This is a genomic window from Actinotignum saccati (genome assembly GCF_051265055.1).
Taxonomy (GTDB): Bacteria; Actinomycetota; Actinomycetes; order Actinomycetales; family Actinomycetaceae; genus Actinotignum.
The window spans coordinates 57672-115342 of sequence record NZ_JBOZCC010000007.1 but is presented as its reverse complement, the minus strand read 5'-3'; the positions used below and the strand labels follow the sequence as shown (position 1 = coordinate 115342).

Below are 57671 nucleotides of genomic sequence, written 5' to 3'. Positions count from 1 at the left end.
TCCACAATCGACCAGGATTTGACCACGAATGCGCGCTCGGTGGAACGGATGTTCCTCCAGGAGATGCCCGGCGCCAGCCAGTCCTCCCTCAACCTTTCTGATTTCTTCGTGCGGGTCAATTGGGGTATCGCCGGGCAGCGGGACGTGACCACCTACGAGCTCCCCAATCCGGGGGCCGTGGAAGAATTCGGCTACCCGCGTGAACTTGAGCGTATTGCCAGCCTGGGTTCCGAAGAACCCGTGACGGTTCCTTCCACCCTGTACGGTTCGGATTGGCGAGTGCTCGTGCATCCCATTAGCCCGACCTCCACCGGCGGCCTCATTACCGGGAATATTATTATTGCCCAGCCGCTCGGTCCTATTGAATTTACGATTGCGCGGCTGCGCCTTATTTTCGTGCTTGCCGGGCTCGCCACCGTGCTGGCCGCCGGGCTTGCCGTTACCGGCCTGGTATCGCGTACCTTGCGTTCCCTGCGTGATATCGAGGCGGCCACGCATACCATCGCGGAAGGGCACCTGGCCGAACGCGTCCCGCACGGTGAGGACGACGACGAAGTTGGGATGCTCGCGAACTCTATTAACGTTATGCTCGCCCAAATCGAGCATGCCTTCGCGGAAAAAGAGCGCTCGGAAGCAAAAATGCGGCGCTTCGTTTCGGATGCCTCCCACGAATTACGCACCCCGCTGGCCACCGTGCGCGGGTATTCCGAGCTGTATCGCCTGGGCGGGGTTCCCTCCGAGCGGGTGCCTGAAGCGATGGAACGGGTGGAATCAGAAGCCAACCGGATGGCCGGGCTGGTGGAGGATCTGCTTCAACTGGCCCGCTTGGATGAAAACCGGCCCCTCAATCTTGATTGCGTCAATCTGGCCAAGCTGGCCGATAACGCCATCCTTGATTTCCGGGTGCGAGCCCCGCAGCGCACCGCCACGGTGGTTGCTTTGGATGGGAGCACCCCGCCGCCCGAGGTGGTGGAGGTGCACGGGGATGCGGATCGTATCACCCAGGTGATCGCGAATTTGCTGTCGAATGTGCTCGCGCACGCCCCGGAAGCCAGCCCGGTGGAAGTGGCGGTGGGCATCGCGGAGGGCCGGCCCACTATCGAAGTGCGCGATCACGGCCCGGGTATTTCCGAGGCGGATTCCCAGCGCATTTTTGAGCGGTTCTACCGCCCGGATTATTCACGTTCGCGCGAATCGGGGGGCTCCGGGCTGGGCCTTGCCATTGTTGCCGCCATTATGGCCGCGCATCACGGCACCGCCCGGGCGCTGACCACCCCCGGTGGCGGGCTCACGGTGCAACTCACCTTCCCCGCGCCGAGCGAACCGTGCCAGAGTGCCGATGCGCTCGCGCCCGCGAAACCGAGCGAGCAGGAATAGGCGGGCTACTCAGCCGCCGCTTCACCCGGCTCGCCAGCCGCCGGCGGTTCAGCCGCCGCGCCCGGTTCATGAGCCCCGCCCGGCTCGCCAGTCGCCGGCGGATCGAAGGGGCTGGCCCCTTCCGGGGTGAGCGGATGCGCGCTCTTCTGCTCGAGCATCATCTCAATAGCGGTGAACACCCGGCCCATAAAATCAGCCGGGTCTTCCTCCGGCAGCCCGTACATGGGCCGGCCAATAAATAAGAACACTTCGCCGCGGAATTTCGGAAGCACCGCACCCACCGGCATCACCTCGTGCCCGCCGGACATGGCGATGGGAACAATCGGAACATTGAAACGCTGAGCCAGGGCCGCGGCGCCCGCCTTGGGGGTGCCGAGCTTCCCGGTACGCGAGCGGGTACCTTCCGGGAAAATCAGAATCGGAACACCGGCGGCCAGCAGACGGCCCGTCATCCCCTTGGCACGCCCGGGCTGATACTCGGACCCGGCTTTCCCGGTGGGTTTTTTACCGCGCTCAATGGGATAGGTATTAAAGAACAGCGAGGTGAGATTAGAAATGCCACGGCGGCGATAAAAATAATCCGCGGCCGCGCCGGTCGCTAAGCGCTCGGTGAGTTTATCGGGAAGCAGCGAGAAGATCATCGGAGCATCCAGGTGCGAAGAATGATTAGGCACCAAGATAAACGCGCCGTCCAGATTCTCAATATTTTCTTCCCCCAGCACGGTAGGTCGAAGAATCGTGGACATGACCGGTTTCGTCAGGGCGCGGCGCACCCGATGCCGGCGGCGGGCCTTGGACTCATCCAGATACGGATCAATCGGTTCGAGCTCGCTCACCCGCGGTCCGCCTTTCGCCCACTGCCATTAATTTTCCTTGCCACCCAGTTTACCGCGCAGCGCGGGCCTTTCTCCGCCAGGAAACCAATGATCTTGTAGCGCACGGTGGGCGTGCAGCGGACTTTTCCGCGCGCGGCCGCCGCGAGCGCGGCTCGCGCCACCGTATCGGGCTCCAGCCACAGCACATCGGGAACCCCGGAGCGTTTCCCGCCCGAGTTGCGGTGGAAATCTGAACGTACCCAGCCGGGCAGCACCGCGGTGACCGTCACCCCGCTACCGTGCAGCTCCACGGCCAGCGATTCGGACCAGACCCGCACAAAAGATTTGAGGGCCGCATAGGCACCCATGGGAACGAAGCTCTGCACCGAGGCAATATTAATGAGAGCGCCCCTCCTCCGCGCCGCCATCGCCGCGGTGGCCGCCGCGCCAATCCGTACCGGCGCTCCCGCCATGAGGGCAGCCGCCGCGTCAATCCGGTCCATATCCCCGTCCACGAGGCTTTCATAGAGGCCAGCCCCGGCATTATTGATGACCACATCAACGGCATTGTCACGGAGGTAATCGCATAGGCGTGCGACGTCGTTCCCCACACCTAAATCGCAACACATCGTTTCGCATTCCACGCCCCGCGCCCGGAATTTTTCGGCCACGGCGTTCAGGCGTTGTGCCCCGCGTGCCACCAGGACCAGCGCGTATCCGCGGGCGGCGAGTTGGCGGGCGAAGGCGAGCCCTATGCCGGAACTTCCCCCGGTCACCAGTGCCCGGGGCCGGCCAGCTGCGTGCGAGGCGGAAAAGGCTGCGTCAGATATCACGTCTCTACGTTAGTGCACCGGCCGCGCCCGTGCACCCTGCCGGCCCGGTTATCGCGTTCAGCTGGGCGAAAAGTGGCAGCCCCGGGGCGCTGCCCGCGCGCACCCACGCGCCGCACCGCACTCCCCTGCGCCGGCCGCGCCCCGCAAAAAGGCCCACATGTTCCCCACCCAGGCCTGGGCATGATTAGAATCAGTTGCGTTTGAGTGCGGAGGGCGACGTGCGTCGTCGTCCCCTGGCGAAAAGTTCGCCGCGGGTGCGCACCACGGTGGGAGGAAATATGTCCGTTCCTTCGTGGCTGCCGGTTTCTTTCGAGAAGGCAGTGACGGGGCTGGGGGCGACCGCGTCCAGCGCGGAGATTCAGGAGACGTGTACGTCGGTGCTGGCGCGCTGGTCGGAACCGGATCGTATCTTCCACGATATTCACCACCTCACGGCCATGCTCGCCAATGTGGAAAAACTCATTAACGAAACGCATCACCCGGATACCGTGCGGCTTGCGGCCTGGTACCACGGCGTGGTTTTTTCGACGTCGCGCTACCGCGTCTACACGAAACGCGGCGGTGAAGATGAGTTGCTTTCGGCGCGCACCGCCGAAAATGAGCTGACGCAGCTCGGTATCGCGCCGGAAACCGCGCGCCGAGTAGCGGAGCTGATTTGGGGGATGAAGGCGCCGGCGCTCACCGCGATGCCGGTGATGGGGCGCGCCCCGGCCACCAGCCTGGGGACCGCCGAACAAGATATTGACATTATGGTGCTGCGTGATGCGCACCTGGCTATTTTGGCTTCCTCCCCGCAGAGCTACCGGCGCTATACGCAGGCGATTCGCGAGGAATACCCGCATATTCCGGACGAAAGTTTTTGGCGCGGGCGCGAGAAAATCGTGGCGAAGCTGCTCGAGCGCAAGCATTTGTTTTATACGCCCGAGGGCCAAAAATGGGAGGATGCGGCGCGTCAGAATTTGCAGGCGGAGGCCGCGAAATTGCGTAAGCGCCTAGCCGAGCCGGAGCCGGGTACGGGCGGTGCGAATGCTGCGGACGGGCCGCGGCCTGCGGATACGGCGCACGCTGCGGATGGCGTGAACGCGGCTAAGGCGCTGCGCCCCGTGGAGACGGACGGAACGGCTGAAGGCGTGCGAACAGTAGATGCCGCGCGAACCGTGGACGTGACACGCCCGGCAAACGTGACGCGCCCGGGGGATACGAATGTAGGTACGACGACGCTCACCGGGCTCAGCACTCCCTCCGCCCCCACCACGCCGGCCGGGGCGGATGCCTATCGCGATGCCCGCACCGAAACGTCCACCTTGGAAGCGGTGGAAGCTCGGATTCCGGAAGAGGATTCCGGCGAAGTCACGCGAGTGCTGCCCACCGGGCCGGTCGCCGAGACGAGCGAGCCGCAGCTGAGTGCGGAACAGCTTCGCAAGCGCCAGCGTGAGGAGGTCTCCCAGGCCACCCTCAATAAGATTAATGCGCGCCGGCGGGCGGCGGAGAAGGAACGCGATGAGGCCATCGCGCTGGCGGAGAATATTGATTCCCCGCTCGCGGATCGCGCCCAGGCAGAGGTGTGGAAGGAAAAGGAACGCGAGGGCGCACCCCGGCGTACCCCGCGCTATACGGAGAGCATCCCGCCGCTGATCGAAGACGATCCGGAAGGCGATATTGTGGGCCGGCCCGCCGATCCCTCCCCCACGCACGGCATCGAGCGCGAACCGGATATGTAGCCGCGGCCGTGCCCGTACGCGCGCCCGGATACCACAAGGGTGGCGCGCCCCCTCGCGGAAAGCGCGCCACCCTTACGGTTTATACCTTGGCGTCAGCTGCAGCTGAACCTAGCGGTTTAGTACATACCGCCCATGCCGCCGTCACCCTGCGCGGCCGGAGCCGGCGGTTCGGGCTTGTCCGCCACCACGGCTTCGGTGGTGAGGAACAGGCCGGCAATGGAGGCCGCGTTCTGCAGCGCCGAGCGGGTCACCTTGACCGGATCCATAACGCCCGCCTCCATGAGGTTGACGTATTCGCCGGTGGCCGCGTTGAGGCCCTCGCCCTTGGGGAGGTTGCGGACCTTCTCGGCCACCACGCCGCCCTCGAGGCCGGCATTGCTGGCGATCTGCTTGAGCGGAGCTTCGATAGCGTAACGCACGATGGCAGCGCCGGTCGCTTCGTCGCCCTCGAGCTTGAGGTCGGCGAAAGCTTCCTTACCGGCCTGGATAAGGGCCACGCCGCCACCGGCGACGGTGCCTTCTTCCACGGCCGCCTTGGCGTTGCGCACGGCGTCCTCGATGCGGTGCTTGCGTTCCTTGAGTTCAACCTCGGTAGCCGCACCGGCCTTGATGATCGCCACGCCACCGGCGAGCTTGGCCAGGCGCTCCTGGAGCTTCTCGGTGTCGTATTCGGAAGTGGAGTTTTCGATCTGGGTGCGGATCTGGGAAACGCGCCCGTCGATCTGCTCCTGGTCGCCAGCACCGTCCACGATGGTGGTGTTTTCCTTGGTGACAACCACCTTGCGGGCGCGGCCGAGGAGCGTGAGGTCGGTGTTCTCCAGCTTGAGACCAACGGATTCGGAGATCACCTGGCCGCCGGTGAGGATGGCCATATCCTGAAGCATTTCCTTGCGGCGATCACCGAAGCCCGGGGCCTTGACGGCCACGGAGCGGAAGGTGCCGCGGATCTTGTTGACCACGAGGGTGGCCAGGGCTTCGGATTCCACATCCTCAGCGATGATGAGGAGCGGGCGATCGGCCTGCATCACCTTCTCGAGAACCGGGAGGAGTTCCTTCTGGTTGGAGATCTTCGAATCCACGAAGAGGATGAAGGGATCTTCCAGAACCGCTTCCTGACGCTCGGCGTCGGTCACGAAGTAGGGGGAGAGGTAGCCCTTATCGAAGGACATACCTTCGGTGAGCTCGAGCTCCAGCTCCAGGCCGGAGGACTCTTCCACGGTGATGACGCCTTCCTTGCCGGCCTTATCCATGGCTTCGGCAATGACTTCACCAATTTCCTGGTCACCGGCCGAAATTGCGGCAGTGGAGGCGATTTCTTCGCGGGTATCAACTTCCTTCGCGTCCGCGAGGAGGCGTTCGGTCACGGCCTTGACCGCGGTATCGATGCCCTTCTTCAGCGCGATGGGGTTGGCGCCGGCGGCCACATTGCGCAGGCCTTCCTGCACGAGGGCCTGGGCGAGAACCGTCGCGGTGGTGGTGCCGTCACCGGCGATGTCGTCCGTCTTCTTGGCGACTTCCTTGACGAGCTCAGCACCGATGCGCTCGTAGGGATCTTCCAGCTCAATTTCCTTGGCGATGGACACACCGTCATTCGTGATGGTGGGGGCGCCCCACTTCTTATCAAGAACGACGTTACGGCCCTTGGGTCCCAGCGTCACCTTGACGGTGTCCGCGAGGAGATTGAGGCCGCGCTCCATGGAGCGGCGTGCTTCCTCATCAAAAGCAATGGTCTTTGCCATGCGATATTCCTCCAGAATCACTGTGGCCGGTGCCCGCGACGGACGACTTCCCGCGCGAAGCCTTTCTTCGCTCACGGTCAGCCTCACCAACCAGTTGGACTTATCACTCACATACTCGGAGTGCTAACAGAGATTCTGGCACTCTCACGGCGTGAGTGCAAGCTGTGGTTCAGGTACGACGACGCAGCAGCCACCCGCCAGAAAAGCGCGATATGCCCACAATTCCGCGCGCCTAGCCCCGGATAACCGCCCCGAAAACTTGAGCGGGAAGCACTCAAGTTTTAGCGGCTGGCGAAGCCGGGAATCTTCACGCGAGATGTTTTAGTCGCGGGTGTCCCCCGCCAGCACAACAACGATGCTATCCCCGCTCGCGCTGGCGTTTTCAACGAAATCGGTGATTCCCAGTTCGGCACCGATAGCTTCCACGGTGGGCAGATCAGCGGCCGCCGGATAGAAAATCTGGGAGTGAGCCGGTGCCGCGTGCTGGTAGTTACCGATGGAGGTGGTAGTGAAGCCAGCTTCGGTGAGTTGGCGCTGGTGGGCGGCGGCGTATCCGGAAATCCCGGAGGCGTTGAGGATGAGGGTGGAACGGCTGCGATCCGCCTCAGCGGCCGGGGTGGGGGAAGCCGAAGGTGAGGCTTCTTCCGCGGGCGCCGGTGCTTCCGAAGCGGGCGCCGGGCTTCCTTCCGCGCCCGCACCCGCGGTGCCGGCTGCGGGCGTCGTGGCGGAGGGCTGGGCCGGTGCGCTCACGCTCGGCTTGTGTGAGGGTGGCGCTACTGAAATCTGGTTCATTTTGACAATGCCGTACCCGAGAGCCGGGGCGAGAATGAGGATAGCGATGAGCGCGATCCACCACTTTGCCGAGGATTCGCGCTTGCGGTGAGCGCCGCGGGTTGTGCGCTGGCGCGCCGCGATATCAAATTCGTCTACTGGGTACTTTCCTGCCACACCGTTAGCCTAGCTGTTTTCTGCCGCGCAATCAGCGGTGACGCGGCACGCGGTCGCCACAAATTACGCGCAGCCCGCGCCGCCCGCACTGCTCGCGCACCGCGCGTCACTCGCCGCGCCCGCCGCGTTCCTTATCGCGCAGGTCCCGCAGCCGGGTGATGGCTCGCACCACATCCGGGTACTCCACTTCGGCGCGCGGGTTATTGAGAATGCCGGAAAGAATGAGGTAGTAGCGGGTGGGAGTCATGCCGAGCGCCCGGATCGCCTCGGTTTTCGTGCGGTACCCGGCCCGCCACCGCATCTCTGTGGTGAGGACGCGCAGCTCGTCGTCGTGCAAGGCAGGGCCGGCACTGCGCAAGAAATCCTCCCACGAAGCTTCACCGCTCCCCGGCTCCGAAGGCGCGCTCGTAAAAGGAGGTTCCTCACTCCGGTACTCTGACACTATGCAGCCTCTTTCCGAGATCATCAGCCCCGATTGGGCGCGGGCTCTTGCCCCTGTTGAACCTATCATTCATGAGATGGGCACGTTCTTACGCGAAGAGAACGCGGCCGGGCGCGGCTATCTTCCCGCGGGCACAAATGTGCTGCGCGCTTTTACCTATCCCCTGGATTCCGTCAAGGTGCTCATTGTGGGCCAGGATCCCTACCCCACCCCCGGAAATGCGGTGGGACTCTCCTTTAGCGTGGCGCCGAATGTGGCTCCGCCGCGCTCGCTCGTCAATATTTTTCGGGAATTACACAACGACGTTGGCGCCCCACTTCCCAGCAGCGGTGACCTCACGCCGTGGTGCGAACAGGGCGTGATGCTGCTCAACAGGGTACTGACCGTAACTCCGAATAACGCTAATTCGCACCGGGGGCGCGGCTGGGAAAAAGTCACCGATCATGCGATTCGTACCCTCGCGGCGCGCGGGAAGCCGCTGGTGGCGATTTTATGGGGCCGTAACGCTCAGGAACTGCGCCCGCTGCTGGGAAATACCCCGGTGATTGCCAGCCCGCACCCGTCGCCACTTTCCGCTTCGCGCGGTTTCTTTGGTTCCAAGCCTTTTTCGCGCGCTAATGCACTGCTGGCCGAGCAGGGTGCCAGCCCGGTGGATTGGCGGTTACCCTAAATATCCGTGCACATTCATTTACTACGGCGTAACATGGGGTGTAGTGCGGGATTTCCGCCCGCATATCACGCCGTTTCTCAATGTAGTTTCACAGCTGAAGCTAGATAGAGAATTATTTTCCACGGGGGTACCCATGGCCATTCACGCACACGCCTTCGGGCGGTTCGCCCTTGCCGCTGCCCTGACCGGCGCCGGCATTTTCCTTCCCGCCACCGCCACAGCCGGCGGTCCCGATCCTGACCGAACGCTCATGCGCAATGTCATGACCGTGACAGGAGGCGGAGCGAACTGCCGCGGCGGGGATACCTGCGTGGAGAAGGTGGGCGACGTCGCCCATGTGAGTTATACGGTTCAGGTAGCTCGCCTGGTGGAGTCCTCGGACCATATCCAAACTGCGCAGGGCGCGGCCGTTTTCGTTCCGACCGTGCTGGAGAACGTAAAAATGACGCTCACCAGCGTGCCGGACTACCCCGCTCTTGAGGCTCTCCAGGCGCAGCCTGATTTCGATTGGGAGAGCCGCTGGACGGTTCCCACCAAGCCCGTCAATCAGGAGCTCCGTATCTGGGATGTGGGCCGCGACAGCAACGGGAATGCGGTTTTTGATCCCGAGCTCTATCCCGATATAGCTCCCGAGGATTTCCCCCGGTACTCATACGTCACGCCGGATTTCGAGGATCCTAATCTGGGCGTGCGGCGGATAAAAGCCGACTTGGCCGTTGCCACAGATCCGCCGTCGTACCTCGCCTACGGCGGCGAGGTAGCGAATATGGACCTCTATGACGAATACTCTTTCGGAATAGGCGGCTCGGGCGTCTATACGCTCCGCGTGGAAGGCGATGTGGCGGTGCAATCGGAGGTGACCGTGCTGCCGATCCGCGCCATAAATAAGCTGTGGAAATGCTCGCAGGAAGGCGGCGGGCCCGGTTCGTATATGGAGGGCTGTCAGAGCCTGCAGGAATTTGAGTGGGGCCGCATGGGCGATCTGCCCGCGTATTCGCTCAGCGATCCGGCGGTGAATGCGGCTGCACGCGAGCGGGTCACGGATGCCGGTTTGACCGGATCGCCGCAGTGTGTGGTGACGCGGGAAACCGGGCGCAACGATCTTATCGGGAAAGATATTGAGGGCTCCCTGGGTGCGGGCGATTGGTATACCTACCTCTACGCGCTCCACGCCAATCCCGCGGTTACCTACACCATCAGCGGGGTTGGCGAGGACGGCTGCGATCAAGCCGCCGCGGTCATCACGCTGTGCGAACAGCCGGAGCCGTCGCCGGAGCCTACGCCGGAACCGGAGCCTTCTGAATCGCCGGAGCCCGAACCGTCTTCTTCAGCCGATCCGTCACCGGAGCCCTCGACTACCCCGGAACCCGAACCGTCCACGTCGCCGGAACCGGAGCCCGGCGACCGGAATGTTCCCAGCCCCACGCCGTCCACGCCAGCACCGCCGGTGCCTACGCCTACCGTGCCAGCTACCATCAGCACTCCCACAGTTCCGAGCACTCCGATTGCTCCCAGCACACCGCCTTCGGTGCCCACACCGCGCCCGACGCCGCTACAACGCACCGGCGCGAACTCTGCTGCCGGCCTGGCACTCGCGGCACTGCTGGGCGGGACGGGAATAGCGTTCGCAACCTGGCGCAGGTTCCGGAGCTAAAACCGGGCTTTCTCAGTATTCGTTTTGAGTAGGAGGCGGCGGGACCGGGTTGGGAGTAACAAATCGACCTACCGTTAATGCGTTGAGCTCCTGCAATTCGGCCGGGTGGGAATCATAATAATTTTGGTGGTTCCGATACGCTTCGGCCGCCAGCCGATTACGCATGTCCTGCCATGCTTCTGGCCACCTCGGATCATGGGGCTCGATTTTCCCAATCGTGAAGCGCCGGATCCGCATCTCCTCCAGGATCCGCAGGTAGGCCAGGGTGTAATCGAAAACGTTAATGGCGATCCCAATGGTGTTCTTTTTCTTGGCAAAGAACTTACTCTTCTCGCCGGCGTAAAGCCCAAAAGAAACTCCGGTATAAACGATCCGTGTTATATCAGCGAAGTACACCTCTCGATCGGGAAACGGAGGGAACCTGTACCAGGTCTTTTCATTATCCACACCCAACCGCCGTTTGTAGCCAACCCACAGGAACCAAGAACAAAAAACCATCATGATGGGGCCCAAAATGATTCCAAGGGTGGCATCATCAGGACGACTTGCTTCATCGCTGGTAACAAGCGCAATTAGGGTCACCGCTATTAAAACTTCACATGTCCACCCAAACGTAAGGCCCATCTTTTTGTGCGAGAACACCCGCGGCTCGCGCGGATACTTGCTCATTTTCCGCAAACGGCGCTGGATCGAGGGTGCAGCAGCAACCAAAGCGCCTACCGGAAAGGACATGAGAAACCTCCGTAACCAGGAGCCACTGCGGCTACCGTGTTTCAGTCGAATGATCGATTGGACGTGGCTACCAATGCCGCACACCATCCACCACTAACGGTACGATGCGAAGCTTCTCCCGCGCTACCCCGTTTTGCCACACCCTCCGCCGAGGCCCGCGCACATAGCAAGTGACCAAGCGCATTGTGATGTTCTCGGTAGAAAACAGCCATTTTCGCCAGTGAGCCACAGCATCGGGAACACCCTAAAAGCACCGCACTCTCGCCAATATCCAGGCCGCGAGCCGAGCCTCCCGCGCCCCATCCGAGCATACCCGTCACATTCTTGTTCAACACTGTATCACATCACGTCCAGCCACCGCAAAGCCATCACCAACCGCCACACGCCATTACCAACCACCCCAGAAAAACCAAATATTCCCAATTCCCGAAAATACTAAAATCAACTCTCGTAAAAATAATTCACACCACCCCATCGCAATAAACTTCATGCTATAAAAGACCACCACAAAAGCGCCGCCCCCAACCACCACCCACCCCAGCCCACTCCCCCAGAAACAGCACAATAACCTGGCAAAACGCCCACACTCACACCCTACAAACTCCCACGACCCCGGCCATTTTTCCCACCCGAACCCAAGCCCAATCTGGTTATAATACCTAATAAATTGAGCACTTACGGCACGTCTTTCCGCGGCTCGGCACCGCCCTTATTCCTACCTCCACGGAACAGACTCCGCCGCGCTCCTTGACCAACAGCATCACAACGAATGGATGACACATGAAGAAATCACTGACAAGCTTCGGGAGCGCCGCCCTGGTGGCCGCGCTCGCCGGGGTGGGATTACTTCTGCCCGCCACGGCCGGAGCTACGAACACCCAGCTCGCCTTTAACGTCCGCTCGCTCACGGGCGGCGCGGTCAATTGCCAGGGCGGGGATACCTGCGTGGAGAAGATCGGCGACGTCGCCCACGTGACCTACACGGTGCAAACCACTCCCCTGGTCGTTTCCTCGGACCGCATCCAGACCGCGCGCGGCACCTCCATTTTCGTGCCCGCGGTCCTGGAAAACGTGAAGCTCACTCTTACCAGCGTGCCGGACAAGGCTCGGGAGGTTGCGGAACAATCGGATCCTCGTATTACGACGACGACACCCGTCAAGCCCGTTGATCAGCCCCTTCCCGTTATTGAGATCAAGCGCAACTCCGAGGGCGAGCTCGAATCGCCACTCAACGGCGGGCTGGTTTCCTCCGATGTGACCGATCCGGAATTGGGCGTCTGGCGAATTCCGGCCGGTACCGCTAAGGCTGGGGATGCGCCGTCGTACTTCGGATACAACGGACCGGTGAAAAATATGGAGCTGTACGACGAATACACGTTCGGCGTGAACGAGCCCGGGGTGTACACGATCAAGGTGGAAGGCGATGTGACTGTGCAGTCCGAGCTGACCGTGCTGCCGATCCGCGCCACCAATAAGCTGTGGAAGTGCTCTCAGGAAGGCGGCGGGCCCGGGTCGTGGGAGGAGGGTTGCCAGCCGCTCACGGATTATGACTGGGGCCAGATGGATGAGCTTCCCAAGTATTCGCTCACGGATGCCGCCACGAATAATTTCCTCGCCGGGCATCACACCCCGGCGGGTCTGACCGGCTCGACCCAGTGCATTGTGACCGGCGAGTCGGGCCGCGCCGACCTCATCGGCACGGATACCGGGGAATCTCAGGCTGTGCATAATCTCTACAGCCAGGTTTTCGCGTTGCGATACAACCCGGCTGTCACGTACTACCTGAGCGGCGTGAACGAAGACGGCTGTGACCAGGCAGCTGCCGTCGTGAAGATATGCGCGAAGCCCGCGCCGGAGGACAAGAAGCCCGGCGCGCCCGATGCCTCCGGTGAGGACGCACCGATCATTCCGGGCGCGAAACCCACCGCTCCGGGCACGCCTGGCACGCAGCCGACCGCTCCAGAGACGCCGGGTACCGAACCCACCGCGCCGGGTACACCCGGCACGCGGCCCACTGCTCCGGGTACTCAGCCCACTACTCCCGAAGCGCCCGATAGCGGGACTCCGGGCGCTCCGGGTACGCAGCCGACCACTCCGGGCGCGCCGGATAATTCGGAGACTCCCGGCGATCCTGCCCCGAGCACTCCGGGTAGCGGTACTCCCACAACGCCGAGCACTCCCCGCGCAACTCCAACCGCGCCCGGCACAACGTCCACAACCCCGAGTACGCCGAGCACTACTCCAAGCACTCCGAGCAACCAAACCCCGGGAACACCCGGTACACCGGGAACGCCTGAGGCACCCAGCACTCCGGCCGGCACACCCGCCACTGAAAACCCCGACACGAATCCGTCCAATGGCCCGCAGGTGACGAAGAAGCGCACGCAGCCCCAGCTGCAGCGCACCGGCTCCTCGGCCGCCTTTGGCCTGGCAGCTGCCGCGGCCTTGCTCCTCGTGGGCATCCCGGTGGTCACGCGCAGCCGAGCCAAGCGCACGGCATAACGCGCCATAACCGCAACGCGGGAGAGGCCGGTCACCAGACCGCGCCTTCTCCCGCGTTTGTTTTCCCGGCACAAACGTTCACGCGCACTCACGTCCGTTTCCGTGTAAGAATAAGCACGACGCCGCTAGCCCGCTATGCCCTCAGCCGCGCAGATAGGCTCAGCTCCGAACGGTAACCTCCCCGGCCCGGCGGCGCGAGCCTCCACGAGAATTCCGTAGGCTATATGCAAAACTCGTATCCTTGCCTAGATTGGAGCATGCAGGATCCCGAAAGGTTCCACACTCCCCATTCAGACCTATTCACACCAAAGGAGGTGCCCCATGATTATCCGAGGAAGCTATACCAGTCTTGAACAGGTCCTCGCTCGCCAGAACGCCATTCTGGAAGAATTGCGAACAACCCGCGAAGACTACAACGAGCGAGCCGAAAACTACTGGATGAACGACAAAGAAGCCGCCTTACGCCCCGAATTCGAGGCCCTCGAATGGTTCGCCGAAATGTACCAGAAGGACAGCGAGCAGGCCCCGGCGCGAAGCACGAAATAAACCGGACGTATCGCCCAACACGATTCTGAACCGGCCCCGTCGCCTCGCCCATTTTCCATGCAACGTCCGTGACTGCAAGAATAAGTACGACGACGCCGCCCCTTGCCAAGCACCCACCACGCCAATCACGTGTTTATTCGGCCACAGCCTCACCCGCGAAGGCTGCCCGGGCTGTTTCCACGAACACCTCACCAGCCCGCCCCAGACGTGCTTGCTTGCTCCACGCCAACACACACCGCAAACCAACCAGCCAATCAAGAGGCACAAACACCAAACCCGCGCCCGAAACACCCGTCTCACCGCTCAGCACCCGGTTCTCGCCACCCACCGCATTCTCCACAACGGCATTCTCCAAAACGATAGCCTCACCAACCCCGGCCTCAACCAGCCGGCAAGCCACCCGCCCAGACCCATACCGCCCCACCACATCCAACTGGTTTTCCTTATCCAACCAATACCCAAGCTCCCGACTACCCTCGCTCGGTAACAACAACGCCCGCTTTGTAATATCCGCACGCCGCACCGACTCACGCCCCGCCAGATCACTACCACTACGGGTAAGCAGTCCCCACCGGTCCTCACCCGGCAAGGCGAGCGTCTCCCAAGACTCACACTCCCACGAGGCATCCAACACCGCGAAAGACGCCCCACCCTCAGCCAGCATGCGGGCCGCTTGCTCCCTCCCACAAGCCCGCAACTCGAAACTAATCCCCGGATACCGTTGTCGCACCCGCCCCATCACAGTTGCGAGACTCTCCAGGGCGGCGGACTCGCGTCCCACAATCACGACCCTGCCCTGTGGGTCATCCACCGCATCTCGTATCTCACTCACGGTTTTATCCACAAGCCCCAGAATCTGAGTCGAGCGCTCCACCAGATGCCAGCCCGCGGGCGTGAGTTCGCTACCCCGCCCGGCCCTCTGGGTGAGCCGATAGCCGACTTCTTCTTCTAACAACTGGATACGTTTCACAACCGCCGCGGTGGTACACCCACACTGGCGTGCTACCGCGTCCATTGTCCCCAGCCTCGAATACGATACGAGGGTTTCTAATAACTCAAGCCTCACCACAACACCCGTCTTCTAACACCACAAAACCACACACCATCCGCGCAAGCGCGGCCACCCGCGGCCGATATACATGCCGAACAAAGGGGGACCACACCGTCCCCACGCCCAGCGCAACCGAAACTGCACGCCTAGCGCAATCAAAACTGCACACCCAGCGCAATCAAAACTGCACACTCACCGCAATCAAAAATGCACGCCTAGCGCAATGGAAATAAGTAGGGGGTGGTAGGTAAACCAGTTTCGAACATTCACCTACCACCCCCAGCCCCTACACACTGGCGGGGCTAGCCGACATGGCTCTTATTTTGTTTAGTTACGACGACGCCGCCAGGCCATCAGCCCACCAGCCAACATGAACACGGCCGCTAGGCCAGCCAGACCCGTCGTAGTCGCACCAGTCACGGGCAGGTTCTTGGTAGTGGTCTTGGGTTTGCCGATCTTCACGGTAAACGAATCCAAGACCTTACCCTCACCGTCATTGACCGTGATGGTGATCTTCTCACCAGGCTTCGCCCCCTCATTCGGGGTAACCGTGATGCTTCCGTCAGGGTTGAGTGTTGCTGTGCCCGGGCCGTTCACCGTCACCGTGGTTCCACCAGGTACATCCCCGCCCTTGTTAGGTACGGTGATCTTCTTACCAGGGCCAGTGATCGAGTCGTCCCAATCCGGGCCGGGTTTCGGCTCCGTAATCGTGACAGTGATGTTATCGAGGGGGTTGCCTACCTTATCGACAACCTTGACCGTGATCTTCTCACCAGGCTTAGCATCCTCATTCGGGGTGACAGTAATAGACCCGTCAGGGTTCAACACCGCAGTACCCGGACCAGTAACTTCCGTCTTTGTGCCCTCAGGGATCTCGCCCTTGCGTTTCTCGATAGTTACAGGGGTGTCCGGGGTCGTGGTCGTATCATCCCAATCCGGTGTATCAATCACCTTCACAGGCACAGTGACAACCGGCTTGTCAGGGGTGGGGTATTTAGGTGTCACCTCGACAGGCGGGGTCAGCAGACCAGGCGTCTTACCCTCAGGAATGGTGATGGTGACCTTGCAATCCTTATCCACCGTAATGGTTACTCCGTCAGCGCGCGTGATAGGACCGGTGGGTTCACACTGGGCCGGGTTATCGGGCCCGTTGATCGGATCAATAATGATCTTGCCTCCCGGCGGGACAGGTGTCGGATCCGGGTAGACCGGTACGCCAGTACCAGCCATACAGACCTTTACCTCGTCCTCGTTCATATCCCGAACCTGAGACTCAGTCACGCTCGTAGCGTTCTCCGGATCCAGGACCCACTTCTTCGCTGCGGTATCCCACTTATACGGCGTGGTTGTCACAGTCCGGGTCTGAGTGACTTTCCGGGTAGCACAGTCTTTCGCACCATCCTCAGCCGAGTCGGCCCATTCGGTTTCTTCAACCTTCACGCCGGGGTTCACGGTGCATTCTTGCAACTCGCTATCGGTCATATCCCGCGCCTGGGTCTCGGTCGTAGTCACGGCCTTGTCAGTATCAAGAACCCACTTCTTGGTAGCCGCATCCCACTTATAGGGCGTAGTCGTCACACTGCGAGACTGCTTGACCTTACCAGCCGCGCAGTCCTTAGCACCCTCATCAGTCGAATCCACCCACTCAGTGGTATCAACCTTGTCAGCAGGCTTGGGCGTACAAACCTGAAGCTCAGCGTCACTCATGTCACGAGTCTGGGTCTCGGTTGTGGTTACTGCGTTTTCGGTGTCCAGCACATACTCATGAGCCACGGTGTCCCACTTGTAGGGGGTTGTGGTCTTCGAGCGAGTCTGAATCACCTTACCCGCGGCACAATCCTTCGCGCCCGCGGCTGTCGAGTCGACCCACTCGGTGGTATCGATCTTGTCTGCGGGGCGAATCGCACACGCCATAAGCTCCGTATCGTTCATGGGCCGGGTTTGAGTCTCAGACTCAACCTTCACCTTATCCGCATCCAAAACCCACGTCTTGGTAACGGTATCCCACTTATAGGGCGTGGTCGTCTTGCTGCGAGTCTGCGTGACGGTCTTAGCAGCGCAATTCTTCGCGTCCGCGCCATCCTGGTCCACCCACTCGGCCGTATCTACCTTGTCGGCGGGCTTGGGGGTACAAACCTGAAGCTCACTATCGGTCATATCCCGAGTCTGAGTCTCAGTCTTCGTGGTCGCGTGATCCGGGTCAGCAACCCATTGCTTTCCGGCCGGATCCCACTTGTGCGGGGTCATGGTCACGGTGCGAGTCTGCGTCACCTGCTTCGTGTCACAATTCTTAGCATTCTGATCGGTCGCGTCCTCCCAGGCGCTCTCGGTCACCGTATCCTCCGGGGCAGGATCACGTACATACACCGAGATCGGGGTAGCCTCGGTGAGCTCAACCTTGCCGTCCCCGGTCGTGGTGAAGACACCCGCGGTAAAGGACGTATTCACGTCACCAACCGTGTTGGCGGTAACGCTCACGGGCAGAGTACCGGTTGCAGTAGGCGCCAGAGTACCGGTAGAAACCTTCAACCCAGTCACGCCAGCAAGACCAGCGGTATCAGCCGGGCACGCAGCCCAAGTCAGGGTCTTACCCGACTTGTCAGCCGCAAGAGCAGCTGTTACTTCGCCACGATCTTGGGTCGTGCACTGGACGCTCGCGCCTTCAGACGGCGTACCAACCGTTGCCAGGGTTACGTTACCCGGTACCTGCCACACGAGCTCACCCGAAGCGTTACCGGTGGTGGCATTACCCCACGAGAGCGTGAACGGAATCGCCGCCGTACCATTCTCCAGTGTCACTGTGTTTTCCGGAGCACTGGTGGAAACAGACGCGGTAGCCTGCTCGACCAGACCGGTGGTGAAGGAGATGCTCTTGGAGCGGCGTACCTCGCTCAGCGGCTGCTGAACAGAATCCAGGATGACCTTGGTGGTACCGGTTTGCGGGGACTTCGCCATGACCTGGGCCTGCACCACATAGTTCGGGGCACCATCCACCACCGGGAACGAAACAGTATCCCCAGGAATGCCGCAATTCTCCCGATCCACGCCATCGGCCGCAACGGTCAGGGTACCGGTACCGGGGTTGGTGACTTTCAAACACGCCGGAAGCGTGGCCGTGACCGTACCTGAATTTAGGCCGTCTTTCGCGGTGAAACCAAGATTCAGGTTACGAACCTGACCAAACAAACCATCCGCCTTATCCCAGGCCGGATTCAAACCAAAGGTTCCATCAACAGCAGTAAAATACGACGATTGATCGTGAATTTTGGTACCGTCTTCAAAAAGTGTCATGAAGCGGACAGGTAGCTCGGTTCCGGCAGGAGAGGTATCTGATTCAAGCCGTTCAACCGCCGCACCGAGACTGATATCTGCTGTATCAAAAGTAGTCCCGATTTTTTCGTGAGGCACAACCCGGAAAGCTTTCACGCCACTCAGATCACCAGCATCGGTGCTCCAGCCCTCCGTGCCGTCACCGAATAAACCACAGGAGAAGCCATCTGTTAGGACATCCGCGTTTCCACGGTAGTACTCAATTGCGTGGCCCTTTGGTTTCTCACGCGAGTATCCCCACGGCGTCCCGGTAGCAAATTTTGTGCGAGAAGAATCAAGTATCATACATGAGGTCACGTTCTTACCTGCATACTGCCCGATCGGAGCAAACCACTGCGATAGGCCCGACCGTTTCGCGTTACTTTGGCCTTTAGCAAGACCGGGCCCCGCACTCAAACCCTCAATATCATCGAAGTACACTGGATCCGACCTCAAGCCACCAATAGTCATATTATCGACCCACTGGGTGATCCCTTCCGGTGAACTAATAACATATTCTTGACCGCTCAAGGTCGTTGCGGTAATTTCTGCGTTCCCGTAATTCACTGTTTTAGGGGCATCTGCAGTGAAAGAAAGCGGAACAGTAATACTAATTTTCTTTGATGTAACCAGGTCTCCACTATACGGGCGATCATACTTACCGATGGTGGGCCACGAGGAAGCCGTCAGATCCGCCCCCGTCACCTTATAAGTGATAACACCCCCTTCGTATTTAACATCCGGACACACCCCTGAGGGGCGCAGCCATTTATCTTCAACGAAGCCTTGAAGAGTATCTCCAGCCTCAGGATCCCCCGTCGAGGCGGTTGTCGTAAAACACTCAAATTGCGTATCGGCTGGCAGGTCTGGTGCTGGGATCCGCACCGTATAGTCTCCAGTTAATGCTTCCAGCCCTTTATTCAAGCCTGTATCCGGGCGGGGAGACTTGATTGTCACATGAAAAGAGCCTTCTGCGCGCCCTCCAGCAACGTTATGTGCAAACGAGGAAAATACAGAAAATCCTACATTGAAGTCTGGTTTTGCCGACACCGTTGTCGACACCTTATTCGAGGTAACACCACCAGCCGTGAACTGGAGCGGGATCACCGAGTCGTTCGCGGCGCGGCGCACAAACACCTTCACCGCCGACTTCACGGACTGACCAGCCTTACCCGTGAGTTCACAGCGAAGCGTGTTCTTATTCTTGTAAGTCAGATCATTCTTGATCGCGCTGCCCGCGTTATTACAAAACGAATCAGAACCCGGAGCAAACTCCACACCCGCAGGCAGCTCCGCCTCAAGCACATAGTCACCATCCTTGGTGACCTGCCAAGACACCTCATAATCAACAGTATCCAGCGAACGCACAACCCCATTATTCGCCCCAGTATCTTTACCGGGGCCCTCTTCTTGGCTGAAGTCAGGGGTACCATCAGCCACAACCGCGACCGCAAGGTCCTTCACCGTATGCTCGGCCGCAAAGCTATAAGACGCTACCCCCCCCCCGTCACAACAGCGAGCGCAGCAATAGACGCCGCAACCCGTTTCCCAATCTTGAACATCAAGACAGCCTTTCTCAGTCCTTTTTCAAGCAAACACAATGTTTGCTTCGTTATCCCGCCACCAGAAAAACCAGCGAGATCTATCCCTTCTCGCAAAACTTTTCTAGCATGGCACGAATAGCCACGCGTGAGTGGCCTTCAAACACCTACCTTAACCGATTTCCTTGCATATTTGTTAAGAGAAAGACACCACTATTCACCCGCCACCCCGCGCACCACCGCCAGATCACCTACTCACAAGCCACTGACCTGCATCTTTACACATTTTATTATGCAAGCATGCGCGTTCACAGCCGCTTCATACGGGTAGTGGTGTTTCTGAAATATGTATTACATCGGAGCCCCCGGCAGGACTCGAACCTGTGACCTGCTGTTTACAAGACAGCTGCTCTACCAACTGAGCTACGGAGGCAATTCTTGCCCGGCACACCCGCCGAGCAAGGAACCAGAGTTTATCATGCCAGAATCCCCCCTCTGGAACAAATAGGGCTCCCGGGAGCTAGCACCCAGCAGGGCGGCGCGAAGCGGCCGCCCCGCTGCGGCGTCGTCGTACCGAAAGGGCACGCGGCGCCGAGGCCAGCTTTACTTGAGTGCGTCGAGCGCGGCGCTGAGCTTGCCGTCGGTCCAGTCCGCCACCTGCTTGCCGTTGAGGAGCACGGTGGGGGTACCGGTGAAGCCGTCGGCGCTGAACTGCTGGAGCGACTGGCCCAGCAGCTCGGAATACATGGCGGGCTTGCCGTCCCCAACGGAAACGTCCGCGATCATCTGCTCGGCTTCGGCATCGGTGAGGCCAGCCTTCTTACCGAGTTCGGCCAGCTGCGCGGTTTGCGGCACCGGCACCTTTTCCTTCGCTTCGAAGAGCGGGGCCGTCATCGCGAAAATTTCGTTGTGGTAGGCCGCGAAAACATCGGGGCGATGCTCGGCCACCCACAGGGCCGAAGCAGAGGCGGTATGCGAGAATTCGTACTGGGATTCCACCACGAGCGGGTGGTAGACCAGCGTGATTTCGCCGTTCTTCGCGCGCTGGGTGAGCTCCTCCGCGTAGGAGGTTTCCAGGCGGTTGCACCACACGCACAGGTAGTCGAAGTAAATATCAACCACCGGCTTACCTTCGTTCACGGTGCCGGCCGCCAGCGAGCTCCCCACGCTCACCCCCACATCCGGGGTCACGTTTTTCGGCAGCTGCGCGGTGACCTTCGGGGCGGAGCGTTCGGCCAGCGCGGTGGCCGGCGCGCTCGGGTACGCGGCCGCCGAACTTTCCTGCGAGGCCGGGGCGCCCGCATCATCCTTCTTATTCGAGAGGATGAACCACACGGCCGCCGCGATGAGCGCCACCACCACAACAGCCGCCACAACCGCGAGCGCGCGATTGCGCCGCGCCCGCTTCTTTTCCTGTTCTTGGAGCCGGGCCGCCGCCGCGCGCGCGGTTTCACGCCGCTGCGCCGCGGAGCTTTGCCGGTTATTCTTCTGAGTCTGTGCCATTCACTTTCCCTCGGTTACGACGACGCGCCTGCGGCCAGCCGGCCACTGCGCCTTTCACCCTGACTTTAACATGTCAATTATCGCCGCTTTCCCTGGGAAAAGTGAGGGCGGGCCGGGTGACATTGCCCGCGCGGGCGGTTTGGTGGGCCGCGCTGCCGGGTACGCCGGCCGTTTAGCGCCCCGCGCCGCCCACAATATCCTTGACCATCGTGACCAGCGGTTCGCCGAAGTACCCGAAGCTGAGCGGGGTATGCGCGGGTACGCTCAGCACGCCGGAGAGCGCCAGGAGCGCGAGTGCGGCCGCGCCGGCAGCCAACACCACGACCCAAAAGGCCCGGTAGGGGCGGGTGGGGGCGAGCTTGGCGAAGATGACCGCGCTGCCGCCGCGCGCTACCCGCCCGCTCGGGCCGAGCCAGGAGATTCCCACGCCCGCGAGGGCCGCTACGGCTCCCGCGCCCGGCCCGGTGAGCCCGCCCAGCCGCGCCGCAACAAAGCCGAGCGTGACCGCGAGGAGCCCCACGCCGTGTAGCGGGATCACGCTGAGGGCGCTTTCCGCGAGGGTGAGCGGGGCGCGCAGAATTTGCCCCAGGTGTTCGCCGCGGAACGGCCCGCCTTCTTCTGCACGACGCCGCCGCAGCCGCGCCGCGTTCTTCTCCGCGAAAGCCAGGCACACCGTAACGAGCGCATATCCCACATATCCGGCGATCTGCCCGGCAGCCACCAGCGCGCATAGCAACCCGCCCAGCACGAAGCTGAGGACGGGGGTGCGGCGGGGTGGGCGGGCCCACGGAGGGAGCGGGGCGGGAGCGGGTTCTAGTGGTGCGGCGCCCGGATAGGGTGCGGCTTCTGGCTGGGAAGCGAAAGGTGCAGCGGGGCCGGGTACGGTTTCCGAATAACCGCTAGCTTCCGGGTAGGGAGTGGTGGCCGGCGCCGCAGCACCCGGCCCCGCTTGGAGATAGGGCGCGGTGGCCGATCCGGCGTAAATGGGTTGGGGCCAGGTTTCCGGAAACGCACTGGGAACGCTATCGGTGGCGTTATAGCTCGGCGCCTGGTTGTAACTCTGCGTTGTTGTCTCCTCTTCCGCCACGGCCGCCCCGGGAAGGGCCGCCGGCACGGTTGCATCCAGCTGGGTGGGCAGGGCGCGGGGTGCGGTAGCGGCGTCGTCGTACCATGAAACCGGATCCGCGAGGGCCGCCACCACCTCATCAATCCCCCACCGCTGCTCCACCGGCTCGGCAAGCGCGGCGTGCAGGGCGTGGGCAATGCGCGGCGGCACGCCGGTCACGTCCACGTCCCCCTCCAGGACGCGACGCATGATCACCGCCGGGTTCGCGCCCGGATAGGGATCGTGACCGGTGGCGGCGAAAGCGATGACCGCGGCGAGCGCCCACAGGTCGGCGGCTTCGTCCGGGGCGTGGCCGCGCAGCACCCGCGGATCGAGGTAGCCGGGAGTGTGGGTGACCGCGCCGGACATAGTCAGGCGGCTATCGGAGCCCGTTTGCGCGATGCCGAAGTCGATGAGGACCGGACCGTTCGCGCCGAGCATGACGTTCGAGGGTTTGAGATCGCGGTGCAGCACGCCGAGGCGATGCACGGAGGTGACCGCGGCGTGCAGCTGGCGGGCAAGGGTCACTAATTCCGCGGGCGGGTAAGGGCCGTCCACGCGCACGTCCTCCGCGAGAGTGGGGCCTTCCACCAGCTGGGTGACGATAAAAGCATCCTCCTCATCCGTTTCGGCGTCGAGAACTTCGGCAACATAGGGCCCGCGCACCCGCTGCAACATCGCAACCTCGCGGCGCAGGCGCTCGCGCCCGGCCGCCCCATCCACGGCCGCCGGGTGGAGGAGTTTCAGGGCCACTCGGGTGCCGGCGCCGTCCACCGCCTCGTAGACCGTGGACATGCCGCCGAAGCCAATGCGCCGCACCAGCCGATAGCCACCAATTTCCTCCCGCATACCTCAAAAATACCGAAGTGTGCCGGCCCGCGCATTTTTAGCGGGAATTCACTCTCGTATTCCCGTTCCTGACGTGGCATAATAGTGGATGAGCGTGTCAATGCCGACCGCTATAACTGATGGAGAATTCCCATGGCTTCTGTGTCACTCGTCAATGCGACACTGTACTATCCCGATGCGCCTGCGCCAGCGGTGGACCACGTGAATCTCCATATCAACGACGGCGAATTTTTCGCCCTCACCGGCCCGGTCAGCTCCGGAAAATCCACGGTTTTACGCATGATTGCGGGGCTGGAGGATGTTGATTACGGGGCGGTGCTGCTGGACGGTGAAGATGTGACCGCGCTGCCACCGTCCATGCGCGATGTAGTGATCGTATTTCAGAATTACGCCCTGTATCCGCATATGACGGTCGCGGATAATATGGGCTTCCACCTGAAAATAGCCGGGGCGGACCCGGATGATATCGCCGCGCGGGTGGCTCAGGCGGCAGATATTTTGGAACTCACCGAGTTTCTGGACGCGAAACCCGCCCAGCTCACCCGCGCCGAACGCCAGCGGGTCTCCATGGGACGGGCGGTGGTGCGCCGGCCCCGAATTTTCCTCATGGATGAGCCGCTGAAAAATATGGATGTGGAAATTCGCGATGAGATTCGCGAACAGATTGCCGTGCTCCAGGAGCGCACCGGCATCACCACGGTGTACGTAACAAACGATCCGCGCGAAGCTTTCAGCTGCGCACATCGGGTGGGCGTCATGGTGGATGGCGCCCTCCAGCAGGTGGGGACCCCCGCGGAAATTCTGGCGGATCTCACCCCGCCCGTGCGGGCTTTCCTGGAGGAAGCCGGGATGGTGGAGGCGGGGGCGCTGGTTGATGGCGCGCCGGGCTCTCGAGCTTTCGGCTACGATTAAGCCGCAGCTACTCCCCGGAAAGGACACTCATGCGATCCTCGCTATCCATTATGGCGGCTAGCGTTGAACCTGATCTCCTCGATCTGCCGTGGAACGTGGCGCTCGAAGAGTGGCCGCGTGACCTCATCGCTGCGCTCCCACGCGGTATTTCCCGCCACACCGTGCGTTTCGTGCGGCTCTCCGGGCGGATCATCGCCATTAAAGAGATTTCCGAACTGGTGGCGGTACGCGAATACGAGCTGCTACGCACCCTCAAGCGCCTCGGGGCGCCCTCGGTGGAACCGGTGGCGGTGGTCTCCAAACGCACCGACGCGGAAGGCAATGCGCTCAACGCCTGCCTCATCACCGAGCACCTCCCCTTCTCCCTGCCCTACCGCGCGATTTTCGGGCAGCAACACCGGCGCGCCACCATCGCCCAACTCATCGACGGGCTAGCCGTGCTGCTGGTGCGGCTCCACCTCCTCGGGTTCTTCTGGGGTGATGTCTCGCTGTCGAATACCCTCTTCCGCCGCGATGCGGGAACCTTCGCCGCGTATTTGGTGGACGCGGAAACCGGGGAGCTTTACAGCCCCATCACCCAGCGCAAACGCGAATACGATATCGACGTGGCCCGCACGAATATTATTGGCGAGCTCATGGACTTGCAGGCCGGCGGGGTGCTTCCCGAAGATTTCGACACCATCGGGGTGGGCGATACGTTCTCGGATCGCTACTTCGAGCTATGGGAGGAAATCACCGCGCAGGTGGCCATCGGCCCGGATGAAAAGTGGAAGGTGACAGAGCGGGTGCGCCGCCTCAACGACCTGGGCTTTGACGTGGACGAGATCGCCATCGATTCCGGCCCAGACGAAGACCGCCTCCTCATCCAACCAAAGATCGTGGAAGCCGGGCACTATTCGCGCAAGGTGTGGCGCCTGACCGGCCTGGATGTGGAAGAAAACCAGGCCCGCCGCATCCTCAACGATATTGACGAATACGCCGCCCTCCACAATAAGAGCGGCAAATCCGATATGATGATCGCCCACGATTGGCTCGCCGATGTTTATGAGCCGACCGTGGCCGCGATCCCGCCCGAGCTCACCGCGAAACTGGAGCCGGCCGAGCTCTTCCACGAAATCCTGGAACACCGCTGGTTTATCTCCGAAGACCAGCAGCGCGATGTGCCGCAGGCCGAAGCCGTGGCCTCCTTCGTGGAGAAGGTACTGCGCCACCGGCGCGACGAATCGACCTTCCTCGATGGGGAAACCGGGGAGATTCCCGCGGTCACACCTTAGGCCGCGCTGTTCTCCGTGAGCTCCTTGATGACCAGCTCCGCGAGCTGAATGGTATTGAGGGCCGCGCCCTTGCGCAGATTATCCGCCACGCAGAAGAAGGCCAGCCCGCGCCCGCCCGGCACCGAAGGATCGCGGCGGATGCGCCCCACGAAGCAGGGGTCCTTACCAGCCGCATCCAGCGGATTGGGCAGGTCCACCACTTCTACACCGGGAGCACCTTGAAGGAGCTCGATTGCAGCTGCGACGTCGACCTCCTTCTCAAATTCCGCATTGACGGACATCCCGTGCGCGGTGTACACCGGCACGCGCACGCACGTCCCGGCTACCGCGAGGTCCGGGATGCCGAGGATTTTGCGCGATTCGTTGCGCAGTTTTTGTTCTTCATCGGTTTCGCCACTGCCGTCCGCGGCAAGGTTCCCGGCAAAAGCAACCGCGTTGAAAGCGATGGGCGCCCGGTACACCTCAGGTGCGGGCAGGTCAACAGCATGCCCGTCCAGGGCGAGGGCTTCCACGTCACCATCCAGCGCGGCGCGCACCCCGGTGGTCAGCTCGTGCACGCCCCGCACCCCGGAACCGGACACCGCCTGGTAGGAGGAGGCAATCAGGCGAGTGAGCCCGTAGGCATCGTGCAGCGGCTTGAGAATGGGCATCGCGGCCATGGTGGTGCAATTCGGGTTGGCGATAATGCCCTTGGGGCGGCGCGCAATATCCTGCGGATTGACTTCGGATACAACGAGCGGCACGTCCGGATCGCGGCGCCACGCGGAAGAATTATCGACGACGACGGCACCTGCCGCAACGAACTTCGGCGCGTAGGTGCGCGAGGCATCCCCGCCGGCGGAGAACACCGCGATGTCAATACCGGCCAAGTCAGCGGTGGCAATATCTTCCACCACGATGCTTTCGCCCCGGAAGGGCAGTTCGGTGCCGGCTGAGCGCGCCGTCGCAAAGAATCGCACCCGGTCCACCGGAACGTCGCGTTCTTCCAGCAGGGCGCGCATAACCCGCCCGACCTGCCCGGTTGCTCCCACTACTGCCAAGGTGATGTTCATCGGCCTGTCCCTCCGTAAACGATTGCTTCTTCGCTGGCATCCAGCCCGAAGGCGGTGTGGACCGCGCGGGCGGCTGCGTCTAGCACATTCGGGTCCACCACCACGGAAATGCGGATTTCCGAGGTGCTGATCATATCCACGTTCACGCCGTTATCCCCCAGGGTTTTGAACAGCTTGGAGGAGACGCCGCTGTGGGAGCGCATGCCCGCGCCTACGATGGAGAGGATGCCGATTTCGGAGCTGACGGCAATGTCCTCGAAACCGAATTCGGCCTGGTTGGCGCGCAGCGCGGCGACGGCGAGGTCCACCTGGTCGCGGGGAACCGTGAAGGAAATATTGCTCAGGCCCACCCGAGTGAGCGCGGTGTTCTGCACGATCATGTCAATATTGCAGTCCGCTTCGGCCACGCAGGAGAAGATTTTCGCGGCGGATCCGGGAAGATTGGGCACGCCCGTGACCGAGATTTTGCCCTGGTTGCGGTCGTGTGCCACTCCGACGACGACGGCGTCTTCGTATCCGCCCTGTTTCGCGGTTTCTTCCACTATCCACGTCCCTTCGTTCTCGGAGAATGATGATCGTACGTGCAAGGCCACATTGAATTTCCGGGCGAATTCCACCGCCCGCAGGTGGAGCACTTTCGCCCCGTGTGCCGCTAATTCTAGCGTTTCTTCGTAGCTGAGTTCGCGGCGTTGGCTGGCCGCGGGGACGATGCGCGGGTCCGCGGAGAGCACGCCATCCACGTCCGTGTAGATTTCGCATACGTCCGCGCCGAGGGCCGCGGCGAAGGCCACGGCGGTGGTGTCGGAGCCGCCCCGCCCGAGGGTGGTGACGTCATTGGTGTCGTTCACGCCTTGGAATCCGGCAATAATGGCGACGGCGCCGTCTTGCACGGTCCGGAAAATGCGTTCGGGAACGATCCCGGTGATGGAGGCATTGCCGTAGCGTGCATCGGTGTGCAGACCGGCTTGCTGGCCAGTGAAGGAGTGCGCCGCGACGCCTTCGTCATTGACGGCCATGGCGAGGAGGGCCATGGAGATGCGCTCCCCCGCGGTGAGGAGGATATCGAGTTCCCGCGCGGGCGGGTTGTCGGTGACGTTGTGGGCAAGGTCCAAGAGATTATCGGTGGTGTCTCCCATGGCGGAAACCACAACAACGACTTTGTTTCCGGCTTTGCTGGTCTGGGCAATTCGTTTCGCCACTCGTCTGAGTCCGGCGGGATCGGCGACCGAGGATCCCCCGAACTTCTGCACGATGAGTGCCACATTAACTCCTATTTTTCCGAGACTTACTAATGGTAACTGGAAGCGCGGGGCCGCCTGCGGGGCATTCCGAGATTTTCAGGTGAGATTGTTCTCCTGCTCGGTGCTCATGTATGCGAGGTGCCGCATTATGCGAAGTGTCGCTTTGTGCGAGGTTCCTCATTGGGGCGGGGCGCTGTGCTTTACGGTGATCCCGGACTGAGCTGTTTAGTTGTGCTCGCCGTGCGTTTCCGCAACTGGGGCGGAAGGCGTGGTGCCCGGAATCACCGAGGGCATTCGTCCCGTGTCTGTCATGCCTGTGCCGGGCGTGCTCATGGTTTCCGTGCCCGTGCCGGGTGTGTTCGTGGTTTCCGTGCCGGGCGTGTTCGTGGTACCAGTACCGGTGGTTTCTGTGCTCGTGGCGGTGCCGGTTTCTGTACCGGTGGTCATCGTATCCGCGGGGATGGTACCTGTGCCGGCGCCAGTGGTGGTGGGCGCGGTGGTGCCGCTGGTAATGCGGGTGCGACCTTCGAAGGCGCGCGAGAGCGTGATTTCGTCAGCGTATTCGAGATCTCCGCCTACGGGGAGTCCGGAAGCGAGGCGGGAAAGCGCGATTCCGATGGGGGTGAGGAGGCGGATGAGGTAGGCCGCTGTGGCATCGCCTTCAATATTGGGGTCGGTGGCGATAATGACTTCGGTAACGCGGCCATCTTGGAGCCGGGTGAGGAGTTCGCGGATGCGCAGGTCTTCCGGGCCGATGCCTTGGATCGGGTTGATGGAGCCGCCTAGCACGTGGTAGCGCCCGCGGTATTCGCGGGTGCGTTCGATGACCATGATGTCTTTAGCTTCTTCGACGACGCAGATCACGGCATCACTACGCCGGGTATCTGAGCACAGCGAGCAGATATCGGCTTCGGTCACGTTGCCGCAGATCTGGCAGAAATGAACCCGTTCCTTAACACGAAGCATGGCTTCCGCGAGCGCCCGCACTTCGGGTTCTTCTTGTTCGAGGAGGTAGAAGGCGATGCGTTGGGCGCTTTTCGGGCCGATGCCCGGCAGGCGCCCGAGCTCATCAATGAGCTCCTGCACGGCGCCGTCATACACCCCCGCCACTACATTCCTCCTTGTGCGGTATCAATTTCTTCAACGATGGTTCCCGAGAGCATTTCCACCACAACTTGCAGCCCGACAACATTGCTCTGCTCGATTGTGGGATCGTCTAAGGAGACATCATCCTCCTCAGTAGAATACCCCACCCCCGCCTGCGGCGCGGCATTATGCGAGCTGTTCGGGCCGGCTGGCGCGGAGCTGGCCGGCGCAGTGGGAGCATTGGCGGTGGACCCAGCACCCGCGACTACCCTACCGCCGGGCGCGCTACCCGCGGGTGCGTTACCACCCGCCGCTCCGTGACGAAGCTGGCGCAGGTGTTCCCGGGCATCATAGGTGGGGACTTCCTGGGTGCGCTGCGGCGGGCGCGGGATATGGAAATCCTGCGTGGGCTCAGGCGCGCCTGGCTGCCCCGCAGCTGCCTGCCCCGCGCCCGGCTGGCTGGCGCCCGGTGCCGGGCTTCCCGGAGATACCGGTACATCGCCCGGGCCGGCGAAAGGCTGCGGCATGGGCATGTTTTGAAGATAGAAGGGAATCTCCCCGCCGGGGTGAGCTGATCCGGAATTAGCCGAGCCAGGGTTGGCCGCGCTCGCACTGACCGCGCCAGAACTCGCATTTCCGGGGGCCGTGGCTTGCCGGCTGTGCGGGTAGTCTTCCGCGTCATCCGGATCGGAGAGTTCTTCAGGTTCGGGCCACTCATCATCCGCGGCCGTGCTACCAGCGCCGCGGGCCGTTTCCTGCCGTGCGGGAGCACCGGCAGGGCTGGCGGGTGCACCGGCAGGGCTGGAGGGAACGGGAGCGGGAGCGGCCGCCGCGGTGGCGGCATTAGCTTTTGGGCGGGCACCACCACCATCGGGGCCGCTCGGGCGCGGCTGAGCTGCCGCTGATGATTGGGGATTCTCCACAACCGCCGCGTTAGCCGGCTGCCCCGCGTTACCCGGCTGCCCCGCGGCATCGGTCTGCTGAGCCGCCGCGGCAATAACTCGCACGGTGACAGGAACCGAGGTGAAATGCGAAAGATGGGCGCTTAAGCGCTCCACGTTGCGCGGATCTTGGAGGGCGCCGAGGACCTTCTCTGAAGAAAACTCCAGGGCAACCTGGTTTCCCCGCGAGCCGAGCACCCGGGTAGGCCCGGAGAAAATCGCTTGGGCGAAACGCCCGGACGAAGTCACCTCCGCCCACCGGGCCGTGAGCTCGGCAGCATGATCCGGCCCTGATTCTTCCGGAGCGGCCGGCTGCTCCACGCTAACTTCGCGCGGTTGCTGCACTGCTGCTGGTTCACCGGCTGGCTGAACGGCCTGCTGAGCCGGGCGTTCTTCCGGTTGCGGAGCACGCTGCTGCGCGGGTTGCTCCACCGGCTGAGCCGCGGCTGGCGCCGCGGGCGATTCCTTAGCCTGTTGAGGAGCGGACTGGGCGGGAGTTGCGGCGTCGTCGTTCTGTACTGAAACGGAAGTAACAGACTGCGGCGCGGACGCGGACGGAACGCTAGCAGAACCCGGAACCACCGGGGCCCCGCGCTGCGCTGCGGCCGCGGCGGCGGCTGCGCGGGCCTTTTCCCGCGCGATGTCCTGCGGAGATTTCCGCGCGGTTCCGCCACTTGCCGCGGGTCCAGTAACCGGGCGCGCCGCACCACCGGAACCGCTCCCCGAAGGCGCTGCCGCACTGCCGGGAAGTAAAAGCCGGGCACAGAGCAATTCTAGTTGCAAGCGCGGCGAGGTGGCGCCCACCATTGCGGAAAGTGCCTCGTTCGCACGCTCGGCACTTTCGGTGGCGCGCGCCGCACCCAGAGCCTGCGCCTGGGTGCGCATAGCGGCCAGCTGATCCTGCGGTAATTCGCCCAAAGCGTCCGCCGCGGCATCCCCCGCCAAATCGATGACGATCAGATCGCGCAGGCGCTGAAGCAAATCTTCTACGAAACGGCGCGGTTCATGCCCAGCACCGATAAGTTCTTCGACGACGCCGAAAAGCTGGCTGCCCGAACTTTCGGCAATGGCGGTGACCGCGCGATCCAGCAAGCCACTATCCGTATAACCCAACAGCGCAACCGCCTGAGAATAGGACAGCGTGGACGTTTCCGAACCGCCCATGAGCTGGTCCAGAACCGAGAGGGAATCACGCACCGATCCCCCGCCCGCGCGCACCACCAAACCGAGCACCCCCGGTTCCGGAGTGATGCCTTCCTCCGCGCAAATCTGCGAAAGGTATTCCTCCATACGCGCCGGGGACACCAGGCGGAACGGATAGTGGTGGGTACGCGAACGGATGGTGCCGATAACTTTTTCCGGCTCCGTAGTGGCGAAAATGAACTTAATATGAGCCGGAGGTTCCTCCACGAGTTTGAGCAAGGCGTTGAAACCCTGGGTGGTGACCATATGGGCTTCGTCAATAATAAAAATCTTGTAGCGATCCCGGCTGGGGGCAAAAGCGGCGCGTTCGACCAGGTCACGGGCATCATCCACCCCGCCGTGGCTGGCCGCGTCCATTTCCACCACGTCCAGTGAACCGGGGCCATCCCCCGCCAGCTCCCGGCACGAGGCGCATTCCCCGCACGGCGTATCCGTGGGCGCCTGCGCGCAATTCAGGCAACGGGCGAGGATGCGCGCCGAGGTAGTTTTCCCGCACCCGCGCGGGCCGGAGAAGAGATAGGCGTGCACCGTGCGCTCCCCGCGCAACGCAGCCATGAGGGGACGAGTTACCTGCTCCTGGCCGATAACATCTTGAAAACGCTCCGGGCGATACCGCCGATACAATGCCATGCTCACGAGTATCAGTCTACGGGGTACCTACGACACGAATCACGCGCGCGAAAAACCTGTGGATACCCGATGGCGGATAGCAGATACAAGACGCCCCACGCACCCGCCAGAGCCCGCATACCCTTGCTGCCTTCCGGCCCTGGGGGAGTTTTGCAAGATGACGCCACGTGGGGAGTCAGGTGCCAGTCTAAACGAGTTCGCGGGGAATGCAAAACACGGGGAGAAACACGGGGAGATCGCTCGGCTTCATTTTCACCATTTTTTGTGTCGGAGGCCCGCGGTACACTCTCTAGCGTGAGTGGGCGGTCCCCGCGGTGGCGGGAGTATCGCCGTCGTCCACAACAACAGGGAGAATCAATGGCTTTCCTTACCGAAGATCTATTGGAAACACTGCGCTCGCGGGCGGCGGCGGTGGATGCCGCCAATGAATTCCCGCGTGAGGACTACGAAGATTTGAAGCAGGCCGGCTACTACGGCGCTTTCGTCCCCAAGGAATACGGCGGGGCCGGCTTGAGCCTGGTGGAGATTTGCGCGGAACAGACCCGTTTGGCGAAGTACGCTCCGGCCACCGCGCTGGGGATTAATATGCACCAGATTATTGTGGGGCTCGGCCGCCACCTGGTGCGCAATGGCGTGGCCGCCGGGGAAAAGATTTTGCGCGAAGCCGCGGCCGGTAAGCTGTTCGCTTTCGGCATTTCCGAACCGGGTAACGACCTGGTGCTTTTCGGTTCGCTCACCCGAGCCGAACGCGATGAGGCCGGGTACCGGCTGTACGGCACCAAAGTTTTCACGTCCCTCGCGCCCGCGTGGGATTACCTTATGACTTTCGGCGCGCTCAAGGATGACTCCGGGGTGCGTGACGTTTTCGGCCTGGTCGAACGGGGCGACGGCGGCTTCGCCATCAAGGATGATTGGAACACCCTCGGGATGCGGGCCACCCAATCCAATTCCACGGTTTTGGACGGCGCGCTCCTTCGCGATGAAAACGTGCTGGGGATCGTGGCGCCGGGTCCGAATAAGGAACCGGTTGTTTACGGCATCTTCTCCAATTTCGAGATTCTGCTCGGGGCTACCTACCAGGGCATTGGTGAGCGCGCCATTGAGGTTGCGGTGGAGCATGTTAAGAAGCGCCGCTCGGTCCTCCACAATGATGTTTACGCAAATGATCCCGATATTCGCTGGCGTATTGCGGAAGCCGCGCTCACAATGAACGCGGTGGGTCCGCAGCTGCGCGAACTGGCCGCGCATATTGACAGCGGAGAGCTGGGCGGGGCGGATGAATACCCGCGTTTCTCCGCAGCCAAGAATGTGGCGGCGGAAGCGTCGCTGCGCACCGTGGAAGAATGCATCCGTGCCTGCGGGGGAAGCTCGTATTACGCGGGTCATGAACTTTCACGGCTCTACCGCGATGTGCTGGCCGGGCTTTTCCAGCCTTCCGATCAGGAATCGCTGCACGGTTCCTGGGCCAGCCTGGTGCTCGGGCCCGTCACGCGTAAGGAGAACTAGCCCTAGAAATCAAGGAGTATCTATATGAGTGAATCCGTACCCGAAGTTTCTTACAGCACGGTTCCGGGCAGCGCGGTTTCCTACGGCGCGAACGTGGATCGCGCGCTGCTCGGTGATCTTCCCTGGCAGCCCGCGCTTGAGCATCTGGATTTGCTGGCTGCGCCGGTGGCGGCGGGTTTGCAGGCTGTTGCGCAGAACAATCCTGAGCTGGGCGCGCAGGCCCTGGTCACGGAGATTGATCCGGAGTTCGCGGATACCGAACCGATGACAGAGCATTACGGGCTCGATTTGGCAGTGTCGTGCAATTGCGTGCTGGTGGCCGGCAAGCGTGAAGGTGAGGAACGGGTGGCGGCCTGCGTGGTGCGGGCAACTACCCGCGCGGATGTGAACCACGTGGTGAAGAAGTTCCTCAACGTTCGCAAGGCTTCGTTCTGGCCTACCGAGCTGGCAGTGGAAGCTTCGGGTATGGAGTACGGCGGGATTTCCCCGGTTGGGGTTCCGGCCGCATGGAATCTCCTGATTGATGAGCGGGTGGCTGCCGGGACGGCCCTTATCGGCTCGGGGCTGCGCCGCTCGAAGCTCGTGGTGCCGGGTGCGCTGCTCGCGCAGCTACCCGGCGCGCACGTGCTGAGCAACTTGGCGATTGAGTAATCGATGATTGACCTGACTGGCGACTGAATAATCGGCGATCAGGTAGTTGGCAATCGGGTAATCGGCGATCTAGCAGTTGGTAATCGAGAAGTTCGCAATCGGACAATCGGCTATCAAACTAACTGGTGATCGAATAACGTGGGCATCACCTCATCATGCTGAGTGGTGCTCACGCCCGAATCTACGCTAAGCTGTACAGGCAGTTTAAAACTGCCCTGGAGGATTCGCCTAGTGGCCTATGGCGCACGCTTGGAAAGCGTGTTGGGTGCAAGCCCTCGGGGGTTCGAATCCCCCATCCTCCGCGAACACAAAGCACCCGCTCCGATTTTTCGGCGCGGGTGCTTACTTTTTCCTGGTATGCCGCGGGAAAGTGGGTGTCGAGGTGGCGATTTCGTGTCGGGTCTTTTTGGGTCTTGACTGCCTTTTTCTGGGTTCTTGGGGGTACATTTGGGGGTACAAACCCAAGGGTGGGTGTTTTGTACCCCAAAGCTATGCGGCAAGCTGACTGACACGCCCCGCAGTAATACCGAGAGCGGCCGCGATATCCCGCGTCGAGTACCCCTCCTCCCGCAAAGCATGAATCGAACGCAAGGTCGCTTCTTGCAGACGGGCCTGTTCAGCTTGGAGTTCGAGTCGCTTCTTGGCGATTGCGAATGCCGTTCCAATTTCCGTACTTAAGCCTTCGCCGGCTTCTAGCTGGATGTTGAATGTAGCGTCATCTGGTAGGTCTGCGGCAAGGATGATCGCGTCGGTCATTCCCTTGCAGAGTTTTTTGATAGTGGGAGCAAAGTCGAGAGCTTCGGGATATTCAACCCCTTGACCAAGCCAGTCACCTTCCTCCCTGGTTACAGTCACGCGGTAGGTTTCCATTTTGCGAGCCACCCTTCCCCGAGTATTGGTGCAAGTTACTTTTCGACCGTCGCTAACATTTCAATGCGTTTGTTGATTTCTCTCGCCTTCACACCTACGAATTTAGCCACTAAACACTAACAGGTCAAGGTTCTAACCATCCCGAGTTCCCTGGCCGCCAGCGAGACAAGGGGTGTTTTTCCGAGATGTACTGCGCGCGTACAACAAATGCAGTACAGCTCCGAAAAGACATAGCTCCCCCGCCGGGGCACGTGTGGCTGCTGAGTATCTTGGGACTACAGCACTTCCCACACAGTACGACTTAGAACTCCTCACACCCTTCGTGCGCGAATTAACAGCCATTGGCACAGTAGGAATGTCCAACCTCGTTTGGAAGAAATCCGAGGGAACCATGCGAACGAAAACCAAGGCCGGCGAACTTGCCAGGTGCCACAACTCCGGTAAGAGTCGGAAGGAAAAACCCAATCCGTTTACCCCTATAGACGAAGCATGTTTACAGGGGTAAACTATCCGTTGTGAAACGGGCCCGCCTCTTGAACGAGCTCAAGAAAATCGCGAAACAGACCGGCCATACGCTCGTAACCACCGAAGGCACTCGCCACACGCGCGTTACCATCGGCAACGTAAGCGACATCGTGGGGCGCCACCGCGACATTCCAGAGGAAACCGCAAAGGCCACAATCCGTAAGTTCAGGAAAGGACTAGGACTATGAGCAGGACGCACGTGAGAGCCTTCCGCGACCACGGATGGTGGGGGCTCGAACTTACAGTAAACGGGGAAATTTACCATTCCCAAGCCCGTAGACTCGACGAAATTAGCGATATCGTCGCCGATGCGCTCAATCTTCTTAATATTGAAAACCACGGATTCGATTTAGTCATAGACGTTGGCTCAACCGCTGAAACTATTGCCCAGGCCAAGAAACTATCCCGGCAAGCTCACGAACTTCAGGCACGTGCATCGCAAGCTACGCGAGAAGCCGCTGCCAGCTTGCGATCTTCGGGTATGACCGTCCGTGAAGTTGCAGAGATTATGGAGCTTTCACCCGGGCGTATTTCCAAGATTCTACAAACAGCCTAGGAACCACGAAATACCACCGGGCACCCACGCTTTGAGTAGCGTGTTGTGCGATGCTTATACCATAACCACCGCGGGGGGGGAAGCTTCTTCAGCTTCCCGCCCCGCGTGCATCCATTTATTTTTTGAGGCCGGCCCAACCGCCGCCCCGGCTCGCCACATCGTGAGCGAAAGTCCGGGCCGCCTAGCTGCGCCGTCGTACTAGAAGATGCCGCTAGTTGCTAGCGTGCGTGCCCTCCGCACCGCGCAAAGCGTCGCGCGAAACATCCGCGCCGCTCATGTTATCCGCACCTGCGGCACCTCCCGCGCGCTCCGCAAGCTCCGGTGTGCTCTGCACCCGCTGGCTCGCCGGCGTGCGCGCCAGCTTCCCATCGGGCTGAACATCCCAGGACCGTTCCAGGTGACCTTCCGCAAGCTCCGCACCCGCGGGGGCCGAGGCCGGCGTCGCCGGTTCGAGGGACGTACCGCGCAGGCGCGATACCGCGCGCATGCAGTGGTAGATGATAATGGCACCGAAGGAACCGAGCGCGATTCCTTCGAAGACCATATCCCCCACCGCCCAGGTGTAGTTCGCAATCGCAACCACCATCGCCACCGCGGCGGTATTGAGATTGACCGGATCGGAGAAGTCCACGCGGTTCTGCACCCAGATACGCACCCCAAGCATCCCGATCATGCCGTAGAGGATTGTGGCCGCGCCACCCAGCACCCCGGGAGGAATCGTTGCAACGACCACGCCGAACTTCGGGAACATGGACAGCAGCAAGGCGCTCACCGCCGCCACAATGTAGGCCGCGGTGGAGTAGACGCGAGTCGCGGCCATCACTCCGATGTTTTCCGCGTACGTCGTGGTACCCGAGCCCCCGCCCGCACCGGCGAAAACGGTCGACAGGCCGTCAGCGAACAGCGCTCGGCCGGTTACCCCGTCCAGATTGCGGCCGGTCATCGCGGACACCGACTTCACGTGACCCACGTTCTCCGCGATCAGCACCAGCACCACCGGGACGAACAGCCCGAGGGTCGACACATCGAAAGCCGGGGCGTGGAAAGTGGGGACACCCACCCAGCTGGCATCGCCAATCGCGCTGAAGTCCACTTCCCCGCGGATGCAGGCGCATACATAACCGATAATCACGCCGATCAAAATGGACAGACGCCCGATAATGCCCTTGAAGAGAACCGTCACCGCGAGCACCGCCACGATGGTCACCACCGCGGTCACCGGCGCGGCCTTGACGTTATTCCAGGCAGCGGGAGCCAGGTTGAAGCCGATGAGTGCCACGATCGTGCCGGTCACCACCGGGGGCATGAGCTTATCGATCCACCCCGCACCGAAGACCATCACAATGAGGCCGACTACCAGCAGGGCCGCACCTGTCGAAATAATGCCACCCTGGGCGAGCGCCATCCCGTGCGAATCAATGGGACCGCCGCCCTGGGTGTAGCCGGTCACCGCACCGATGGGCGCAATGAGGGCAAAAGAAGAGCCCAGGTAACTGGGCAATTTTCCGGCGGTAATAAGGATAAAAAGAAGGGTTCCGCATCCCGTGAAGAACAATGTCGTCGAAGGATCGAAACCCGTTAGTAGGGGAACGAGGAACGTTGCGCCAAACATTGCAACAACGTGCTGCATTCCAATGCCGATTGTGGCTGGCCACCCCAGCCGTTCGTCCGGTTGAACCACCTCACCCGGCGCGATGCGCACACCGTCGCCGTGAAGTTTCCATACTTGTGCCATGAATGCTCTCCTCGTTGCTCTTCGCGCGGGCTTACCCGCACATCAGAAGGAATGGGTTCGCAATCTCGCAGTGGCGACCGGGGTACCGCGTGGCGACCGGCCCGCCCACACTCGTTTGAACCTGAATTAGTGTATGGCTTTTTGCGGTCGCTGCAAGTCCCGCGCGACTCGCTTCACAGGGGCGACGACGCCGCTACCGCTCAAAAACTAGGTAAACACTACCTAAACGAGGGGAGATGGGATGTGTCACACCTCCCGGCTTGGCGAGACGGTTGGCGACGGATGCGGCAATTGGGTTCACTACGGGCGGCGCCCGATGCAGCACGGAGTTGCCGGACGGCGCGACAGTGCGGGCTATCTCCCAGCGCGCGCAGCTGCTTTTTCGGGGCCGGTGAACTAGCGTTAAACCCGTGACCCAGCAGCATCTTGGGCCCCGCGAGGCCTACCGTCGTAAGATCCAGCAGCGCCAGACCGTGGTGTTCAGCATCGTGTCCGGGGCGCTCGCACTTGTTTTTGCCCTCTGCCTGCTCATTTGGCTCGGCATTATCCCTTCCCCGATCAATAAGGAATTCGCGGCGGACCCGGATCCGGATGAGGTCACCATCCCCTGCCTGAGCGGCCCCACCGCGCCGCTGGAGCTTTCGAAAATTAACGCGAATGTGTATAACTCGACGTCGTCGAGCGGACTTGCGGCGGAGGTTGCACATAACCTCGCGGAAATGGGTGTCACGGTAGGAACGACGGCGAACTGGCCAGCCGGTGTAGATAAATACGGCGCGATTGTGCAGGCCGGACCCGATGGCCTGGCCGCTGCCTACACCCTGGCGACGTTCATTCCCGATTCGGTGGTGGGCTTCTCTAATGACACCACGGGCCAAACGGTCACGGTGATTCTTGGTGAGAAATTCGATGCGCTACGCAGCCCGGAAGATGCTGCCGCTCAGCTCACCGACGGGCAGCTCACGTCCCCGGGCAATTGCGTGCCGGTGAGCGAAGCACGGAAGTAGGCGCCTTGAGTTACGCGAGCGGGGCGGATTAACGCCCCGCCCCACCGCGCGCCTTCGGGGCCTAGGTTGCTAGCGCTTTATGCGCGGCTAGCTCGCGCGGCCACGCTACTTGCCTACCACCGCGCCCGGCCCGAGGTGATCATCGCGGTCCGAGTAGAGCACGGTGAAGCGCTCCACCACCACATCCCCGGCCGGATCAAATTCCAGCCCGGCCGCTGCCGCTTCCGCCCGGAAGAATTCCGTGTGGGCGGCGCGCCAGCTTTCCAAGCTGCAATCCCCTTCGCCTTCAGCCTGCGCGACCTCCGCACTGACCTCCGCAAAAGGCATGACCTCCACGCTATCGGTGCGAATAAGGGCACGCGGGCGTTCCTCCCCATCCAGCACAATCGCCAAATCGCCTTTTTCGGGGAGCGGCACATCTTCGGCGCGGTAGCTATCCGCCCAGCTCGAGGTGGCAGTTTTCTTCCCTGCCACAATAAGTTCCGCAATCTCGGTGGCCTCATCGGAGCTCAAACCGAAGCTAAATGCCGGGGGCCGAAAAGCGGAAATTGATTCACCACCGGTGATGACCTCAAGCGGGTTGATTTTCCCGCGCGTGACCGCGCGGGCCCAAAAAGCTTCGTGGAAGCCTTCTACCTGGGTGTTCTCACTCATGAGCGCCCTCCTCGGACGGTCCGGATAGTTCGGACGGTTCAGACAGTTCAGACAGTTCGGTCGGTTCGGAAGCGTGTTTCGCTGGCCCCGGGTTCAAACCTTCGGCCTCCAGTGCGGCGTTGAGCCACTGGGTGGTAAGAATACGCACCAGGGCATTAGCCCCCAGGGCCCCGCCCGCGATGGTCAGCGCGCGATACCCGCGTTTATTCCAGCGCCGCGCCCCGGCGATAACCATCGCCAAACCCAGCCCGGCCTGCGCGGAAGAAATAATCTCCAGCAGCCGCGGATGATCCAGGTAGAGGCGCCGATACACTTTCCACATTCCAGCCGGGGCCGAACCGTAACCGGATACCTCATAGGCCAGGGATGCTTTCATGCGTTCCGGGAACGCCTGCGGGGTAAAGACGGTCGCTTCCGGAAGATCCGCCGGAATATCGGCGGCTTCCCGCGCCCCGCGCAGCACTTCGCCCACCGCGGCCGGCAGGCCCAGCACTTCGAGGAAGCGCGGCACCGCTTCGGATACCGGGGCGGTGAGTGCCTCGGTGAGATCCCCGGCATCCACCTCCGGGAAATCATCGAGAATACGCCGCACCCGCGCCCCCGCTCCCAGTTCTTCTCGGGAGAAGGCCGCGGCGGCGCTATTGGCTTCCACGTGCGGGAGATCCTGGAGGGTATCCAGCCACTTCCAGTAGGTGATCCCGGAGTTTTGCCGGATCACCAAAACCGGGTTGCGCCAGCTAGGCGCCGCCCCCGCGGTGGAAAGCACGATCACGAATCCGGGCCGCCGCCCGATTTCCGCATCGCGCGCCAGGGGCACATCGGCCACCATGACATTGGCGTTTCCGTGCGCGAAAACAGCCACCGGTTTTTTGATGCGCGCCGCCAGGCCCGGCACCCGCGCGAAAGGCACATCGGAAATAGCCACCATGGGCCCGTCGTGCATGGTCGGGATTTTACCTTCATCGCCGGGCAGCAGCGGGGAATCCGAAACCGGCGCGAAAGCCTGAGGTTCCTCCACTATCGGGTTCGCCGCGGCCGGTTCCGCCGCGTGAGCGGCGGCGGCGTCGTGCTGAAGGTGTGCATCCGCGTACGCGAGATCCGCTTCCGTGACATCCACTTCACCCAAATCAATATTCGGGTACACCACGTAACCATCCACCTCGATGTGGATTTTGCGCAGCTCGTGATCCATTTTTTGGGCGAAATCCACGAGGTTGAGGCCGGGCACGATGCCGGGTTCTTCCTCCCGAGCGCTCGCGCCGGTATCGGCATCCGCGCCGGCCTCAGATTCTGCACCGCTTCCGGAATGCTCCGCGCTTTCCTCGCCAGCCGGCGCCGGCGTGCCGCTAGGCCCATCCGTTTCGGCCGCTTCCAGCACGCTCCGGATCGTGGCGACGCGGCGCCGCTTGCCGGTCACCGCGATTTCAAAACGGAAAATATCGCCGTCGTGATCCCCGCGGACCACCACACCTTCGCGCGCGAAGAATTCCTCGAGCTGGGCGGGGCTGGTCAGGCTCTGGTCGAGCCGCTGCACCTCACCGCGAACCGGCCTCCACTGATACATTGTCCCCTCCGTTCATCCGTGCCCGGATCCGATCGACCTGGTAGAGCGAAATTCCCGTGGCGACCGCGGCGTTGAGCGATTCCATGCGCGCGGCAATCGGAATCGAGGCAATCACATCGCATTTATCGCGAATGAGCCGCGCGAGCCCGCGCCCTTCCGAGCCGGTCACCAGCACCAACGGGGTATCAGCCAGGCTGAGGTTCTCCACCGTGGTGGAGCCGCCGCCATCCAAACCGACCACGAAATAGCCCATTTTCTTCAGCTCATCGAGCGTGGAAGCCAGGTTCGTGACCCGCGCGGTCGGCACAATCGACACCGCCCCGGCCGACACCTTCCACACCGTGGCATTCACGCCGGCCGCGCGGCGTTCCGGCACGATCACCGCGTCCGCGTTGAAAGCCGCCGCGCTGCGCAGCACCGCCCCCAGATTATGCGGGTCGGTCACCGAATCGAGCGCCACGAAAAGCGGCAGCGGGCCGCCCGCTTCGTGGCGCTCCAGAGCCGCGTGCGCTTCCTCAATAGCATCCGCGTACTCGTAAGGCGGCACTTCGATGGCCACGCCTTGGTGCACGGCGTTATCCGTCATGCGGTCGAGCTCCCCGTGGGAAACTTCCACCAGCGGGGCGCCCAGCGCGGTTGCCTGCGCCGCGAGCTCCGCCAGGCGCTCATCGCCCACCGCGGAAGTCTGCATAAAGACCCTGGTCAGGGGCACGCCGGCCCGCACCGCTTCGCGCACCGGGTTGCGCCCGCAAATGAGTTCGTGGCCGGGGGCGAGATGCAGATCGCGGCGTAGCTTGAAGCTGGAACGCTCGCGCGCTTCGGCTTGCGCCTTGCGGGCATCGCGCACCTGCTTTTCCTTATAGGCCTTGTGGTAGACCCGTTCCTCCGCTTTCGGGGTGGGGCCTTTGCCTTCCAGGCGCCGGCGGTTGTTCCCGCCCGAACCGACCGTGGCCCGCTTCTTGCCCTTGGGGCGCCGGGTGCGTCCGTCTCCCATATTTCTCCTACTTTTCTTCCGCGCCGGTGGCGGGCGTTGCTGTTGCGGTGGCGGGTTGCTCCGCGGCGGCCGCGGGCGCGTCTGTGCCGGCCGCGGGCACTTTCGCCGCGGTGGCGGGCTTTTGCGCGTTTTCTATGTGCCAGTGCGCGCCGTCCGCCGAATCTTCCACCGCGATGCCGGCCGCGTGCAAAGCATCGCGGAGCGCATCGGCCCGGGCCCAGTCTTTCGCGGCGCGCGCGGCCGCGCGTTCCTCCAGCATAGTATCGACGACGGCGCCCAGCGCCCGCGCGGTTGCTTTGTCAGCCCCACTGGAATTACGCCAGGGAGCAGCCAGGGGATCCAGCCCGAGCACATCGAGCATGGCCCGCACCCGCACCTGGGCGGCGCGCACTCCGGCACTGTCCCGCTCCGCGAGGGCGGCGTTCCCGTGGCGCACCTCCTCATGGATCGCGGCCAGCCCGCTCGAGACATTGAGGTCATCATCGAGGGCCCGCACGAATGCTTCGGGTAGATCCGCCGGACCGACCGCCGCGATTTCTTCCGCCGGTACTTCTTCAGTGGCGGCAACCGCGCGTTCCACGAAGCCGGCCAGGCGCTCCCACACCGCCCCGGATTCCGCCAGGCCTTGCGGCGAGTAATCCACGGTGGAGCGGTAATGCACCGTTCCCAGCGCGAAACGCACCACCGCCGGGGATACCTGCGCGGTAACATCCTCCAAAGAGATGACATTCCCCAGCGACTTACTTATTTTTTCGCCATTAACGGTCACCCATGCGTTATGCATCCAGTACCGCGCGAAATTACGCCCGGCAGCATGGGCTTGCGCCTGCTCATTTTCATGGTGCGGGAAGCGCAAATCGATCCCACCACCGTGAATATCAAATTCCTTGCCCAGGTAGTGGGTGGACATCGCGGTGCACTCCAGGTGCCAGCCCGGGCGCCCGCGCCCCCAGGGAGTATCCCAAGCTGCGCTTTCCGGTTCGCCCGGCTTAGGGGCCTTCCACAGCGCGAAATCATGCGGATTACGCTTATCGGCTTCCCCGCCTTCCTCATCTACCACCATATTTTCGAGCTTTTGGCGGGTGAGGGAACCGTAATCGGGTAGCGATGCGACGTCGAAATACACATTGCCGGGCTTGCCCACATAGGCGTGGCCGGCGTCGATAATCTCCTGAATAAGCGTGATCATCTGCGGGATATGCCCGGTAGCGCGCGGTTCGTACGTGGGATCCAGGATGCCGAGAGTGCGGTAGGCGGCGCTGAATTCCTTTTCGAAACGGTAGGCCCAGGCCCACCACGGGGCACCGGCCTGCGTTGATTTATCGAGGATCTTATCGTCAATATCGGTGACGTTGCGCACCAGGCGCACCTCATTGCCGCAGCGGCGCAGCCACCGCACCAGCACATCGAAGGCCAGGGCGGAGCGAATATGCCCGATATGCGGGGATCCCTGCACCGTAGCGCCGCACAGGTACACACTGACCTTCCCGGGTTCCAGGGGAACGAAATCCCGGACGGCACGGGCTGACGAATCATAGATCTTGAAGCTCACGTAGTCAGTTTACCCGCTCCCTGCCGGCCAGGCAGCGCCCTTCCTCTGCTGGTGTACCGAGACTGTGCAACTGCGCCGTGGCCACAGCTGCGTCGTCGTACCTATTCCCGTACTACTGCCTCGCGAGCGCCGTTCAACGCCTCGTTACCCTCCTCGCCTACGATGAAGCCATGCACAACACTTCCGCGACGCCGAGCGCGAGCATGCCGCCGGCCACGCAACCGGCCAGCACGCCGGGCCCGCAACCGGCCAAGACGCCCGCCACCCCGCCCGCGCGTTCCGTTCTTTTCAACCGCCGCGTGCTCCCGTGGGCGCTGTGGGACTGGGGTTCGGCAGCTTTTAACGCCGTCGTCACGACTTTCGTTTTCACCCCGTATCTGTCCAACGAAAAATTCTTCGGAACCCAAGCCAATGCTTTGATCGGCTGGGGCCTGGCGCTGGCCGGGCTGCTCGTGGCGCTTATCGCGCCTGCGGTGGGGCAATGGGCGGACCGTTCGGGGAAGAAAAATTCCCTCCTCACCCTCACCACCCTCGTCACGATTGTGTGCATGGCGCTGCTGTTCCTGGTGGCGCCCTCGCCGTCCTACCTGTGGCTCGGGGTGGTGCTGCTGGCCGTGGGCAATATTGTTTTCGAGATCGGTTCGGTGGTCTACAACGCGATGGTCACCGATATTTCCACGCCGGCCACCCTGGGCCGCATCTCCGGTTTCGGTTGGGGCATGGGTTACGTGGGCGGTATCGTGCTGCTTCTCATCCTTTTTATTGGTTTCATCAGCCCGGATACCGGCTGGTTCGGGGTGACGAGCGCGAACGGGATGAACATCCGCGTGTGCATGATCGCGTGCGCGCTGTGGACGCTTGTTTTTTCCGCCCCGCTCATGGTGCTGTCCCGCGACGAAGCCCCGCGCGGGGAACAATCCCGCGGCGTCATCGCCGCCTACCGGGCGATTTTCCGCTCTATTGCGCGGCTGTGGCGCGCGGATCGCTCCACGTTCTGGTTCCTCATTTCTTCCGCGATTTACCGCGACGGCCTGGCCGGCGTCTTCGCCTTCGGCGGGGTGCTCGCGGCCCGCGTTTTCGGTTTCACGCCCGGGGAAGTCATGATTTTCGGCATCGCGGCGAACGTCATCGCGGGGGTTGCGACCATTGCGTTCGGGTGGTTGGAAGATATGATCGGCGCGCGCCGCGTTATTTTGATGTCGCTCACTTTGATGATAGCCTGCGGCTGCGTGTTGTTCTTTATGCACGACGCCGGAAAATCCCTCTTCTGGGTCTTTGGCTCTCTGCTGTGCATTTTCGTGGGGCCGGTCCAGAGTTCTTCGCGTACCTACCTGGCGCGGCGTGCCGGCCGGGAGAATAGCGGCGAGCTTTTTGGCCTCTATGCCACGACCGGCCGCGCGGTTTCTTTCCTCACTCCGGCGCTTTATTCAGCTGCGATTATGAGCTTCGGTTCGCTGGCGGGAGTGAGTGGTGACGCCGCGGCCCACTACGGAATCCTCGGAATTATCGCGGTCCTCGCGGTGGGGCTGGCTGCTTTCTACGGTTCGCTGCGGGCCGGGCGGCAATAAATCTGGCAGCGTCGTCGAACCTTCATGCGTGAAGCGGCCCGGGAGAATTCCCGGACCGCTTCATTTACACGGGCCTCAAAACGTGCCTGTACCTCAAAACGAGCGTGCGCCGTGAAACAAAGGCGCCACGCACCTGAGGCGAACTAGGCGGAAGCCTCGGTACCTTCTTCTGAGCTGCTTTCCCGGCCTTCGTTGCCTTCGGCGAGGATCTCATCGAGGAGCTCCCCGGCTTCTTCTTCGCTCAATTCACGGGCGAGGGCAATTTCCGAGCAGAGGATCTGGCGGGCGCGCTGAAGCATCCGCTTCTCCCCCGCCGAGAGGTGGCGGTCGGTATCCCGGCGGGTCAGGTCACGCACCACTTCGGCTACCTTATTGACATCCCCCGAGGTGAGCTTTTCGGTATTCGCCTTGAAACGCCGGCTCCAATTGGAAGGTTCTTCCACATCCTGTTCGCGCAGAACCCGGAACACCACTTCAAGCTGATCTTCGTTGGAGACATCACGGACCCCAACTTCCTCAATGGATTCGGCCGGAACCTGAATGACCATATCGCCCTGCATGACGTTAAGCGTGAGATAGGTGCGCTTTTCACCCCTGATAATCTTGTCCGAAATATCAGTAATTTCCGCTGCCCCGTGATGCGGGTAAATAACGGTTTCTCCGACCTTGAACGGCATTGAATCAGAACCCTTTCTCCGCTGCGCGTTCGCGCAATATGCGCATATCCGATAGACATTTTACCATTGACGGTGTAGTCTCTGATCTTTTTTGCGCTGCAAGCCACAAAGCGCTGAGGTGCGGGCCACAAGTTCGCAGGCAGGCGGGCCGCCCATAGTTCGCAGGCAGGCGGGCCGGCCGTTCACCGGCACGCGGGCACGCGGGCAGCCGCCCGCGCTCACGCCCGGCCGCGACTACTCAGAAACCAGCTTGTAGCCGAGCCCGCGCACCGTCACCAGCGCGGTGGGCGCGGAAGGATCCACTTCGATCTTCGAGCGAATCCGCTTGACGTGCACATCCAGAGTCTTGGTGTCACCCATATAGTCGAGGCCCCAAATGCGGTCGAGGATCTGGGGGCGGGTAAGCACCCGGTCCGGGTTACGCAAGAAGAGTTCGAGGAGTTCGAATTCCCGCAGCGGCATGCTGATGAGTTCCCCGCCCACGTAGACTTCGTGCTTATCGGTATCCATTTCGACCCGGCCCACCCGCAGCACATCTTCGTCCACGTCGTCGGCGGCCCCGGTGCTGGCCCGACGTAGCACCGCCCGCACCCGCGCCACGAGTTCCCGGTAGGAATACGGTTTGGTCACGTAATCATCCGCGCCGACTTCCAAGCCGACTACCTTATCGATTTCAGAATCCTTGGCGGTGAGCATAATGATGGGCACATCGGAGGTGGCCCGAATCCGGCGGCATATTTCCTCCCCGGACATCCCCGGAAGCATGAGGTCAAGAAGCACCACATCGGGGCGCGCCACCCGGAATTGTTCGAGGGCCGCGGTGCCGTCCGCGGCGGTGACCACCTCGTAACCGTCCCGGCCCAGGTTGAATGCGAGGGTATCGCGGTAGGTCGGTTCGTCATCAACAACAAGAATCGTGGTCATGGTGTTTCGTTACTTCCTCTCCGAATGCTCAAGCAGACCGGTTTCAAGACTAGGAGCCGGCGCAGAATTTCCATCAAGCTCGGTTTTCCCGGCCAACGCAGCGCTACCGGCCGGCACAGAACTAGCCGCAGGCTCAGCACCAGCAGCAGTGTCAGGAATATAGGGCTCGGGCAGGCAGATGGTGAAGGTAGAGCCCTGGCCTACCTTGCTCCACAATTTGATGCGCCCGCCGTGGTCCTGGACCACGTGCTTGACGATAGCGAGGCCGATCCCGGAGCCCCCGGAATTGCGGTCCCGGGCGGCATCCCCGCGGTAGAACCGTTCAAAAATACGCTCGCGTTGCGCCGCCTCAATTCCTTCACCTTGGTCGACGACGGAAATAAGCACCTGCCCATCCGCCAGCGATGTTGCTATCGAGACCCGCCCGTGCGGCCGGGTGTAGCGCACCGCATTATCCAAAAGATTGCGGATCGCGGTGGCGAGCATGCGCCTATCTCCATACACCGTGAGACCCGGCTGCCCGCCGCTCACAATTTTCACTCCGCGATTGGCGGCTTCCACATCCATCCGCGCAACCGATTCGGCCACCACCGCATCTACATCCACGAGCTCCGTGGTGGTCAGCGCATTGCCCTCTTGGAGGCGCGAAAGCTCGATAATGTCCTGGACCAGGCCGCGCAGGCGCACCACTTCGGTATCCAGCTGAGCGGTGAAATGCCGCACCGCCTGCGGGTCATCCGCCGCGCTTTCGAGGGTTTCCACCAGCAAAGAAATCGCCCCCACCGGGGTTTTCAGCTCGTGGGACACATTGGCCACGAAATCCCGCCGGGTTTCCTCCAGTTTGAGCTTCTCGGTATTGTCCTCGAAAAGCACGAGCACCCGCCCGCCGGATAGCGGCGCCGCGTAAACCATCAAACGGGTATCGCTCTGATTTTTCAGCGTGGAACGCTTAATGGAGAGCGGGCGGGAGAGCACCTCCCCGGTATCACGCACCCGCGCCACCAGCTGGATGAACTCCGAGCGCACCAGGCGATCATCGCGCACCAACCCGAAACTGTAGGCCTGGGTCGAGGCACGTTCCACCACATCGAGGGCGGACACCAGCACAAAGAATTGCGGAATCGCCTCGAGGACTTTCACGGCGTCCTCCACCGGCTCCACCGTGGTGGTCACCCGCAGCGGGCGCAGGGAACGCTGCGAATAGGCGAAAGCCAGGGAGGCGATAATGCCCACGGCGATCCCTCCGCACACCGCAGCAAGAACAGCGATTCCTTCTACCATGGTTCCAGACTAGCCTGTCCAAGCTCAGCCTGGCACTCCCCACAGCCCCGAAACCCCGCTATTTACCTACTGTTTACGCAATATGCCGCTAGTGTTAACCCCATACTGCTGAAATGAAACCTGTGGTGCGCCGCCGTGCGCTACGAACGCGCCCGCGGGCGCACAGACATGAGGAGCTTTAATGCGTCAAGAATTCCGCAACGAAATGAAGACGCTCGAGGAAACGCTTGCCAAGCAGGCTCGCAGCGCCGCTCGGGCGATGGAACACGCCGCAGATTCGCTGCGGAACGCCAACCTGGCCCTGGCGGAGTCGGTTATCGATGCCGATGCGAATATTGATGAGCTGCAGCGTCAGATTGAGGATATGGCTATTTCGCTGCTGGCACGCCAGGCGCCGGTCGCCTCGGATTTGCGGACCGTGGTGACCGCCATGCGCATCGCCATCACCCTGGAGCGCATGGGCGATCTGGCTCGCCACGTTGCCTATATTGCGCGCGGGCGTTTCCCCGAACGCGTGGTGGGCGGCCCCGGCTATGACCTGCTGGTACGCATGGCCGATGAGGCCGTGCGGGTGGGCCGCCAGGTGGAAGAGCTGGTGCGCAAGCAGGACCTCGCCATCGCCGATGAAATCGATGAACGCGATGAGGTTCTTGACGATCTGCACCGCCAGTCCTTCCAGCTGGTGCTTGATGAAGATAACGGCATGAGCCACCAGGAAATCGTGGACGTGGTGCTGCTGGGTCGCTTCCTGGAACGCTACGGGGATCACGGGGTGACCGTGGCGCGCCGCATGCACTTCCTGGTGACCGGCCTGCGCGTGGATGTGGAATCCACCCCCGGCACCGAAGAGGAAATGCTCGGTGGCGACTTCCCCGAAGGTTTCTCCGCCGGGGATATGGAAGACTAATTGCCGCCTCGCCGCTCCGGCCAGGTTCGCGGGCCAGCTCAGCTCACTAGCCAGCTAGGCTCCCGCGGCCGGCCGGCCGCGGCGTCGTCGTTCGGGCCTGTACTACACGCGGTCGCTGACGCGTGCGGTGCGGGCCCGCACTAGTTTCCCGCGCACCGGAACACTCAACCACACGAGGGCGAAGAGCGCCGTCGTCACTAAAACAATGGCCGCGCCCGCCGGAATATCCGCCGCCCAGGACAGCCACACCCCCACGAAAGCGCTCGCGCACCCGAGGAGCGGGGCGAGAAGCATCATCGTGCCCACGCGGTCGGTAAGGAGGCGCGCGGTGGCGGCCGGGGTGACGAGCAGCGCCAGCACCAAAATATTGCCGATGGATTGCACGGAAATCACCACCGCGAGCGCGACGGTGAGGTAGAGGCACACGTCGACGAGCAGCACGCGGGTGCCGGTGGCGCGCGCGAAATCGCGGTCCACGCTCACGGAGAGCAGCGCCGGATGGAGCACGGCCAGGAAAAGCAGCACGGCCGCGGCCACCACCGCGGAGGTGAGCACGTCGGAACTATCCACGCCGGTGAGCGACCCGAAGAGGAAGGATTCGAGGGAGCCGGTATAGCCGGGGATGCGCGCGATGAGCGCCACGCCGAAGGCGAAAGCCGCGGCCATAAAGATCCCGATAATGGAGTCTTCGCGCAGGTTGCGGTTTTGCGAGGCGAGCGCGATAAGAAGGGCGACGACGCCGCCCGCGACCGCTCCGCCCACCAGAATGGACCCCTGGAGCGCGAAAGCGATAACGATGCCGGGGAAAACGGCGTGGGCCAGGGCATCCCCCAGGAAAGACATGCCGCGCAGCACCACGTGCACGCCCACCGCCCCGCACACCACCGCGGAGAGCATGGCGACCAGCAGCGCGCGCGGGAGGAAGCCGAGGACCGGATTGGACAGGTCGGCTAGGAAATCAAAGAAACTCATGCTTTCACCATTCCGAGGACGCGCAGCAGCGGCGAGGAGGCCCGCACCTGGAACGTTTCCATCCACAGGTCGGCGCGGAGGATATCGGCGGGCGGGCCGGCCGCGATAATTGTGCGGTTGAGGAGGGCCACGCGGGTGGAAATATCGACGGCCTGGGTGAGGTCGTGGGTGGACATAATGATTCCGGCCCCGCCGGCGCGCAGCGAAAGGAAAAGATCGGCCAGAGAATCCTGGGTGGGGTGATCGAGTCCGGTGAAGGGTTCGTCCAGGAGGAGGATGGCCGGGTCGCGCACGAGGGCGCGCGCGATGAGGATGCGCTGTTGCTGCCCGCCGGATAACTGCCCGATGGGACGACGGCGCATCTCGAATAAATCGACCCTATCGAGCGCCGCATAGACTTTTTCCCACGCGCTCCGCCCCAGGCGCGCCCGGGCGAGCAACCCGCGGCGTTCCAGCCCGGTGGCCACCAGTTCCTCCACGCTCATGGGGTAGCCCCATTGGGTGGCGCGGGACTGGGGTACGTAGCCGATGGCACGGTGCGGGCGGCCGGGCCGGACCCGCTCCCCGCGCACCTCGACCGTGCCGGCTGCCGGGGTGAGCAGGCCCATTATGCTGCGCATGAGGGTGGTTTTTCCGGCACCGTTCGGGCCGATGAGGCCAACGAGCTCGCCGGCGGCCACCTCGAGATTCACATCGCGGAGCACCCGCACTCCCCCGAGCACCACCGCGAGGTCACGGACCCGTAGCGCCGTTTGTTCCGGTTCTGCTGCCACGGCTACTCCCCTTCCGGCACGCTGGAGCCGGATTGCGAGGTGCTGGCGGGAGCCGCATCGGCGGCGCTGCGTTCAGAGGAGCTTTCTTTGGCGGCGCCGTCTCCGCCATCGCGGGCCCGGGTGCGGGCCGCGAGCGCGGCGTCCTGGTGGCGGCGGCGCGAGGCGCGCGCCCCGATGAAGCCGGCGGCAATGAGGAGCACCGCGCCGGCGCAGCCGATAACCACCCAGCGCAGCGGGATTTCCGCCTCGCCGGCAGCCGGGTTCTGGGAGCCGTTCGCGCCGGATTGCGCCGAACCGGATTGCGCGGTGCCGGATTGCCCCGCGGCGGATTGACCGGCCTGCGCATTATCCGCGGCCGAGCCGCTGGCAGCTGCACCGTCGCTCCCGGCCGGCCACTGGGCCGCGCGGGCGTCGTCGGCAGAAGTATTCGCACCCACCGCGAAACGCAAGGTCACGGTTTTCTCCACCTGGGTGCCGTCCGTGAGCTGGGCGGATACCGTGAGGCGCACCAGGTGTACGCCGGGCTGGGTGAAGACCCAGTTGGCGTGGGTGTGGGTATTGAGGGAGACGTGCACCGGCTGCGAGGTGGCAACTTCGGAATTCCACAGCAGGGTGGGCCCGGAGAAATTACCCGAATCGACGAAGGCGGTGAACTGGCCTTCCCCGGCGTGCCCGCCGTAGGTGAGGGCCACATCGCCATTGACGCGGCTGACCACGCCCGGGTCCTGGGTATTCCAGCCGAGCCAGACCACGTCGGCGAGCTGCTGCTGCGGGATCACGTAGGCCGGGCCGGAGGCGTGAATAAAGGAATAGGCATCGGTGGCGGGCACCTCCATGCGGGCTGCCTCCCCCACCCGGAAGACCACGTCGTCCACGGAGCGCCACACCGGCGCGGCGCCCGAATCATCGCGTACCAGGAAATCCCAGCCGGTATCGGTGAGCCGCGGGCCCATATCCACGTGGCCGGAGCTGATCTCTACCGGGGTGCCGGCCGGGGCCAGCTGCTCGTCCCCGCTCACCGTTTGGGTGAGGGCCGGATCGACGGCGGTGCTGGAGCCGCTCCCGCTAGTGGAGCCCGGCGCGGTAGGCTGCGCGGGTGCCGGATCCGGATGGGCGAAGGCCCGCGCGGGCATGGCCAGCACCAGGGCGCAGCTGAGCGCAGCAAGGACCAGCGCGGCGAGCAGGCGGGCGCAAACAGGGCGGACGGCGGCAAAGCGCGCAACGCCGGAACGTGCGCTCAGGTGCGCGGTAGAGAATCGAGTCATGAGTTGTCCTTCGTGGGTTCGGAAGAGGTAGGCAGGGGCAGCCGCGGGACCTGGTAATCGGGAGGCCAGGCCGGCAGCGCGCCCGGATCGAGGCAGCTTTTCAGGGCGCGGCCATTGGCGATCATCATGGCTTCGTAGGTGGTGGCGACGCCGTCGAAAGAATCAGAATAGAGCTGGCAGACCGTCACACCCGCCGCGCCCGCCACAGCCCGCAACTCCCCGGCGTGCGAAGCCGTGGTCGGTTCCCCGAATACCGCGGGAACGCGCAGGTCCAGCAGCGTGTGGGTGAGATTGGCGAGCTGGCGCGCGGAAGGCTCCAGCGCCGGATTCGGAGTGACGAAACCGACCGTGTCCAGCCCGTAGGCACGCGCCAGATAGCCGAAGCCGTCGTGCGCGGTTACGAGCTTGCGTTGCCGCGCCGGAATAGAGGCGACGACGCCGCGCAGCCATTCATCCACACCTCGCAATCTGGCGATATACGCCTGCGCATTGGCCGCGTAGGTGGGTGCACCTTGCGGGTCCAGGGCGCTGAGCTCGGCCGCGATAGTTTCCACATAGGCGATGGCATTCGAGGCATCCAGCCACAGGTGCGGATCAACATCGCCGTGCACGTGTTCGCCGAGCACCGCCTGCGCCAGCACCCAGCTGGTCTCCCCGGCCCGCCCTAGGAAACGCCAGGCGGGATCACCGGGAATCTGGGTGGCCACGGTATGCGGCACGGCCACAACCGCACTATCTGGGGAGACCTCGGTGGTGCGGGCCGATTCGATTTCCCCGCGCAGGGTAATGACGCCACTATCGGCCATGGTGATATCCACGTGGCCAGCATCGATCACCCGGCTGCGCCCGGTGCTGGCCGGGTCCACGCCAACGGCGAAGACCACCGTGCCCTCCCCGAGGCTGCGGCTCTGGCCGTTCTCCTGCACTTCGGCGCGCATGCGCAATTCGTAGATGCCGGGGGCGGAAAAAGCCCAGGACATATGGGTGTGGGCCTGGGCGGGGAGATCCACGTGGCCGAGGTCCTCGCGCGAAGAATCGATATAGACCTTGGGTTGCCCGAACGTTCCGGTGGTGAAAGCGGCGAGGGTGCCCGGGCCGGTGACCGAGACCGCGCGCAGCGAAACAATGGGAGCCGACGTGGTGGGGGCGGAAGGGGCGGCGTCGTCGTTCCCCTCCCGCGATTGTGCCGCAACGGGTGCCCCGGCACGGAAACCGAGCCACACGGTACTGAGAGCTGCGTCTTCCACAAGCGCGATGTGGCGTGCGCCGTACGCGACGGCCGCCTCACCCAAACCGACGTTTTTTACGCCGGGGCGCCTGGTAGCATCCATGGTGGCGAGCAGCGCTTGGTCCTCCAGCAGCAATTGGTTGGAGAAGACGATGTCCGCCCGGGCCAGTTCCCGCAAGGACCGCAGTGACGGTTCAAAAGAATGCGGGTCTGCCCCGGGCGGCACAAGGGAGGTCACCTCACCCCGCTCGCCCAGAACATTCTGGGCGAGGTCCGCGAGTATCGGAGTGGAGGCGACAACCCGTGGCGCATCGGAATTCCGATCGCCAGTTTCGGCGCGGGTCCTCACTCCCGCGGCCGAAACACTACCCGCCAGCGCTTCCTGGCTCCCACCGGAAGGGATACCGGCAGGGCAGACCATCGCGAAGATGGACGCGATGGCGGGTAGCAGCTTCATCATGCTCGGACACACACCTCCGGATACGTGAATCCAGGCCGCCGGGCGGCGGCGCTGCGCTCGGCTTTCGAGGCCGGGCGCTTCCCAGGCAGCGGCCGAGCCGCTCACAAGCCGTAACGATAACCGTTATCATTACCAGCTCAATGGTAAGGGGTGGTGCGGGGATGGACAAGTCCCGGCCGCGCTGCCGTGACTGAGTTAACAGCAACAGGGCCCCGGTGTGACCGGAGCCCTGCTACCTAGCTTGCCTAGCTCAGCGCTAGCAGCTGCGAATTACGTGCGCATGACGCGCGAGTTACTTGCCCTGGTTGGCAACTTCCGCGATCTTCTTCTGCGCTTCGGGATCGAGGTAGGTGCCACCCTTCTTCACGGGCTTGAGGGTTTCCTCATCAAGCTCGTAGACCAGCGGAATGCCGGTGGGGATGTTCACGCCCACAATGTCATCATCGGAGATGTCATCAAGGTACTTGACGATACCGCGCAGCGAATTGCCGTGCGCCGCGATCATGACGGTCTTGCCAGTCTTGATGGCGGGGACGATATCGGATTCCCAGTAGGGCAGCGCGCGCGCCAGCACATCCTTGAGGCATTCCGAGCGCGGGATCGGCTCACCGGCGTAGCGGGGATCCTGATCCTGCGACCATTCCGAACCGAGCTCAATGGCCGGCGGCGGAACATCGTAGGAGCGACGCCACTGCATGAACTGCTCTTCGCCGTATTCGTCGCGGATTTCCTTCTTATTCTTGCCCTGCAGCGCGCCGTAGTGGCGTTCGTTGAGGTGCCAGGAACGCTGCACCGGAATCCAGTGGCGGTCGCATTCATCCAGGGCAATATTCGCCGTGGTGATCGCGCGCCGGAGCAGCGAAGTAAAGAGGAGGTCGGGGAGGATGTTGTTCTCCTTGAGGAGCTTGCCGCCGTGAGCGGCTTCCGCGCGCCCCTTTTCCGAGAGCGGCACATCAACCCAACCGGTGAACAGGTTCTTTGCGTTCCAATCGCTCTCACCGTGGCGGAGCAATACCAGTGTGTAGGTCATATTGTTATTCTTTCATGTCGCGGCGCGGGTTACCACGCCCTTTGCCTAGAACTTAAAGGGGAACGACGACGCTCAGCAGCCACTTAGCAGCCCGGCGCGTTCGATTCCACCGAGCAGGATCCGGGGCCCGAGGAGCTCGGGTCGGAACTGGGGTTATCCGAAGGGGACGAGGAACACGAAGCCAGGGCCAGGGAGCACAGCAGTGCGCCCGCCACAGTCAGTAGTTTCTTCTTCACCTTACCCACTCTACCGATGGAAGCTCGCCGCGGGCGAGCCTTGAGGCCTAGCGCGGCGGGCGCCGGACTGCGTGTCCCCGGCGCCCGCCACCTGCCAGGCTGGCTTTGCCGGCTTAGTTCGCCGCGCCTTCAGCTGCGCCGTCGTTCTTCTTCTCCGCCTTGGCGCCCTTCCCGGAAGCCTTTGCGGAAGCGGGCGAGGCGCCCTCGAGCTGGGTATCGACGAGCTCTTCAGCGGCCGGATCATCCTGATCGGCTTCGGCGTGCTCGAGGCTGGCCTTGGCCTTGTGATCGTAGATCTCTACCTGGGCGTTCGTGGCCGATTGCGAGGCCGAGGGCCGCGAGGAGTCACCCTTGCGCGCCTTCGCGGCCCGGCGGCGGGCCGCCTCACCGGTGCCGAGGTCGGCGAGCACATCCACGCCGCGCGAGGCGGTGTAGCCCACTTCGCCTTCGAAGGCGTCCACGATGAGGGTGCGCAGTTCGGAGACGAGCGGGGCCTTCGGGTTGGCCGGGGTGCACTGGTCCTCCAGGGCGCGGTCGGCCAGCCAGTCGAGCTTGGGCTCAAGCGCTTCCCAGGTCACCCCGTTGGCCTTGAGGCTCATTTCGATACCGAGATCCTCGGCGAGCTTGGTGACCTCGTCGATGAGGGACTGCACGCCCTCTTCGGTGGTCGAGGCCGGGAAGCCCATGTAGCGCGCGAATTCCGCGAGGTCTTCGTCGGCGCGGTAGTGCTCGTAGGCCGGGAAGATGGAGTGCTTGTAGGGCTTGGTGGCGTTGTAGCGGATAACATGCGGCAGGAAGATCGCGTTGGTGCGACCGTGCGCAATATCGAATTCACCGCCGACCTTGTGCGAGAGCGAGTGGACAATGCCCAGGAACGCGTTCGCGAAAGCCATACCAGCCATAGCCGAAGCGTTGTGGACCTTTTCCTTCGCTTCCATATCGCCATCGAGCACGGACTTGCGCAGGTTCGCGAAGATGAGCTGGGCGGCGCGGATGGACAGGCCGCGGGTGTAATCGCTGGCCATCGTGGACACGTACGATTCAATCGCGTGCGTGAGCGCGTCCATGCCGGAATCGGCAGCGGTGCGCGCGGGCACCGAATCCACGTACTGCGCGTCCACAATCGCCACATTCGGGGTAATCGCGTAATCGGCGAAGGGGTACTTGACGTGGGTTTCGGCGTCGGTAATCACCGCGAAAGGCGTACATTCCGAACCGGTACCCGAGGTGGTCGGGATGGCCACGAACTGGGCCTTGCGCCCCAGCTTCGGGAAGCGGTAGGTGCGCTTGCGGATATCCATGAACTTCTGCTTCATGCCGAAGTACGAGGATTCGGGGTGTTCGTAGAAGAGCCACATGGCCTTTGCGGCGTCCATGGGAGAACCGCCTCCCAGGGCGATAATGCAATCGGGCTGGAATTCTTCCATGAGTTTCGCCCCGCGGAACACCGTGGTCGAGGAGGGGTTGGGTTCCACGTCCTGGAAGATGTTCCAGGCGACGTCGTCCCGGCGGGCCTTGAGGTGATCGATAATAACGTCCACGTAGCCGTTCATGACCATGCCCGGGTCGGTGACGATGAAGACACGCGAGATCGCGGGCATCTTCTGCAGGTACTGCGTGGAGTACCGCTCGAAGTACGTCTTCGGCGGAACCTTGAACCACTGCATATTGTTACGCCTTTCCGCAATTCGCTTGATATTAATGAGGTCGACGGCGCTGACGTTATGCGAGACGGAATTCCGCCCGTAGGAGCCGCACCCGAGCGTCATGGAGGGGATGAGGCCGTTGTAAACGTCGCCGATGCCACCGAGCGCGGAAGGAGCGTTGACGATAATGCGGCAGGCCTTCATCCGCAGGCCGTATTCGCGCGCCACGTCCTTATCTTCCGTGTGAATCACCGCGGTGTGGCCCAGGCCGCCGAAACGCAGCAGCTTTTCGGCCACGTCGAAGCCTTCGGCGTCGTTTTCCACGGTGGTGTAGCCGAGCACCGGGCACAGCTTCTCACGCGAGAAGGGTTCTTCGGGGCCCAGGCCCTCCAGCTCAACGAGGAGGATCTTCGTGCCGGTGGGAACGTCAATACCCGCACCTTCGGCGATGCGGTCCGCGTTCATACCCACAACGTCGGCGCTGATCGTGCCATCCGCCTTGACCATGAACTTAGCGAGCTTCTTCTTTTCCTCCGGGGTGACGATATGGCAGCCCATGTGCTCAAATTCAGCAAGCAGTTCTTCACGGATCGAGGCATCGATCACGAGGGACTGTTCGGAGGCGCAGATCATGCCGTTATCGAAGGTCTTCGAGAGGATGAGGTCGTTAACGGTGCGCTTGATCTTGGCGGTCTTGTGCACGTACACCGGGGCGTTGCCCGGGCCCACGCCCAGGGCCGGCTTGCCGGTGGAGTAAGCGGAGGCCACCATGCCCGCTCCCCCGGTGGCGAGGGCCAGGGAGATGGAATCGTGGTTGAGCAGGGTCTTCGTGGCTTCCAGGGAGGGAGTTTCGATCCACTGGATGCAGTGTTCGGGGGCGCCGGCGGCAATCGCGGCGTCCAGCATGACCTGCGCGGCCAGCGCCGAGGACTTTTGCGCACTGGGATGGAACGCAAAAATAATCGGGTTGCGGGTCATAATTGAGATGATGCACTTGAACATCGTGGTGGACGTCGGGTTGGTCACCGGAGTCACCCCGGCGATCACGCCCACGGGTTCGGCAATTTCGATAATGCCCTTTTGCTTATCCTGGCGAATAATTCCCACGGTGCGGTCATACTTGATGGAGTTCCAGATATATTCCGTGGCGAAAAGATTCTTGATGCACTTATCTTCGTAGAGGCCGCGGCCAGTTTCTTCAATGGCGGCCTTGGCGAGCACCATGTGCTGATCAACCCCGGCAAGGGCCATCGCGTGCACAATCGCATTAATCTTTTCTTGATCGAAGGCATCGAATTCTTCGAGGGCGGATATTGCCTGCGATGCCAAGCGATCGATCATGTCACCAACGTCGGTGCGGTCACCAATTTGCTGAGTGGTAGCCATAGTTCGCTTTCTCCCGATGGATCCGCGC

The 57671-nt window shown here is 62.5% G+C and carries 44 protein-coding genes, 2 tRNA genes, 1 other RNA gene and 1 pseudogene (1 of these 48 only partly in view); 16 read left to right on the top strand and 32 right to left on the bottom strand.

Going from position 1 to position 57671, the window contains the following annotated elements; translation table 11 throughout:
• Positions 1–1377: the 3' portion of a sensor histidine kinase gene (locus ACRQEC_RS07140; RefSeq protein ID WP_284889485.1), read on the top strand. 270 nt of this gene lie to the left of the window's left edge; only the last 1377 of its 1647 coding nucleotides appear in the window; its start codon lies beyond the left edge, outside the window; it ends in the stop codon at positions 1375–1377.
• A gap of 5 nt (positions 1378–1382) precedes the next feature.
• Here the strand turns inward: ACRQEC_RS07140 and ACRQEC_RS07135 are convergent, their stop codons facing one another.
• Entirely contained in the window at positions 1383–2213 is an 831-nt protein-coding gene (locus ACRQEC_RS07135; RefSeq protein ID WP_284889487.1) for a lysophospholipid acyltransferase family protein, read from the bottom strand.
• Positions 2210–3025 (bottom strand): SDR family NAD(P)-dependent oxidoreductase, encoded by an 816-nt coding sequence (locus tag ACRQEC_RS07130; protein ID WP_284889488.1) that lies wholly within the window; start codon positions 3023–3025, stop codon positions 2210–2212. Before ACRQEC_RS07130 ends, ACRQEC_RS07135 begins: the two co-directional genes overlap by 4 nt.
• Positions 3026–3225: 200 nt before the next feature.
• On the opposite strand from ACRQEC_RS07130, the gene ACRQEC_RS07125 reads away from it, so the two are divergent.
• Positions 3226–4746 carry an HD domain-containing protein gene (locus ACRQEC_RS07125; protein WP_284889489.1) on the top strand — a complete coding sequence of 507 codons (1521 nt, stop codon included), beginning with the start codon at positions 3226–3228 and terminating at the stop codon, positions 4744–4746.
• A gap of 116 nt (positions 4747–4862) precedes the next feature.
• On the opposite strand, the gene groL is transcribed toward ACRQEC_RS07125, so the two are convergent.
• The 3 genes from groL to ACRQEC_RS07110 all read right to left on the bottom strand — a co-directional run bounded on the left by groL (position 4863) and on the right by ACRQEC_RS07110 (position 7875).
• Complete coding sequence (gene groL, locus ACRQEC_RS07120; RefSeq protein WP_016443292.1) at positions 4863–6485, bottom strand: chaperonin GroEL; 1623 nt, start codon at positions 6483–6485, stop codon at positions 4863–4865.
• Between the two features lie 321 nt (positions 6486–6806).
• Positions 6807–7433: a LytR C-terminal domain-containing protein gene (locus tag ACRQEC_RS07115; RefSeq protein WP_435710329.1), complete on the bottom strand. Its 627-nt coding sequence runs from the start codon at positions 7431–7433 to the stop codon at positions 6807–6809.
• A gap of 106 nt (positions 7434–7539) precedes the next feature.
• Complete coding sequence (locus tag ACRQEC_RS07110) at positions 7540–7875, bottom strand: DUF3263 domain-containing protein (protein ID WP_435710328.1); 336 nt, start codon at positions 7873–7875, stop codon at positions 7540–7542.
• Position 7876: 1 nt separating this feature from the next.
• Here ACRQEC_RS07110 and ACRQEC_RS07105 point away from each other — a divergent pair, with 1 nt between their 5' ends.
• Entirely contained in the window at positions 7877–8545 is a 669-nt protein-coding gene (locus tag ACRQEC_RS07105) for a uracil-DNA glycosylase (RefSeq protein WP_435710327.1), read from the top strand.
• Between the two features lie 133 nt (positions 8546–8678).
• Positions 8679–10199, top strand: coding sequence for a hypothetical protein (locus ACRQEC_RS07100; protein WP_435710326.1), 1521 nt, complete (start codon positions 8679–8681; stop codon positions 10197–10199).
• A gap of 12 nt (positions 10200–10211) precedes the next feature.
• Here ACRQEC_RS07100 and ACRQEC_RS07095 read toward each other — a convergent pair whose 3' ends face one another.
• Complete coding sequence (locus ACRQEC_RS07095) at positions 10212–10931, bottom strand: hypothetical protein (RefSeq protein ID WP_320768963.1); 720 nt, start codon at positions 10929–10931, stop codon at positions 10212–10214.
• A 780-nt stretch (positions 10932–11711) separates the two neighbouring features.
• Here ACRQEC_RS07095 and ACRQEC_RS07090 point away from each other — a divergent pair.
• Both ACRQEC_RS07090 and ACRQEC_RS07085 read left to right on the top strand, forming a co-directional pair.
• Complete coding sequence (locus ACRQEC_RS07090; protein WP_320768964.1) at positions 11712–13433, top strand: hypothetical protein; 1722 nt, start codon at positions 11712–11714, stop codon at positions 13431–13433.
• Positions 13434–13754: 321 nt separating this feature from the next.
• Positions 13755–13979 (top strand): hypothetical protein, encoded by a 225-nt coding sequence (locus tag ACRQEC_RS07085; protein WP_320768965.1) that lies wholly within the window; start codon positions 13755–13757, stop codon positions 13977–13979.
• A 133-nt stretch (positions 13980–14112) separates the two neighbouring features.
• Here ACRQEC_RS07085 and ACRQEC_RS07080 read toward each other — a convergent pair whose 3' ends face one another.
• Both ACRQEC_RS07080 and ACRQEC_RS07075 read right to left on the bottom strand, forming a co-directional pair.
• Positions 14113–15045 (bottom strand): LysR family transcriptional regulator, encoded by a 933-nt coding sequence (locus ACRQEC_RS07080; protein ID WP_435729867.1) that lies wholly within the window; start codon positions 15043–15045, stop codon positions 14113–14115.
• A 312-nt stretch (positions 15046–15357) separates the two neighbouring features.
• The gene (locus ACRQEC_RS07075) at positions 15358–18321 is read right to left on the bottom strand and encodes an Ig-like domain-containing protein (RefSeq protein ID WP_320768967.1); all 2964 of its coding nucleotides are present in this window, start codon (positions 18319–18321) and stop codon (positions 15358–15360) included.
• A 1045-nt stretch (positions 18322–19366) separates the two neighbouring features.
• On the opposite strand from ACRQEC_RS07075, the gene ACRQEC_RS07070 reads away from it, so the two are divergent.
• Complete coding sequence (locus ACRQEC_RS07070; RefSeq protein WP_435730067.1) at positions 19367–19501, top strand: hypothetical protein; 135 nt, start codon at positions 19367–19369, stop codon at positions 19499–19501.
• 739 nt (positions 19502–20240) lie between these two features.
• Here the strand turns inward: ACRQEC_RS07070 and ACRQEC_RS07065 are convergent.
• The 3 genes from ACRQEC_RS07065 to ACRQEC_RS07055 form a co-directional block, all read right to left on the bottom strand.
• Positions 20241–20313, bottom strand: a tRNA-Thr gene (locus ACRQEC_RS07065).
• Between the two features lie 170 nt (positions 20314–20483).
• Positions 20484–21383, bottom strand: a complete 900-nt coding sequence (locus ACRQEC_RS07060) for a DsbA family protein (RefSeq protein ID WP_320769002.1) — start codon at positions 21381–21383, stop codon at positions 20484–20486.
• 172 nt (positions 21384–21555) lie between these two features.
• Positions 21556–23337, bottom strand: a complete 1782-nt coding sequence (locus ACRQEC_RS07055) for a protein kinase domain-containing protein (RefSeq protein WP_284889492.1) — start codon at positions 23335–23337, stop codon at positions 21556–21558.
• 132 nt (positions 23338–23469) lie between these two features.
• Between ACRQEC_RS07055 and ACRQEC_RS07050 the strand changes: the two genes are divergently transcribed.
• Entirely contained in the window at positions 23470–24249 is a 780-nt protein-coding gene (locus ACRQEC_RS07050) for an ABC transporter ATP-binding protein (RefSeq protein ID WP_284889493.1), read from the top strand.
• A gap of 29 nt (positions 24250–24278) precedes the next feature.
• Positions 24279–25523: a DUF4032 domain-containing protein gene (locus ACRQEC_RS07045; protein WP_087070338.1), complete on the top strand. Its 1245-nt coding sequence runs from the start codon at positions 24279–24281 to the stop codon at positions 25521–25523.
• On the opposite strand, the gene ACRQEC_RS07040 is transcribed toward ACRQEC_RS07045, so the two are convergent.
• The 5 genes and pseudogenes from ACRQEC_RS07040 to ffs all read right to left on the bottom strand — a co-directional run bounded on the left by ACRQEC_RS07040 (position 25520) and on the right by ffs (position 31856).
• Positions 25520–26575 carry an aspartate-semialdehyde dehydrogenase gene (locus tag ACRQEC_RS07040; protein ID WP_284890391.1) on the bottom strand — a complete coding sequence of 352 codons (1056 nt, stop codon included), beginning with the start codon at positions 26573–26575 and terminating at the stop codon, positions 25520–25522. The genes ACRQEC_RS07045 and ACRQEC_RS07040 overlap by 4 nt on opposite strands.
• On the bottom strand, positions 26572–27837 hold the full coding sequence (locus tag ACRQEC_RS07035) for an aspartate kinase (RefSeq protein ID WP_087070336.1): 1266 nt from the start codon (positions 27835–27837) through the stop codon (positions 26572–26574). Before ACRQEC_RS07035 ends, ACRQEC_RS07040 begins: the two co-directional genes overlap by 4 nt.
• Positions 27838–28320: 483 nt before the next feature.
• Positions 28321–28926 (bottom strand): annotated as a pseudogene (gene recR, locus ACRQEC_RS07030) (recombination mediator RecR); the annotation flags it as partial.
• Positions 28926–31676 (bottom strand): DNA polymerase III subunit gamma and tau, encoded by a 2751-nt coding sequence (locus ACRQEC_RS07025; protein ID WP_284890394.1) that lies wholly within the window; start codon positions 31674–31676, stop codon positions 28926–28928. The gene ACRQEC_RS07025 and the pseudogene recR, both read right to left, overlap by 1 nt.
• Positions 31677–31759: 83 nt before the next feature.
• An RNA gene (ffs, locus tag ACRQEC_RS07020) (signal recognition particle sRNA small type) lies at positions 31760–31856 on the bottom strand.
• 177 nt (positions 31857–32033) lie between these two features.
• Here ffs and ACRQEC_RS07015 point away from each other — a divergent pair.
• The 3 genes from ACRQEC_RS07015 (at position 32034) to ACRQEC_RS07005 (ending at position 34135) form a co-directional block, all read left to right on the top strand.
• Positions 32034–33182 (top strand): acyl-CoA dehydrogenase family protein, encoded by a 1149-nt coding sequence (locus tag ACRQEC_RS07015; protein WP_016443365.1) that lies wholly within the window; start codon positions 32034–32036, stop codon positions 33180–33182.
• A gap of 24 nt (positions 33183–33206) precedes the next feature.
• Positions 33207–33833 carry a YbaK/EbsC family protein gene (locus ACRQEC_RS07010; RefSeq protein WP_284890390.1) on the top strand — a complete coding sequence of 209 codons (627 nt, stop codon included), beginning with the start codon at positions 33207–33209 and terminating at the stop codon, positions 33831–33833.
• A 217-nt stretch (positions 33834–34050) separates the two neighbouring features.
• A tRNA-Ser gene (locus tag ACRQEC_RS07005) sits at positions 34051–34135 on the top strand.
• Positions 34136–34322: 187 nt separating this feature from the next.
• On the opposite strand, the gene ACRQEC_RS07000 is transcribed toward ACRQEC_RS07005, so the two are convergent.
• Positions 34323–34703: a hypothetical protein gene (locus ACRQEC_RS07000; protein WP_284890389.1), complete on the bottom strand. Its 381-nt coding sequence runs from the start codon at positions 34701–34703 to the stop codon at positions 34323–34325.
• A gap of 709 nt (positions 34704–35412) precedes the next feature.
• Between ACRQEC_RS07000 and ACRQEC_RS06995 the strand changes: the two genes are divergently transcribed.
• The gene (locus ACRQEC_RS06995; protein ID WP_016443361.1) at positions 35413–35784 is read left to right on the top strand and encodes a hypothetical protein; all 372 of its coding nucleotides are present in this window, start codon (positions 35413–35415) and stop codon (positions 35782–35784) included.
• Between the two features lie 211 nt (positions 35785–35995).
• Here ACRQEC_RS06995 and ACRQEC_RS06990 read toward each other — a convergent pair whose 3' ends face one another.
• Positions 35996–37519: a uracil-xanthine permease family protein gene (locus tag ACRQEC_RS06990; protein ID WP_394532820.1), complete on the bottom strand. Its 1524-nt coding sequence runs from the start codon at positions 37517–37519 to the stop codon at positions 35996–35998.
• A 410-nt stretch (positions 37520–37929) separates the two neighbouring features.
• Between ACRQEC_RS06990 and ACRQEC_RS06985 the strand changes: the two genes are divergently transcribed.
• Positions 37930–38526 carry a LytR C-terminal domain-containing protein gene (locus tag ACRQEC_RS06985; RefSeq protein WP_026429025.1) on the top strand — a complete coding sequence of 199 codons (597 nt, stop codon included), beginning with the start codon at positions 37930–37932 and terminating at the stop codon, positions 38524–38526.
• A 105-nt stretch (positions 38527–38631) separates the two neighbouring features.
• Here the strand turns inward: ACRQEC_RS06985 and ACRQEC_RS06980 are convergent, their stop codons facing one another.
• Genes ACRQEC_RS06980 through cysS form a run of 4 tightly spaced genes read right to left on the bottom strand, consistent with a single transcriptional unit; the run spans position 38632 to position 43290 of the window.
• Positions 38632–39180: an ASCH domain-containing protein gene (locus ACRQEC_RS06980; RefSeq protein ID WP_435734865.1), complete on the bottom strand. Its 549-nt coding sequence runs from the start codon at positions 39178–39180 to the stop codon at positions 38632–38634.
• A complete protein-coding gene (locus ACRQEC_RS06975; protein ID WP_284890385.1) occupies positions 39173–40744 on the bottom strand; it encodes a hypothetical protein in 1572 nt (523 codons plus the stop codon). The genes ACRQEC_RS06980 and ACRQEC_RS06975 overlap by 8 nt, the downstream gene beginning before the upstream one ends.
• Positions 40716–41738, bottom strand: coding sequence for a 23S rRNA (guanosine(2251)-2'-O)-methyltransferase RlmB (gene rlmB, locus ACRQEC_RS06970; RefSeq protein WP_284890384.1), 1023 nt, complete (start codon positions 41736–41738; stop codon positions 40716–40718). Before rlmB ends, ACRQEC_RS06975 begins: the two co-directional genes overlap by 29 nt.
• A gap of 7 nt (positions 41739–41745) precedes the next feature.
• Positions 41746–43290: a cysteine--tRNA ligase gene (gene cysS, locus ACRQEC_RS06965; protein WP_284890383.1), complete on the bottom strand. Its 1545-nt coding sequence runs from the start codon at positions 43288–43290 to the stop codon at positions 41746–41748.
• A 170-nt stretch (positions 43291–43460) separates the two neighbouring features.
• Here cysS and ACRQEC_RS06960 point away from each other — a divergent pair, with 170 nt between their 5' ends.
• Complete coding sequence (locus tag ACRQEC_RS06960) at positions 43461–44858, top strand: MFS transporter (protein ID WP_306471255.1); 1398 nt, start codon at positions 43461–43463, stop codon at positions 44856–44858.
• 143 nt (positions 44859–45001) lie between these two features.
• Here ACRQEC_RS06960 and ACRQEC_RS06955 read toward each other — a convergent pair whose 3' ends face one another.
• The 3 genes from ACRQEC_RS06955 to ACRQEC_RS06945 all read right to left on the bottom strand — a co-directional run bounded on the left by ACRQEC_RS06955 (position 45002) and on the right by ACRQEC_RS06945 (position 47740).
• Positions 45002–45535, bottom strand: coding sequence for a CarD family transcriptional regulator (locus ACRQEC_RS06955; RefSeq protein ID WP_284890381.1), 534 nt, complete (start codon positions 45533–45535; stop codon positions 45002–45004).
• A gap of 234 nt (positions 45536–45769) precedes the next feature.
• A complete protein-coding gene (locus tag ACRQEC_RS06950; protein ID WP_026429031.1) occupies positions 45770–46459 on the bottom strand; it encodes a response regulator in 690 nt (229 codons plus the stop codon).
• Between the two features lie 9 nt (positions 46460–46468).
• The gene (locus ACRQEC_RS06945; RefSeq protein ID WP_284890380.1) at positions 46469–47740 is read right to left on the bottom strand and encodes a sensor histidine kinase; all 1272 of its coding nucleotides are present in this window, start codon (positions 47738–47740) and stop codon (positions 46469–46471) included.
• 181 nt (positions 47741–47921) lie between these two features.
• Between ACRQEC_RS06945 and phoU the strand changes: the two genes are divergently transcribed.
• Positions 47922–48647, top strand: a complete 726-nt coding sequence (gene phoU / locus ACRQEC_RS06940; RefSeq protein ID WP_087070324.1) for a phosphate signaling complex protein PhoU — start codon at positions 47922–47924, stop codon at positions 48645–48647.
• A gap of 102 nt (positions 48648–48749) precedes the next feature.
• Here the strand turns inward: phoU and ACRQEC_RS06935 are convergent, their stop codons facing one another.
• The 7 genes from ACRQEC_RS06935 to adhE form a co-directional block, all read right to left on the bottom strand.
• Positions 48750–49619, bottom strand: a complete 870-nt coding sequence (locus ACRQEC_RS06935; protein WP_087070323.1) for an anchored repeat-type ABC transporter permease subunit — start codon at positions 49617–49619, stop codon at positions 48750–48752.
• Positions 49616–50392, bottom strand: a complete 777-nt coding sequence (locus ACRQEC_RS06930) for an anchored repeat-type ABC transporter ATP-binding subunit (RefSeq protein ID WP_284890379.1) — start codon at positions 50390–50392, stop codon at positions 49616–49618. Before ACRQEC_RS06930 ends, ACRQEC_RS06935 begins: the two co-directional genes overlap by 4 nt.
• Before the next feature lie 2 nt (positions 50393–50394).
• Complete coding sequence (locus ACRQEC_RS06925; protein WP_284890378.1) at positions 50395–51657, bottom strand: choice-of-anchor M domain-containing protein; 1263 nt, start codon at positions 51655–51657, stop codon at positions 50395–50397.
• Positions 51654–53345, bottom strand: a complete 1692-nt coding sequence (locus tag ACRQEC_RS06920; RefSeq protein ID WP_284890377.1) for an anchored repeat ABC transporter, substrate-binding protein — start codon at positions 53343–53345, stop codon at positions 51654–51656. Before ACRQEC_RS06920 ends, ACRQEC_RS06925 begins: the two co-directional genes overlap by 4 nt.
• A gap of 292 nt (positions 53346–53637) precedes the next feature.
• On the bottom strand, positions 53638–54375 hold the full coding sequence (locus ACRQEC_RS06915; protein WP_016443345.1) for a phosphoglyceromutase: 738 nt from the start codon (positions 54373–54375) through the stop codon (positions 53638–53640).
• An 83-nt stretch (positions 54376–54458) separates the two neighbouring features.
• Entirely contained in the window at positions 54459–54611 is a 153-nt protein-coding gene (locus ACRQEC_RS06910; RefSeq protein WP_154653577.1) for a hypothetical protein, read from the bottom strand.
• 113 nt (positions 54612–54724) lie between these two features.
• Positions 54725–57643: a bifunctional acetaldehyde-CoA/alcohol dehydrogenase gene (adhE, locus tag ACRQEC_RS06905; RefSeq protein ID WP_284890376.1), complete on the bottom strand. Its 2919-nt coding sequence runs from the start codon at positions 57641–57643 to the stop codon at positions 54725–54727.
• Positions 57644–57671: the final 28 nt, after the last annotated feature.

Excerpts from the sequence above, each read along its gene's own strand:
- groL (WP_016443292.1), bottom strand. The coding sequence starts at position 6,485 with ATGGCAAAGACCATTGCTTTTGATGAGGAAGCACGCCGCTCCATGGAG.
- ACRQEC_RS07105 (WP_435710327.1), top strand. The coding sequence starts at position 7,877 with ATGCAGCCTCTTTCCGAGATCATCAGCCCCGATTGGGCGCGGGCTCTT.
- ACRQEC_RS07100 (WP_435710326.1), top strand. The coding sequence starts at position 8,679 with ATGGCCATTCACGCACACGCCTTCGGGCGGTTCGCCCTTGCCGCTGCC.
- ACRQEC_RS07095 (WP_320768963.1), bottom strand. The coding sequence starts at position 10,931 with ATGTCCTTTCCGGTAGGCGCTTTGGTTGCTGCTGCACCCTCGATCCAG.
- ACRQEC_RS07090 (WP_320768964.1), top strand. The coding sequence starts at position 11,712 with ATGAAGAAATCACTGACAAGCTTCGGGAGCGCCGCCCTGGTGGCCGCG.
- ACRQEC_RS07085 (WP_320768965.1), top strand. The coding sequence starts at position 13,755 with ATGATTATCCGAGGAAGCTATACCAGTCTTGAACAGGTCCTCGCTCGC.
- ACRQEC_RS07075 (WP_320768967.1), bottom strand. The coding sequence starts at position 18,321 with ATGACACTTTTTGAAGACGGTACCAAAATTCACGATCAATCGTCGTAT.
- ACRQEC_RS07060 (WP_320769002.1), bottom strand. The coding sequence starts at position 21,383 with ATGGCACAGACTCAGAAGAATAACCGGCAAAGCTCCGCGGCGCAGCGG.
- ACRQEC_RS07055 (WP_284889492.1), bottom strand. The coding sequence starts at position 23,337 with ATGCGGGAGGAAATTGGTGGCTATCGGCTGGTGCGGCGCATTGGCTTC.
- ACRQEC_RS07050 (WP_284889493.1), top strand. The coding sequence starts at position 23,470 with ATGGCTTCTGTGTCACTCGTCAATGCGACACTGTACTATCCCGATGCG.
- ACRQEC_RS07045 (WP_087070338.1), top strand. The coding sequence starts at position 24,279 with ATGCGATCCTCGCTATCCATTATGGCGGCTAGCGTTGAACCTGATCTC.
- ACRQEC_RS07040 (WP_284890391.1), bottom strand. The coding sequence starts at position 26,575 with ATGAACATCACCTTGGCAGTAGTGGGAGCAACCGGGCAGGTCGGGCGG.
- ACRQEC_RS07025 (WP_284890394.1), bottom strand. The coding sequence starts at position 31,676 with ATGGCATTGTATCGGCGGTATCGCCCGGAGCGTTTTCAAGATGTTATC.
- ACRQEC_RS07015 (WP_016443365.1), top strand. The coding sequence starts at position 32,034 with ATGGCTTTCCTTACCGAAGATCTATTGGAAACACTGCGCTCGCGGGCG.
- ACRQEC_RS07010 (WP_284890390.1), top strand. The coding sequence starts at position 33,207 with ATGAGTGAATCCGTACCCGAAGTTTCTTACAGCACGGTTCCGGGCAGC.
- ACRQEC_RS07000 (WP_284890389.1), bottom strand. The coding sequence starts at position 34,703 with ATGGAAACCTACCGCGTGACTGTAACCAGGGAGGAAGGTGACTGGCTT.
- ACRQEC_RS06995 (WP_016443361.1), top strand. The coding sequence starts at position 35,413 with ATGAGCAGGACGCACGTGAGAGCCTTCCGCGACCACGGATGGTGGGGG.
- ACRQEC_RS06990 (WP_394532820.1), bottom strand. The coding sequence starts at position 37,519 with ATGGCACAAGTATGGAAACTTCACGGCGACGGTGTGCGCATCGCGCCG.
- ACRQEC_RS06980 (WP_435734865.1), bottom strand. The coding sequence starts at position 39,180 with ATGAGTGAGAACACCCAGGTAGAAGGCTTCCACGAAGCTTTTTGGGCC.
- ACRQEC_RS06975 (WP_284890385.1), bottom strand. The coding sequence starts at position 40,744 with ATGTATCAGTGGAGGCCGGTTCGCGGTGAGGTGCAGCGGCTCGACCAG.
- rlmB (WP_284890384.1), bottom strand. The coding sequence starts at position 41,738 with ATGGGAGACGGACGCACCCGGCGCCCCAAGGGCAAGAAGCGGGCCACG.
- ACRQEC_RS06960 (WP_306471255.1), top strand. The coding sequence starts at position 43,461 with ATGCACAACACTTCCGCGACGCCGAGCGCGAGCATGCCGCCGGCCACG.
- ACRQEC_RS06955 (WP_284890381.1), bottom strand. The coding sequence starts at position 45,535 with ATGCCGTTCAAGGTCGGAGAAACCGTTATTTACCCGCATCACGGGGCA.
- ACRQEC_RS06950 (WP_026429031.1), bottom strand. The coding sequence starts at position 46,459 with ATGACCACGATTCTTGTTGTTGATGACGAACCGACCTACCGCGATACC.
- ACRQEC_RS06945 (WP_284890380.1), bottom strand. The coding sequence starts at position 47,740 with ATGGTAGAAGGAATCGCTGTTCTTGCTGCGGTGTGCGGAGGGATCGCC.
- phoU (WP_087070324.1), top strand. The coding sequence starts at position 47,922 with ATGCGTCAAGAATTCCGCAACGAAATGAAGACGCTCGAGGAAACGCTT.
- ACRQEC_RS06935 (WP_087070323.1), bottom strand. The coding sequence starts at position 49,619 with ATGAGTTTCTTTGATTTCCTAGCCGACCTGTCCAATCCGGTCCTCGGC.
- ACRQEC_RS06925 (WP_284890378.1), bottom strand. The coding sequence starts at position 51,657 with ATGACTCGATTCTCTACCGCGCACCTGAGCGCACGTTCCGGCGTTGCG.
- ACRQEC_RS06920 (WP_284890377.1), bottom strand. The coding sequence starts at position 53,345 with ATGATGAAGCTGCTACCCGCCATCGCGTCCATCTTCGCGATGGTCTGC.
- ACRQEC_RS06915 (WP_016443345.1), bottom strand. The coding sequence starts at position 54,375 with ATGACCTACACACTGGTATTGCTCCGCCACGGTGAGAGCGATTGGAAC.
- adhE (WP_284890376.1), bottom strand. The coding sequence starts at position 57,643 with ATGGCTACCACTCAGCAAATTGGTGACCGCACCGACGTTGGTGACATG.